Origin of the sequence: Alicyclobacillus tolerans (genome assembly GCF_048984885.1) — a bacterium.
In the GTDB taxonomy this organism is placed as follows: Bacteria; Bacillota; Bacilli; order Alicyclobacillales; family Alicyclobacillaceae; genus Alicyclobacillus_I; species Alicyclobacillus_I tolerans.
Genome location: NZ_JBMGNK010000002.1, coordinates 1,678,770 through 1,736,440, shown reverse-complemented (window position 1 = coordinate 1,736,440; position 57,671 = coordinate 1,678,770). Strand labels below are relative to the sequence as shown.

General features: G+C 46.4%; 60 protein-coding genes and 1 pseudogene (2 of these 61 cut by a window edge). 19 read left to right on the top strand and 42 right to left on the bottom strand.

The annotated features are described in order from the left end of the window. From ACOJUR_RS08630 to ACOJUR_RS08585, 10 genes are all read right to left on the bottom strand, one after another. On the bottom strand, positions 1 to 90 hold the start of the coding sequence (locus ACOJUR_RS08630) for a type II toxin-antitoxin system HicA family toxin (RefSeq protein WP_420949771.1). Its footprint begins 111 nt before the window's first position; the window shows 90 of its 201 coding nt (coding positions 1–90); the start codon lies at positions 88 to 90; its stop codon lies beyond the left edge, outside the window. Between the two features lie 70 nt (positions 91 to 160). Then, complete coding sequence (locus tag ACOJUR_RS08625) at positions 161 to 748, bottom strand: hypothetical protein (RefSeq protein WP_420949770.1); 588 nt, start codon at positions 746 to 748, stop codon at positions 161 to 163. Positions 749 to 820: 72 nt separating this feature from the next. Beyond that, positions 821 to 1,951 carry an FtsK/SpoIIIE domain-containing protein gene (locus tag ACOJUR_RS08620; RefSeq protein ID WP_420949769.1) on the bottom strand — a complete coding sequence of 377 codons (1,131 nt, stop codon included), beginning with the start codon at positions 1,949 to 1,951 and terminating at the stop codon, positions 821 to 823. Further along, complete coding sequence (locus ACOJUR_RS08615) at positions 1,929 to 2,363, bottom strand: hypothetical protein (protein ID WP_420949768.1); 435 nt, start codon at positions 2,361 to 2,363, stop codon at positions 1,929 to 1,931. The genes ACOJUR_RS08620 and ACOJUR_RS08615 overlap by 23 nt, the downstream gene beginning before the upstream one ends. Positions 2,364 to 2,561: 198 nt before the next feature. Further along, positions 2,562 to 2,684, bottom strand: a complete 123-nt coding sequence (locus ACOJUR_RS08610; RefSeq protein WP_278247891.1) for a hypothetical protein — start codon at positions 2,682 to 2,684, stop codon at positions 2,562 to 2,564. 126 nt (positions 2,685 to 2,810) lie between these two features. Continuing rightward, complete coding sequence (locus tag ACOJUR_RS08605; protein ID WP_420949767.1) at positions 2,811 to 5,159, bottom strand: hypothetical protein; 2,349 nt, start codon at positions 5,157 to 5,159, stop codon at positions 2,811 to 2,813. 64 nt (positions 5,160 to 5,223) lie between these two features. Then, the gene (locus ACOJUR_RS08600) at positions 5,224 to 6,012 is read right to left on the bottom strand and encodes a type II secretion system F family protein (RefSeq protein WP_420949766.1); all 789 of its coding nucleotides are present in this window, start codon (positions 6,010 to 6,012) and stop codon (positions 5,224 to 5,226) included. Positions 6,013 to 6,136: 124 nt separating this feature from the next. Continuing rightward, positions 6,137 to 6,985 (bottom strand): transglycosylase SLT domain-containing protein, encoded by an 849-nt coding sequence (locus ACOJUR_RS08595; RefSeq protein ID WP_420949765.1) that lies wholly within the window; start codon positions 6,983 to 6,985, stop codon positions 6,137 to 6,139. Between the two features lie 211 nt (positions 6,986 to 7,196). After that, positions 7,197 to 7,391: a hypothetical protein gene (locus tag ACOJUR_RS08590; protein WP_420949764.1), complete on the bottom strand. Its 195-nt coding sequence runs from the start codon at positions 7,389 to 7,391 to the stop codon at positions 7,197 to 7,199. 41 nt (positions 7,392 to 7,432) lie between these two features. Then, positions 7,433 to 7,756 carry a hypothetical protein gene (locus ACOJUR_RS08585; RefSeq protein ID WP_420949763.1) on the bottom strand — a complete coding sequence of 108 codons (324 nt, stop codon included), beginning with the start codon at positions 7,754 to 7,756 and terminating at the stop codon, positions 7,433 to 7,435. A 97-nt stretch (positions 7,757 to 7,853) separates the two neighbouring features. On the opposite strand from ACOJUR_RS08585, the gene ACOJUR_RS08580 reads away from it, so the two are divergent. The 6 genes from ACOJUR_RS08580 (at position 7,854) to ACOJUR_RS08555 (ending at position 13,462) form a co-directional block, all read left to right on the top strand. Beyond that, on the top strand, positions 7,854 to 8,480 hold the full coding sequence (locus ACOJUR_RS08580; protein ID WP_420949762.1) for a restriction endonuclease: 627 nt from the start codon (positions 7,854 to 7,856) through the stop codon (positions 8,478 to 8,480). Between the two features lie 150 nt (positions 8,481 to 8,630). Next, positions 8,631 to 10,118 (top strand): spore germination protein, encoded by a 1,488-nt coding sequence (locus ACOJUR_RS08575; RefSeq protein ID WP_420949761.1) that lies wholly within the window; start codon positions 8,631 to 8,633, stop codon positions 10,116 to 10,118. Further along, positions 10,115 to 11,323, top strand: coding sequence for a Ger(x)C family spore germination protein (locus ACOJUR_RS08570; protein ID WP_420949760.1), 1,209 nt, complete (start codon positions 10,115 to 10,117; stop codon positions 11,321 to 11,323). The genes ACOJUR_RS08575 and ACOJUR_RS08570 overlap by 4 nt, the downstream gene beginning before the upstream one ends. 265 nt (positions 11,324 to 11,588) lie before the next feature. Beyond that, on the top strand, positions 11,589 to 12,671 hold the full coding sequence (locus ACOJUR_RS08565; protein ID WP_420949759.1) for a GerAB/ArcD/ProY family transporter: 1,083 nt from the start codon (positions 11,589 to 11,591) through the stop codon (positions 12,669 to 12,671). Between the two features lie 316 nt (positions 12,672 to 12,987). Beyond that, complete coding sequence (locus ACOJUR_RS08560) at positions 12,988 to 13,143, top strand: hypothetical protein (RefSeq protein WP_420949758.1); 156 nt, start codon at positions 12,988 to 12,990, stop codon at positions 13,141 to 13,143. A 37-nt stretch (positions 13,144 to 13,180) separates the two neighbouring features. After that, positions 13,181 to 13,462 (top strand): hypothetical protein, encoded by a 282-nt coding sequence (locus ACOJUR_RS08555; RefSeq protein ID WP_420949757.1) that lies wholly within the window; start codon positions 13,181 to 13,183, stop codon positions 13,460 to 13,462. A gap of 443 nt (positions 13,463 to 13,905) precedes the next feature. On the opposite strand, the gene pgaD is transcribed toward ACOJUR_RS08555, so the two are convergent. Together pgaD and ACOJUR_RS08545 are read right to left on the bottom strand one after the other, a co-directional pair. Then, positions 13,906 to 14,379: a poly-beta-1,6-N-acetyl-D-glucosamine biosynthesis protein PgaD gene (pgaD, locus tag ACOJUR_RS08550; RefSeq protein ID WP_420949756.1), complete on the bottom strand. Its 474-nt coding sequence runs from the start codon at positions 14,377 to 14,379 to the stop codon at positions 13,906 to 13,908. A gap of 397 nt (positions 14,380 to 14,776) precedes the next feature. Further along, a complete protein-coding gene (locus ACOJUR_RS08545) occupies positions 14,777 to 15,529 on the bottom strand; it encodes a glycosyltransferase (protein ID WP_420949755.1) in 753 nt (250 codons plus the stop codon). 813 nt (positions 15,530 to 16,342) lie between these two features. Here ACOJUR_RS08545 and ACOJUR_RS08540 point away from each other — a divergent pair. Continuing rightward, a protein-coding gene (locus ACOJUR_RS08540; RefSeq protein WP_420949004.1) for an IS3 family transposase occupies positions 16,343 to 17,607 on the top strand; the annotation gives its coding sequence in 2 pieces (ribosomal slippage) (positions 16,343 to 16,664 and positions 16,664 to 17,607; 1,266 coding nt in all). Positions 17,608 to 17,628: 21 nt separating this feature from the next. On the opposite strand, the gene ACOJUR_RS08535 is transcribed toward ACOJUR_RS08540, so the two are convergent. From ACOJUR_RS08535 to ACOJUR_RS08520, 4 genes are all read right to left on the bottom strand, one after another. Continuing rightward, the gene (locus tag ACOJUR_RS08535; RefSeq protein WP_420949754.1) at positions 17,629 to 17,973 is read right to left on the bottom strand and encodes a VOC family protein; all 345 of its coding nucleotides are present in this window, start codon (positions 17,971 to 17,973) and stop codon (positions 17,629 to 17,631) included. A 351-nt stretch (positions 17,974 to 18,324) separates the two neighbouring features. Further along, entirely contained in the window at positions 18,325 to 19,290 is a 966-nt protein-coding gene (locus ACOJUR_RS08530) for an SDR family oxidoreductase (RefSeq protein WP_420949753.1), read from the bottom strand. A 30-nt stretch (positions 19,291 to 19,320) separates the two neighbouring features. Further along, entirely contained in the window at positions 19,321 to 20,061 is a 741-nt protein-coding gene (locus ACOJUR_RS08525; protein ID WP_420949752.1) for an SDR family oxidoreductase, read from the bottom strand. An 89-nt stretch (positions 20,062 to 20,150) separates the two neighbouring features. Continuing rightward, complete coding sequence (locus ACOJUR_RS08520) at positions 20,151 to 21,077, bottom strand: alpha/beta hydrolase (RefSeq protein WP_420949751.1); 927 nt, start codon at positions 21,075 to 21,077, stop codon at positions 20,151 to 20,153. 213 nt (positions 21,078 to 21,290) lie between these two features. On the opposite strand from ACOJUR_RS08520, the gene ACOJUR_RS08515 reads away from it, so the two are divergent. Further along, positions 21,291 to 21,572, top strand: a complete 282-nt coding sequence (locus tag ACOJUR_RS08515; RefSeq protein WP_420949750.1) for a winged helix-turn-helix transcriptional regulator — start codon at positions 21,291 to 21,293, stop codon at positions 21,570 to 21,572. A gap of 571 nt (positions 21,573 to 22,143) precedes the next feature. On the opposite strand, the gene ACOJUR_RS08510 is transcribed toward ACOJUR_RS08515, so the two are convergent. Then, positions 22,144 to 22,986 carry an NAD-dependent epimerase/dehydratase family protein gene (locus ACOJUR_RS08510; protein ID WP_420949749.1) on the bottom strand — a complete coding sequence of 281 codons (843 nt, stop codon included), beginning with the start codon at positions 22,984 to 22,986 and terminating at the stop codon, positions 22,144 to 22,146. Between the two features lie 122 nt (positions 22,987 to 23,108). Here ACOJUR_RS08510 and ACOJUR_RS08505 point away from each other — a divergent pair, with 122 nt between their 5' ends. The 4 genes and pseudogenes from ACOJUR_RS08505 (at position 23,109) to ACOJUR_RS08490 (ending at position 26,058) form a co-directional block, all read left to right on the top strand. Continuing rightward, complete coding sequence (locus tag ACOJUR_RS08505) at positions 23,109 to 23,954, top strand: helix-turn-helix transcriptional regulator (RefSeq protein WP_420949748.1); 846 nt, start codon at positions 23,109 to 23,111, stop codon at positions 23,952 to 23,954. A gap of 429 nt (positions 23,955 to 24,383) precedes the next feature. Further along, positions 24,384 to 24,650, top strand: a pseudogene (locus tag ACOJUR_RS08500) (DUF3888 domain-containing protein); the annotation flags it as partial. Between the two features lie 285 nt (positions 24,651 to 24,935). Next, positions 24,936 to 25,313: a MerR family transcriptional regulator gene (locus ACOJUR_RS08495; protein ID WP_420949747.1), complete on the top strand. Its 378-nt coding sequence runs from the start codon at positions 24,936 to 24,938 to the stop codon at positions 25,311 to 25,313. A gap of 1 nt (position 25,314) precedes the next feature. After that, positions 25,315 to 26,058, top strand: coding sequence for an SDR family NAD(P)-dependent oxidoreductase (locus ACOJUR_RS08490; RefSeq protein WP_420949746.1), 744 nt, complete (start codon positions 25,315 to 25,317; stop codon positions 26,056 to 26,058). Positions 26,059 to 26,517: 459 nt separating this feature from the next. On the opposite strand, the gene ACOJUR_RS08485 is transcribed toward ACOJUR_RS08490, so the two are convergent. The 3 genes from ACOJUR_RS08485 to ACOJUR_RS08475 are packed head-to-tail and all read right to left on the bottom strand — an operon-like array spanning position 26,518 to position 27,191. Continuing rightward, positions 26,518 to 26,643, bottom strand: a complete 126-nt coding sequence (locus ACOJUR_RS08485; RefSeq protein WP_420949745.1) for a hypothetical protein — start codon at positions 26,641 to 26,643, stop codon at positions 26,518 to 26,520. A gap of 17 nt (positions 26,644 to 26,660) precedes the next feature. After that, positions 26,661 to 26,783: a hypothetical protein gene (locus ACOJUR_RS08480; RefSeq protein WP_420949744.1), complete on the bottom strand. Its 123-nt coding sequence runs from the start codon at positions 26,781 to 26,783 to the stop codon at positions 26,661 to 26,663. An 18-nt stretch (positions 26,784 to 26,801) separates the two neighbouring features. Continuing rightward, complete coding sequence (locus ACOJUR_RS08475; RefSeq protein WP_420949743.1) at positions 26,802 to 27,191, bottom strand: DUF5694 domain-containing protein; 390 nt, start codon at positions 27,189 to 27,191, stop codon at positions 26,802 to 26,804. A gap of 683 nt (positions 27,192 to 27,874) precedes the next feature. Between ACOJUR_RS08475 and ACOJUR_RS08470 the strand changes: the two genes are divergently transcribed. Then, on the top strand, positions 27,875 to 28,747 hold the full coding sequence (locus tag ACOJUR_RS08470; RefSeq protein ID WP_420949742.1) for a DMT family transporter: 873 nt from the start codon (positions 27,875 to 27,877) through the stop codon (positions 28,745 to 28,747). Positions 28,748 to 29,165: 418 nt separating this feature from the next. Here ACOJUR_RS08470 and ACOJUR_RS08465 read toward each other — a convergent pair whose 3' ends face one another. The 4 genes from ACOJUR_RS08465 to ACOJUR_RS08450 form a co-directional block, all read right to left on the bottom strand. After that, complete coding sequence (locus ACOJUR_RS08465) at positions 29,166 to 29,273, bottom strand: DUF1653 domain-containing protein (protein WP_420949741.1); 108 nt, start codon at positions 29,271 to 29,273, stop codon at positions 29,166 to 29,168. Positions 29,274 to 29,653: 380 nt separating this feature from the next. Continuing rightward, a complete protein-coding gene (locus ACOJUR_RS08460) occupies positions 29,654 to 30,010 on the bottom strand; it encodes a hypothetical protein (RefSeq protein ID WP_420949740.1) in 357 nt (118 codons plus the stop codon). A 607-nt stretch (positions 30,011 to 30,617) separates the two neighbouring features. Then, positions 30,618 to 31,337: a hypothetical protein gene (locus ACOJUR_RS08455; protein WP_420949739.1), complete on the bottom strand. Its 720-nt coding sequence runs from the start codon at positions 31,335 to 31,337 to the stop codon at positions 30,618 to 30,620. Positions 31,338 to 31,408: 71 nt separating this feature from the next. Further along, positions 31,409 to 31,774: a hypothetical protein gene (locus ACOJUR_RS08450; RefSeq protein ID WP_420949738.1), complete on the bottom strand. Its 366-nt coding sequence runs from the start codon at positions 31,772 to 31,774 to the stop codon at positions 31,409 to 31,411. 115 nt (positions 31,775 to 31,889) lie between these two features. On the opposite strand from ACOJUR_RS08450, the gene ACOJUR_RS08445 reads away from it, so the two are divergent. Further along, positions 31,890 to 33,176: an IS110 family RNA-guided transposase gene (locus ACOJUR_RS08445; RefSeq protein ID WP_420950494.1), complete on the top strand. Its 1,287-nt coding sequence runs from the start codon at positions 31,890 to 31,892 to the stop codon at positions 33,174 to 33,176. Positions 33,177 to 33,945: 769 nt separating this feature from the next. Here ACOJUR_RS08445 and ACOJUR_RS08440 read toward each other — a convergent pair. From ACOJUR_RS08440 to ACOJUR_RS08425, 4 genes are all read right to left on the bottom strand, one after another. Further along, positions 33,946 to 36,783 carry a hypothetical protein gene (locus ACOJUR_RS08440; protein ID WP_420949737.1) on the bottom strand — a complete coding sequence of 946 codons (2,838 nt, stop codon included), beginning with the start codon at positions 36,781 to 36,783 and terminating at the stop codon, positions 33,946 to 33,948. 310 nt (positions 36,784 to 37,093) lie between these two features. Next, on the bottom strand, positions 37,094 to 37,324 hold the full coding sequence (locus tag ACOJUR_RS08435; RefSeq protein WP_420949736.1) for a hypothetical protein: 231 nt from the start codon (positions 37,322 to 37,324) through the stop codon (positions 37,094 to 37,096). Positions 37,325 to 37,414: 90 nt separating this feature from the next. Continuing rightward, positions 37,415 to 38,056, bottom strand: coding sequence for a hypothetical protein (locus ACOJUR_RS08430; RefSeq protein ID WP_420949735.1), 642 nt, complete (start codon positions 38,054 to 38,056; stop codon positions 37,415 to 37,417). Between the two features lie 198 nt (positions 38,057 to 38,254). Next, positions 38,255 to 39,265 (bottom strand): Abi family protein, encoded by a 1,011-nt coding sequence (locus tag ACOJUR_RS08425; protein ID WP_420949734.1) that lies wholly within the window; start codon positions 39,263 to 39,265, stop codon positions 38,255 to 38,257. A 241-nt stretch (positions 39,266 to 39,506) separates the two neighbouring features. On the opposite strand from ACOJUR_RS08425, the gene ACOJUR_RS08420 reads away from it, so the two are divergent. Beyond that, positions 39,507 to 39,926 carry a hypothetical protein gene (locus ACOJUR_RS08420; protein ID WP_420949733.1) on the top strand — a complete coding sequence of 140 codons (420 nt, stop codon included), beginning with the start codon at positions 39,507 to 39,509 and terminating at the stop codon, positions 39,924 to 39,926. Between the two features lie 265 nt (positions 39,927 to 40,191). Here the strand turns inward: ACOJUR_RS08420 and ACOJUR_RS08415 are convergent, their stop codons facing one another. The 12 genes from ACOJUR_RS08415 to ACOJUR_RS08360 form a co-directional block, all read right to left on the bottom strand. Then, positions 40,192 to 40,494 carry a DUF3850 domain-containing protein gene (locus tag ACOJUR_RS08415; protein ID WP_420949732.1) on the bottom strand — a complete coding sequence of 101 codons (303 nt, stop codon included), beginning with the start codon at positions 40,492 to 40,494 and terminating at the stop codon, positions 40,192 to 40,194. A 312-nt stretch (positions 40,495 to 40,806) separates the two neighbouring features. Beyond that, entirely contained in the window at positions 40,807 to 42,318 is a 1,512-nt protein-coding gene (locus ACOJUR_RS08410; RefSeq protein ID WP_420949731.1) for a hypothetical protein, read from the bottom strand. 131 nt (positions 42,319 to 42,449) lie between these two features. Further along, on the bottom strand, positions 42,450 to 43,046 hold the full coding sequence (locus tag ACOJUR_RS08405) for a hypothetical protein (RefSeq protein WP_420949730.1): 597 nt from the start codon (positions 43,044 to 43,046) through the stop codon (positions 42,450 to 42,452). Positions 43,047 to 43,119: 73 nt separating this feature from the next. After that, on the bottom strand, positions 43,120 to 43,713 hold the full coding sequence (locus ACOJUR_RS08400; protein ID WP_420949729.1) for a hypothetical protein: 594 nt from the start codon (positions 43,711 to 43,713) through the stop codon (positions 43,120 to 43,122). 733 nt (positions 43,714 to 44,446) lie between these two features. Next, a complete protein-coding gene (locus ACOJUR_RS08395; RefSeq protein ID WP_420949728.1) occupies positions 44,447 to 45,061 on the bottom strand; it encodes a hypothetical protein in 615 nt (204 codons plus the stop codon). A gap of 124 nt (positions 45,062 to 45,185) precedes the next feature. Further along, positions 45,186 to 46,351 (bottom strand): IS3 family transposase gene (locus ACOJUR_RS08390; RefSeq protein ID WP_420949712.1). Its coding sequence is split into 2 segments (ribosomal slippage): positions 45,186 to 46,093 and positions 46,093 to 46,351, totalling 1,167 coding nucleotides; the frame shifts between segments, so codons are not numbered across the junction. Positions 46,352 to 46,566: 215 nt separating this feature from the next. Further along, a complete protein-coding gene (locus tag ACOJUR_RS08385) occupies positions 46,567 to 47,442 on the bottom strand; it encodes a DNA-processing protein DprA (RefSeq protein WP_420949727.1) in 876 nt (291 codons plus the stop codon). Between the two features lie 150 nt (positions 47,443 to 47,592). After that, on the bottom strand, positions 47,593 to 47,943 hold the full coding sequence (locus ACOJUR_RS08380; RefSeq protein ID WP_420949726.1) for a hypothetical protein: 351 nt from the start codon (positions 47,941 to 47,943) through the stop codon (positions 47,593 to 47,595). A gap of 775 nt (positions 47,944 to 48,718) precedes the next feature. Next, the gene (locus tag ACOJUR_RS08375; protein ID WP_420949725.1) at positions 48,719 to 49,084 is read right to left on the bottom strand and encodes a hypothetical protein; all 366 of its coding nucleotides are present in this window, start codon (positions 49,082 to 49,084) and stop codon (positions 48,719 to 48,721) included. A gap of 598 nt (positions 49,085 to 49,682) precedes the next feature. Then, on the bottom strand, positions 49,683 to 50,942 hold the full coding sequence (locus tag ACOJUR_RS08370) for a DNA methyltransferase (protein WP_420950526.1): 1,260 nt from the start codon (positions 50,940 to 50,942) through the stop codon (positions 49,683 to 49,685). 18 nt (positions 50,943 to 50,960) lie between these two features. Continuing rightward, the gene (locus tag ACOJUR_RS08365; RefSeq protein ID WP_420949724.1) at positions 50,961 to 52,316 is read right to left on the bottom strand and encodes a hypothetical protein; all 1,356 of its coding nucleotides are present in this window, start codon (positions 52,314 to 52,316) and stop codon (positions 50,961 to 50,963) included. A 2-nt stretch (positions 52,317 to 52,318) separates the two neighbouring features. Beyond that, positions 52,319 to 54,316, bottom strand: a complete 1,998-nt coding sequence (locus ACOJUR_RS08360; protein ID WP_420949723.1) for an ATP-binding protein — start codon at positions 54,314 to 54,316, stop codon at positions 52,319 to 52,321. A 656-nt stretch (positions 54,317 to 54,972) separates the two neighbouring features. On the opposite strand from ACOJUR_RS08360, the gene ACOJUR_RS08355 reads away from it, so the two are divergent. The 4 genes from ACOJUR_RS08355 to ACOJUR_RS08340 are packed head-to-tail and all read left to right on the top strand — an operon-like array spanning position 54,973 to position 56,785. After that, complete coding sequence (locus tag ACOJUR_RS08355; protein ID WP_420949722.1) at positions 54,973 to 55,182, top strand: site-specific integrase; 210 nt, start codon at positions 54,973 to 54,975, stop codon at positions 55,180 to 55,182. Positions 55,183 to 55,234: 52 nt separating this feature from the next. Then, complete coding sequence (locus ACOJUR_RS08350) at positions 55,235 to 55,615, top strand: tyrosine-type recombinase/integrase (protein ID WP_420949721.1); 381 nt, start codon at positions 55,235 to 55,237, stop codon at positions 55,613 to 55,615. A gap of 16 nt (positions 55,616 to 55,631) precedes the next feature. Further along, positions 55,632 to 55,919 (top strand): transposase, encoded by a 288-nt coding sequence (locus ACOJUR_RS08345; RefSeq protein ID WP_420949720.1) that lies wholly within the window; start codon positions 55,632 to 55,634, stop codon positions 55,917 to 55,919. Continuing rightward, positions 55,904 to 56,785: an IS3 family transposase gene (locus tag ACOJUR_RS08340; RefSeq protein ID WP_420949719.1), complete on the top strand. Its 882-nt coding sequence runs from the start codon at positions 55,904 to 55,906 to the stop codon at positions 56,783 to 56,785. The genes ACOJUR_RS08345 and ACOJUR_RS08340 overlap by 16 nt, the downstream gene beginning before the upstream one ends. Before the next feature lie 254 nt (positions 56,786 to 57,039). Here ACOJUR_RS08340 and ACOJUR_RS08335 read toward each other — a convergent pair whose 3' ends face one another. Both ACOJUR_RS08335 and ACOJUR_RS08330 read right to left on the bottom strand, forming a co-directional pair. Next, entirely contained in the window at positions 57,040 to 57,324 is a 285-nt protein-coding gene (locus tag ACOJUR_RS08335) for a HesB/YadR/YfhF family protein (protein WP_420949718.1), read from the bottom strand. Next, positions 57,284 to 57,671 carry the 3' portion of a hypothetical protein gene (locus ACOJUR_RS08330; protein ID WP_420949717.1) on the bottom strand. 254 nt of this gene lie beyond the right edge of the window, so 388 of the gene's 642 nt are visible here — the last part of the coding sequence; the start codon falls outside the window, past its right edge; it ends in the stop codon at positions 57,284 to 57,286. The genes ACOJUR_RS08335 and ACOJUR_RS08330 overlap by 41 nt, the downstream gene beginning before the upstream one ends.

Here is a 57,671-nt window from a genome sequence, read left to right as displayed (position 1 = left end):
AAACTGATGATGATCACCCGCTGCTCTGACAAAATACCATCCATCCTCTTGAAGAATCCGAATGAGTTCCCGTGACGAATAACTTTTCATCCGTTCCCTTCCCTCTACCATTTCCTTTATTATAGCACGTATTATCACACGTGTGAATTTGTTACTTCGATCATTGTAACCTGGTTTTCCGAAATACCACCGTTTTCGCAAAGGCGTCTACACTCTTAAAAGCCAGCGCCCCTTTAGGTAATCCTACGGTACTGTCTTCCTGTTCCGTCTTCAGAATCAGCACGGGGCGCGGCACGACCCCGCGATACCAAGGCGCTTGCTCAAACGCTCTGGCGTTATACCAGTCAAGTCGTTGATCCCACTTCTCTGTCCAGGCTTTCGTGGTGAGTGGCGTACGTTGAATTTCTACAAGATACGCCCTGCCCTGCCACTCCACATACACATCGAAGCCAGCACTGTGTTTGGGTTCGGCCAGGAATACGTGGGGCTTGCCGCCTGTGTGGAATAGAGCTTGCCACAAATCCCCCACAGAAAGCCAGTGCTCAATGCGACTGGAACAAGGACTGACCGATTTGAAATCCAAGCCCAACTCCTTTTTCGCCTTGGGAGAGAGCCGCCAGAAAAACATGCCCCCGCGCTGCGCTACGAGGATTTCGAACTGCTCTCGATAGGGTCTGAGCATGGCACTGGCACGTTTTTCAGGTTGCGTGCGCCACGCCAATAAAGGATGCTTGCAAAGTTGACGCATGGTAAAAATTCTGGCGGCAGAAGCTAAAGAAACGGCATAGTCGTAGATCGAGATCGAAGTACTAATTGGGACTCATCCACCTTTCACGAAGTCATGGAAGACGCGGGAGGACGAGGAGGGAAGCCCGACTCGAGAAGTTTCCATCTCGTCCGCCTCCGTTCCCCCCTCCTTGTCTTGGCTGAACGTATCCACATTGTCCGCACACGATGTTTCCTTTTTGTCCGATCTGTTCGTATCCATCCTGTCTTCCATCCAGCGTCGAAGCAAGAGTTCGGGGATCATGCCAGTCTGTACCACTTTCTCGCCATCCGGTGTTTGGTAAATCATGCGACCCTTGATATTGGGCAACCTGGCTGCCTTTTCATTTCGGAGAAGGATTCCCGAATCCAGTTCATTCTGTGTGCGATACGCCATTGTCGCATCCATTTGTCCACGGATGCCTACAGGGAGTGTTTCATTGGAGGGGCGCTGGGTGCTGTAGACCAGGCTGATGCAAGGTTCGCGGCCCACTCTGGCCAAAGTAGATAAATAGGCCAAGCACTGGCGTCGAATCTTTTCGTCCTGTTTGTCATAAGCATAAGCAGGCGAGAGTTCCCCACCCTCATCAATCACCACGAGGATGCGCGGAAACGAGGGAATCGGCAGAAATTGCTCCCTGGCTCTGCGGATCCGCTCCAGACGCTTGTTTTGTATGATTACAATGTTTTCTAACGCCTGTGCTGCGTTTTCCGTATCGGCATAGATACGCCCGGCCACATGCGGGAGACGAGCAAAATGCGCAAAAGAGGCGCCGCCTTTCATATCGATGATGTGGACCTGTAACTCGGATGGACTTTTTTTCATGACCAGTTGCGCCAAAAGGAGCTCCAGTCCTTTGGTCTTTCCGCTGCCGGTTGCCCCACCAGCTTTCATATGCGGGATCGCGGCGAAATCATGGTAGACCTTTTGTCCGAAGGCGGTTTGACCCAGATACACTCTCCAGCCTTGCACATCCGGCTCCGTGACCACGACACGTTTGGGGATGCGGTAACCAAAGAGTGCCGCCCCCACTGCAGCATAAGGAGATGCGCCGATGAGCGCGGTGTCTTCCAGCGACATGTCTCCCAGGGCACAGGCGGCCACGCTACCCACTGCAAACATCGTGGCGTAACTCATCAGTTCAAAGACGCCGGTTCTCCTTTCACTTCCACTGGATGCCGTCAAAAGTATGCGCCGCCTCTCGTAAATGGTGAAGCACTTCCTGATCGACCGGCACATCGTTGCCCACCCAGGCACTGGCCGCCACCGCACTGAGCGCCAACGCCACAGCTGCCACTTTCCCAGCTACAACACCCGTTTTGACGACGACAATGAACGGCGCTTGCAGAGCTTTCACAGCCAAAGCTTTGCCAGTAAGTGTCACGACATGCTGGCCGTTGACCACAAGCGCTTTTTTCCCAGCCTCTGTGACCGCGACTTTCGCAACGATAGCGCCTTTCGCACTGGCTACCGCCTTCGCGCTGATGGGTTGATGACTACCGATGACCAGCGCCTTGCCTCCCCCTTTCAACTTCACCACGCCCGATTTACCCAGAGTTTTCCCTAACGCTTTGGCGGCAAGACTGATCCATCCCATGACTTCACCCCCTCCCCGTCTCCTTTGCTGCCGATGCCTCCAGGAGCGGACACGTCCACGGGGGGAGGGCAGGTTTTTTCCACATTCTTGTCAGTGCGACGCCCGCACCCCAGATCGCTACAGGATAGGAGGCGCTGACCATCACAGCTGCCACGCTGGCCGCCGCAAAACTGGTGAGAAGTCCTATCTGGCGTGGATTCAGCACCCTGTGCCACCTCCGAAAAGATGAAGCAGTGCATCCAGTAGTTCCGTGCCGTTCATCTGCGCGGAAGCATCCTGCGCCACTATGCGTTCAACCATTCGACCAAGCCATGCCCACACGTTGAAACCCCCTCCTCGTCTGTTTGTCGACGAGCCTATGCAGGCAAAGATTGTCCGTATGCCAGGACAACAAAAAAATGCCCCTCCATCATCTGCAATGACAGAGGGACAGCCTTGACATTACCTTCATTTAGGCGAATTCGGCATTCGCACGGTTTTGACCGCCTTTCCTGATTTCGTGACAGACTTTGGATTCTTCGATACACTGGCGAACGGATCAAACGGCGTAATGCGTTTGCCGTGCGCGTAGCTTCCACGAATCGTCCAGGCAAAATCTCCTGCCTGCACTTGCTTCACAGGCAGCTCCGGCTCTGCCCGCTTCGCTACAGCAGGCGTCGGTGCGGGTGTTTTCGGATTCTGACGCACCGCTGTACCCTTTGCCGCTTGGCTCGATGAACCACCTGTTTTCGGCATCGTCACACGCAGAGGCCGTTGCGGGCGAATCTCGTCCTTTCGCAGTTCGACTCCTTGTGCTGTCCGCATCCAGGACGGCGAGATTTTTGCAGGCTGCAACGGCTTCATCGCCACATGAACAGCTTTTTGCCCCCGCAAGGCTCGCTTGGGACTTATTGGTGTTGGCGCGGAGGTCGAAGCGACCTTCGGTGACTTGGCAGACGATGGTTCCGGCTGACGTTTCCACTTCTCCCCGCCTCTAGACACGGTTTGCGGTCTCCACGCTGGCTCTTTGAGCGAGGCAGACGATTTCACAGATACATCCGACTTACGTCTCCATGCCTCCCCGCCTCTAGACACGGTTTGCGGCCTCCACGCTGGCTCTTTGAGCGAGGCAGACGACGCTGACGCAGGCGCGGGGGATGCCTTGGTTCCCTTGGCAAACCGGGAAGACAAGGAAGAGGGACGAGAGGCTTCCTCGTCTGATATCGGCGCAGAGCGAAAACGAGACGAACGAGCGGGAGGATGCACGCCTGCTCCCGTCGATCCCTTGGATAAACCTGCGGTGGTTTGACGTTGATGCCGTTGCACCACTTGTCCGGTACGCCCTGCAACTCCCCTGACCTTGCCGTCTGTGTCCGGTTTTGCCTCGGTGCGGTTGGCCGATGCCGATGTCTCGTTGGTCTTGCCCTCCTGGTTTCCTTTCGCGTTCGCGGTCTCTCTTGCCTCCTTATTCCTCGTTTCGATGGCCTTCTTCTCCTCCGAACGTTGACGTTGCCAGGGCAGAGCCGGTTCTGTGGCCACGAGCGCAATGACCTTCGGGCGGAAAAAGAGCGCCGCACCAAACACCACAGCGCTGACCAGCGTGTTCGCGATGAGCGTTTCCAGCCTCACGATACCGTTGCCATTCATCAAACCTAAAATCGTGGAGAGTACGACATCCACCAGTGCCACATACAGCAGATTCAACAGCCGAAGCCACAACGCTCCCAACATCTGCCTCGCCCAACGCAGTATCGCAGGCCATCCCCACTGCGGCAATGTGCCCATCGGCACAATGATCACAGCAAGCAACGCATAGAAGAGAAAAAACAGCGTCTGGTAAAACAGGTAAAACGCCATGACGAGGAAAAAAGCGATGCTCGGCAAAATGCAAAGCGTCATGACAAAAATGCCACCTTGCATCGCCGCCGGATCGGCTTTTTCCAGTCGAGACACCGGAAATCCTGTAAACGGTGTACGGTGCTGTGAAAGCGGGGCATAGAGTGCCTGGATCAGGTTTTGGCGGACATCTGGCGTGGGATTTTGCAAGAAAAGCGTCACCCAGTTTTCGCCCGGTTTCACCGTGATCGCAAAAACACCGCTGCCATACGTCTTTTGCGGTGCGTAATAGGAAGACACCGTAAAATCCTGCAACGGCGCCGATGCCCCAAACTGGATGGCTTCCCAGGGTTCCAACACATCGTCTTGCCAAGTCAGATCGTAGAGGCTCCCCGCGTGCGGATCGACCGCTTGAACCAGACTGGCGCTGACCGTGTTGGTGCCTTCAATCGCCAGACGATTGACCAACTGGAGAACCGGAGAAAAGTACAGCATCAGTACCAGTGCCCCCGCTACCGAGGCCAGAAACACCGCAGGATGCCGCAAACTCTCTGACAAACGCCCGCGCACAAACGCCAGCATCATGACCACGCCGATCACAATGAGCAAAAGCGGCAACGCAGCCTGGAGAAGAGGAATGCCGCCGTGCTTGACTACCGTACCGGCCAAATGAATCATGGGTTCAATGAGCCATTCGGGTGTAGCCAGGTTGGAAATCCCCTGAATCGCCAGGTGCATCACGTTCGTGAGCATGCTGAACAAGGTGTTGGCGAGCATAAGTTCCGCGCTTTGCTCGGGTTGACCCGTCAAATTGGACAGCCAATTCCCTGAAGGCGGCAGGGTGAACACATACGCCGCAGGCGACGGATTCTGCCAGCCAAGCCAGGTAGCAGCGTGTGCGGTCAAAAAGTTATGCAACGCAGGTGTAGAGGGTGAAGCGGCTTCTGTTGCCGTGCCTGTCGAGGGTAAAAAAACCTGCACGCGAATCCCCGCCTTTCAAGAAAGACAGAGGATGTGGCGTGCAGGTGACTTTTCGCGCACGGCATCAAACGTGTAAGGTCGCCAGATACTTTCCTACGTAGCCGAAAACCGCCAGCATGATGTACAAATACAGAGGCGTGGAGACCATGAGTTGTCCGATCATCTCCATACTGGAAGATAACTTGTCCAGTGTCGCTTCCGACTGAACCGCTTTGTCCCGCAGATCTATCGAAACCATTTCCAGAAGCACATCGCCCAGATTCGTGTCATAGAGCTGCGTTTGGCTCACAATTTGCGCCAAACGTTCGGCTTCTTTCAGTTGCATGCGCTCCGCCATCGTCAAGAGAGCCGTTGCCGCCGTATCCAGTTGGATTTGTCCGCGTTCTCCTTTTCCGATGGTCGCCACAGCGTCGATAAGATATGGGCGAAGCGGATATTCAAAGGCTTGAGCAGCCTGACGGAGCGCCACTTCCAGACTCGCCCCCGCTTTGACCAGATGCGCCAGAAACAAAAACAATCGCTGCATTTGCTGTTTCAGCGTAATCCTCGCCGTCTGGTATCGACCCCGCATCCAGAAATACGGTACGGAAAGTCCCATCAGGCTGACGGGCAGACCCAGAAAGGGTTGACCGATGAGCACAAAGAACAACTCCACCACACCCGCACTGAAAAGCGCATAGCGTGGAAAGAGAGACGGCCAGGACGTTTCGCCAAGCGCGTCCGCATAGAATTGAACCTGCTCCAGGAACCCTTTGGGAGCACGGCGAACCTGAACCACTTTCGGCGGATCACGCTGAATTTGCTTCTTCCAAAAGTTGACCCGCTCTTCCCGGCGGATCAGAGGACCTAACAAGGCCAATAAAACGGCGAGAAACAGAAGCACACCGAGGAAAATGGGCAAAGCTTGCAGAGAAATTCCCCCTTCCAGTTTGCTCTGTAGAGGAAAGACAAAGTGGCTTGGTTGAGGAACAAGGGGTTTATCGTTCTTTCACCTGTCCGGATGCCACATTCACATACCCCACAATCTCCCCCGCCTGTACATTCACGGTGCGCTCCCCCTTGGCAAACGCAAACGGCAGAAAGTCGGCATACGGCATCGTCAGACCCGTCCCATCTGGTAAGGCAAGGATGACCCGCCCTCCCTGTATCTGACGCGTCACAATGCCAGATACGGGCGCATAAAGCGGTACCGAATGCGACCACATGGCTTCTTTCGGTGTGAGCGTCCCCGCCACAACCACACCGCCGGATTGCGTCACCGGAAAGGAACCAAATACGTGACCTTGTGCTGGCGGGATAAAATCTTCCGTGTACGCCATCATGAGTGCCACCAAATCAGCCGCATACTGTGCATCCGCCGTCGCGTTCAGACCGTAGTACGCTTCGCTGGCACTCTCCCAGGTGCCATGCGTCAAGCCTCGAAGATACGAAAGATACTTGGCTCCTGCCATCAGGGCATCCGCAGGGTCAAAGGGACTGGCGTAGGGCACACAATCTGCGGCGCTGGAACAGGCTTGACTGAGCGCCAACAAGGCCGAAGCGTTAAGGGCCGCCGTAGCCGGTGTTCCCATCGGGGCCATGAGACCGTCTGCATCCACGCCAAAACCACCATAGCGAAGAATTCTTGTCGCATCGGTATCCGGCGAGGACACCGTTTGATCGGGATCACCGCTTCCACTCCAGGTTCCGGGTTCAAACTGCGTCAGCCCCATCGCATGACTGCCGTCGTAATCCGCATACGCCGCCGGATTCCAGCCGGATTCGTGATACGCTACGGCGGCCAGATATTGCATGGGGATACGATACGCTGCGCTCGCCCTCTCCACATCGGTGACAAACTCGGCAGGGATGCCACTTTCGATGGCGGGGGTTTGGGCCAGTTGCTGCCATGGGACAAATGTGGCTACCGAAGTGGTGGCGGAAAACAGCGCAAGCGTGATCCCCAGTCCGTAGTAGAGAAGAAAAAGAAGCGGGATGATCCACCAGGCGTTGGAGAGGAGATACGACAGGATTTTCTTTTTTAGCGCCGCTTTCAGTTCAGCAATGAGGACCTCTTTGACCGCTTCGCGAAGCGCCTTTGGGTCCACGCGCCCATCCTGTGCCGCCTGTTGCAGAATCGGCGTCAACCGCGCCATCCATCGTGTCGGATTTCCTTGCATCTTCCCCCTCCCCTCTGCGAGACGGGTATCGTTCGACGAGTGAAATGTGCTGCACATTCTCCAAATACTCCACCAGTTCGATCCCTAAAATGGCGATGGCACGTTGCCTTGCCGTCAGGTTGGAAGGCCGCAGACCGCACTTACCGTGGCATCCGTTTTCGTTCCAGGAGTCCCATCCCGACAAGCAACCACCCCACTCCCCAAACCAACGCCAGCAACAGATACGGCCATCCGTGAAACGTGAAAACCGGACGTGTGCCGCTCGTCAGAAGCGTGTGCCCGTATATCGTCTCCAGATGCGAATACGACTGCTCCTGCACACTCTGCTCCAGTCCCCGCATGCCCCAGACCAGCGTGCCCGCGACGGAGAACAGCATGCTCCCCACGGCACCGATGACAGGTTGAATACGCCTTGGCATTCCCATCCCACCTTTCCATGTGATTCGACACACAGGAAAGAGTCGACGGCGGCTTTTTCCGCCCATAAGACGATCCGCTGCCGCATACCCTAACACATAAAAAGGAGGGTGCGGCGATGGCCAGACGAGTCCGACGAAAACGGAACGTGAGTGGCATTTTGCTTTTTGGGCTATTCGTACTGATCTGGGGCTTGGGGGTAACGCAGGTTCATGGAAACTGGGTGTCTGTGTCCCCCAATCTCCCCGCCATCCCAGCATTCCTGCCACCGTGTCTGGCCGCGCTGGTGCCGTTTGTCATTGGAACGGTTCGGGCGCGGCGATTCATCCTTCGCGAACAACAGCAGAGACGCAGCGTTTCTATGCAGACCGTAGACCGCATGGATGGCGTGGCATTTGAGCGCTTTATCGGCAGGGCGTTAGTCAATCGAGGCTGGACAGTGGCCTACACAAAGACGTCGGGAGACTTTGGGGCCGATTTGGTGGCTGAACGAGGACGGGAACGCTGGGTGTTCCAATGCAAGCGGTACAACCACGCTGTGGGAGTGGAAGCCGTGCAACAGGTGTATGCGGCCATGACCTACTATCAGGCGTCGCACGCTGTGGTGGTGACCAATCACCGTTTTACCGAGGCAGCCAAGGTACTGGCCGAATCCACCGGTGTGGAGTTGTGGGCACGTGATGTGGTGGAAACGTTTTTAACCCCACCCGTGTCGTCGAGGAAAACGGCATGGCAATTGTGGTGACAGTGCTCATCTACACATCTAAAAAGAAGCTACACAAAGTACTCAGAACAAATATCAGAATGGTGGAATATTTAGGTCGATAATTGAGAAAAATGAATTCAAGACAATAGTTAATTTTTATAGACCAAGTGAAATGGGAGAGAATCATGTATGAGACAGCACGACGACACTATTTCTTCAAAAGCAATCGAAGTCGTGCATCAAATCTCCAATCGACTTCATCCCTGCCCAGACCTTCGAATCCAATCCGTTAATATGAGTCGTGTCACTGTTTTCGTGCTTTGGTTGGACAGTCTGGTCGACAATAAACGTTTACAAGAAGCTATTTTAGTAACCAGTAAACAAATTTCCGATTTCAAAGGCAAACGAATTCATCTTTCTTCCATCATTCCAGGTCTTTCTACACATACTGTTAATAATGTTTCCGAGACTGTAAAAGCTTTGCTCAATGGTTGCGCGATTGTGTGTTCTGATGACATAAAGTTCGTACAAGTTTGGCATCTCACAAAACTACCGACACGTTCTGTTGAGCGACCTGAAAATGAGCCTACATTGAATGGTCCGCAAGAGGCCTTTGTTGAAAATATAAACCTAAATATCTCTCTTCTACGAAAGCGCTTAAAAAGTCCTGAATTGAAAATTGAGACCTATGAACTAGGTAATGAATCTCAGACTACAATCGCCATTTTATATCACAAAACAATTGCAAAAGAATCTCTAGTAAATGAGATGCGTGATAGATTAAAAAAAATTGTATTTGACTACATTGTAGATATAAACCAAATACGCGAATTTATTTCTGATCCCTATTTTTCAATCTTTCCCACGGTTGAAGATACCGAAAGGCCAGATCGTATGATTGCAGGATTGATGGAAGGTCGTGTAGGACTGTTAGTCGACGGCTCCCCCAAAAGCATTCTTGTGCCATTAACATTTGCTATGAATCTCAGTTCTCCAGAAGATTATTACATGCATTACAGTATTGTTTTACCTCTTCGGTTGTTGCGTCACCTCATGTTCTGGGTCTCAGTATTATTACCAGCGCTCTATGTGTCCCTTTTAACTTATAATCAGGATCTTCTTCCTACTCCGCTTGTAATGAGTGTGGCTGCCCAACATACTGGAATTCCTTTCCCAACAGTGTTTGAAGCTCTAGGCATGATGATAGCGTTTGAAGCTTTGCGTGAAGCAGGTACACGACTTCCTCGTGCAGTAGGACAATCAGTCAGTATAGTTGGCACCTTGATTATTGGAGATGCTGCAGTTCAAGCAGGGCTTGTTTCGCCTGGTATGGTTATTATTGTATCAGCAACTGGTGTAGCATCTTTTACATTGCCAGCACTCGGTCTAGTGATGTCAGCTAGATTACTCCAATTTCCATTCGTTATTGCTGCAAGCCTATTTGGATTATTTGGAGTTGTAATGTTAGGACTAGTGATAGTCGCTCGTCTAGCTTCATTGCGTTCATTTGGCGTACCGTATTTATCTCCCGTTGCACCGAACAATTTTAACGACATGAAAGACACGGTCATACGTGCTCCTTGGTGGATGATGCAAAAACGCCCCCAAGAATTCGAACCTCAAAATAGTTCTCGAATGAATGTGTCTCATTCAAAATCAAGGAGAGACCAAGGTTGAATTGGAGCATAATTAGCATTTGGAACTATAAAAGTCGTAAATATTATATAGTTGTTGTAGCGACCTTCTTAATACTTGGGACAGTTACAGCTTGCGATTACAATGATGTAGATCATCTATACATCTCAACAGGAATTGGCATAGATAAAGCTAAGAATGGTATTCGCGTTTCTGTCGATCTGATCAATCCAGAATCAGCCCCATCAGGACAAACAGAAGCAGGTAGAAACAATAAATCTGAACCAGATCGTATAGTATCAAACAATGGAACTACCATGGAATTGGCGTTTTCTGGAATTCAAAGTCAGTTATCACGTTCACTTTATTTACCCCATACTAGTATCATTTTATTTTCAAAGTCTGCAATCTCTTCTAAACTAGGTGGATTAGTAGATGCATTAGAACGAAATCGGCAATTGCGGAGAAGTCAGCTATGGGTAATTACGTCAGGTAATGCAGAAGACATCTTCAAAGATAGCAAAAAAACTAGTGTCTCTACAGCTATACTAATTCGTGATTTAGTGGATGAAGAATCTAGACGCTATAAATGTCTAGCAAGTGATGAACTTCATATCGTAAAACATCTTCTAACTCCCTCCGCATCGTCAACAATAGCTGAAATCAAAATGAATAAAAATAAAGAACCTGTATTATCAGGATTGGACTTTATTTCAATCGAAGGTAAGCTATATAGAGTACCTTTCAGTAAAATATTGGATGTTAGTTGGTTGATGGGACGAACATTCGATGTCAGGGAACCATTAGTGGTGCGTTCTCAAGACCAACAAATCCACTCATTAATAACTATTCATTGGATTCGTACAACTACTCACTTAAAGCTGCTTAGAATTCTTCCAACTCCAATCATACAAGTTGATTGGAGAGGAACAGGCGAAGTAGAACGATGGGACTCTCCCACCACTATGAGTTCCAAAAATTTATCTCAATTAGAATGGTCAATCCAACATGACGTAGAAAACCGCCTGCGTGAGGCATGGCTAATGTCTACTAAATCAGGAATTGATGTCTACGGTATCCGAACACTCATAGAAGAACATTTTCCGAAAGAAAAATATATTAATGCAAAATATTCATATGATTGGAAACAAACAAAATTGATAATGAATATTCACTCGCAAATTTTACATGGCGAACTCGCTTCGCAGACACCATTTATCTCTAAAACAGTGAAAATAATTAAATGAAGCGAGGCAAAGCTAAGTGGAAAATGTATGGAAACTCTTATGGACCATGATAAGAAAATTGATTGAATTTCAACACTGGAAACCAAATCGTATGAGCGAACGCCTTGTTTGGTGTATTTTCATCGGATTTGCAACTTTATTAGCATTGGCTAATTCATTTCACCGGTTGTCGAATTTCAACCCTATTCTTGTGATTGAATGGATATTTAAAAAACCTACAGAATGGATTTACGGTGGAAACATAAAGTCATGAAGGGGATTGAACATGGTTCAAATCTCGAGATATCAGGTTATTCTAATATTAATTTGGACAATATTAGGGACTGGTATTGTTACCATCCCTGGAACAATTGCACAATTTACAGTCCATGATGCATGGATTGCAGGATTTGGCTTATGTATCGGAGGACTTATATGTGCCAGTCTTGCAGCTCTTCATGTACATTTTTTTCCTGATAAGACGTTAACACAAATAGCAATGCATGCATTTGGTCCATTGGGAGGAGGAATATTTGCTATCTGGTATATAATATTTGGTGTGGTGACATTGGCAACAATCGGGCGCGAATTAAGTACTTTTGTTGGCGTTACTGTGTTGCCAAATACACAGGAATTTATTACTAGCTTACTTACATTTTCTGTAGCCGCATATCTCACATATTTAGGAATCGAAGTTGTCGGTCGTGTCAATCAATTTATTTTTCCTCTTGCTATTATCATAGGCCCCCTTCTTTTCTTCTTAAGTTTACAAGGATTTGAATGGCAACCATTTCGCCCGATGTTAAGCTCCGGATGGATGGCTATTTGGCAAGCAAGTGTTGTACCTGCATTTGCTTATGGTTTGGAATTTTCTGTGGTTCTCCAGTGGATTCCTGCACTAAGAACACCCCGCACTCTGCCATACGATATCATTATAGCTAGTGCAATAAGTACAGTCGTACTAATTATTCTCATTACATTGACTATAGGTGTCATCGGAGAGCCTGTACGTTATTTAAGCTATCCAATTTTAGAAGTCGTTCGTTCCATTCGACAAGGAAAGTTTGTGGAACGTTTGGATACTTTATATGTCATGGGGGTCGTGAGTACACAGGTTTTGAAAATGTCTTCATTTCAATTAGCAACTTGTGAAGCGATAAAAGATATAGGCTACTCCAAAGATACAAAATGGGCGATCATTCCCTGCACAGTACTTACTTGGTCTGCTGCTAACTTCATGTTTCACAATTTATTTGATGTTACCGAATTTATCTTGCATGCTGTACCAGCTTATTTCTTGTTTTCCGTAGTCATATGCCCTGTAATTATTTACACAATAGGATGGTGGCGATATACGGATAAAACATAAAAATAATATATTCCATCTTTACTTAAAATATTCAATTGATTAGAAAACGGAATCATACAACACATTTTGGATATTTCATAGATTGATTAGTGGGTAATTACGATACGCAAACACTTAATTTCCTACATATAAACATTTTGTCCAAAACCTGATTCTCTTCGCCATGGAGAAAAGATAGATTATTTTTTCAAAAATGTTTAACAACAGTTCAACATTTAGATGAATTCACCACAGCTTGACTAACTACTGGTCGAACCATATTGTGAGATTTTTATCTCCGCCCTTCACCCCCTCCTTGCTGAAGGGAGGAATTTGCATGGACAGTTTTGCCAATTCCATCACCAGCCTCATCATCTTCAGCATTGTGGTGGCCGTCTCCACCGCCATTGGTGTCGACATGGCCTTTGCCCTCTTTGGTATGGGACAAGGGGCGTCCTCCTACATTCAGGGTCTCACTGCCCCTGTTGGTTGATGGTTTGTACAGTAGCGGAGAAAAGGGGGAAATGCAGGTGTTATTCATGGAAAAAAAGGCATGGGTCGTGCGTGCCTTGCGTCTGCGAAACGGGGAAGATGAAAAAAGTTCCATCACGGGGATACTTCGTTGGGTCATCGGAACCGTGGCTGTCGTCGCTGTTGTCAGTGGCATGGTCTACTATTTTTATAACACTTACCACCAGTCCACCAGTACCGTAAGTAATATCAATAACGGTATTGCCAGCGCCAACTATACGATTCCTGGTGGTGGCAGTGTATCCGGAAATGGCAATATCACCTTGCCTAGCATGCCGTAAAGAAACGAAGTCCCCCCCTGTCAGACCAAGCTGCGGGGGGTTTCGTTTCTTTCGCTCAAAACTTCATTCCAGTTCTCCTCACTACAACCTTGATCGTGATCACGGCTAACGGTTACCCGTCTCTGCCTACCTTCACTTTGCGATTATTTCTAACAAATGCAAAAAATACGTGACCATTCCTCATACTTTTAGTTATGTGAGAGTGCATGCCTGAAAACCTTGCATGTCTATGCTCTTATTCGTTGTAAACCTTCTCACACCAAAGAGATGTATGTACTCTGAGAAATTTGGTAGACCGAGCCATCACTGTCTTGACCAAGATGATATATGCACTGGATTGCATGATGAAGCTATTGGCAAGTACGGAGTGTATTGCATATTCGCACCCTTATATTCAAGAGCACTCTTCCAAAGTCAAGCCTTCTTGGACAAATCACACAGACTTAACCTAGTTCCACCCAGGTGTAGATTTCCCCTTCTAAATCAACCCAGCGCCGATTTTGAAGGTCTATGATGAATTCTTCGGTGACGGAAAATTTTTTAGCGAGTTCTGCAGCAGAAACATCTGATGGCATCGTCCGTCTGTTTAGTTTTCCATATCGGAATTTATTGTACAAGGACCAGTATAAAGTAGCCAAAAGAACTACAAGGCTAAATTCAAATGTGAACATTGTGAGATCTACAGTTTGTGTAATGTAACCCGCCGAAATGATGAATCGGCGTAGATAATGAATGCCGCCCGCCCATAATAAAACGGATAAAGAAATTTGAATTAAAAACACGAAGATGTACACCCATCCAGACAGCGTAACAAAATATTCTACAACTCGTTTTTCAGGCTTTTGTTTTCCATCTATGATTAGTTGTCTTTTTTTTTCAGGACACAATCCCCCTATCTGGACTATCCCAAACTGCATATTTATTGCCTTTTTTGACTGCGTTCATGTGACTGATTGCTTTTGGAATGGCACGGAGGACAACCAGTGCATTGACGTACCAATATATGCTTGGGTACCAAATACTCCACATAAAGTATTTCATGAGCCCTGGTTCATATAATCGATCTAAGTACAGAGCTACAAAAGATTGAATCACAAAAACTAACGCAAGATAAGTTCCTGTCTAAAAGATAGGGACATAATAATGGTGCGATAAAACCATTTCTATAACGAGTAAGATTGTACTGATGAACCAACAAATAGACCACACAATGCTCACCAATTGCTCCAATAACACCGGTACAAATCTACGATGCCTCCAATCAAAAATGATCTTCCAGTGTCTCATTAGCACTTCAATGCCACCCTGGGCCCATCAGACACGTTGCTTCCATAACCCTGATATAGTCTCAGGTACAAAAATCCAGCACAGCGCTTTGGGCTCATAGCGAATATCCCAAAATCGACGCTGTAATTTCCACGTAACACCAATGTCATCCGTTATGAGATCTACATCCCATAATCCACAATCGAGTAATGCACGTTTGCGAAACGCTACAATAACTCCAGATACAGTCATCACTTTGCCGAGAACTCTCTGTGAACGTTTTATGAGTCCAATAATGCTGGAGAACTCTACAAGCTGAACTTTGGCTAATAGTGAACTTCTGTTTCGAACACGCGGGTTCCCAGTTACAGCCCCGACTCGTTCACCTCCTGAACGCACAAAATGTCCGACCAACCAATGAAGAGCATCATGTTCCAGAACAGCATCTGAATCCAAAGTTACGATAATCTCTCCGCGGGCTGCCATAACACCAAATTTTAACGCATTTGCCTTTCCACGATTCTGTTTTAAATTAATAACGCGAACATTGTCATACATCTTGACAAGGACAGATAGATAGCTTAAAGAGCGGTCTTTACTGCCATCATTAATTACTACAATTTCATACTTAGGATAATCAAGCGCTTGCAATTCATGAATGGTATCTACAATTGTCTGTCGTTCGTTAAAGCAGGGAATTAAAATCGTAATCAGAGGAAATTCTTTTAGGGCAGACGAAAAGGAGATCCGTTCTCTGCGAAAGTAAAAAATAATTGCCGCGAACATCCAAACGATACTCATAATCAGAGGGTAGTAAAAACAAAGTCAAAAAACCTCGCACTGATGACTCAATTCACGCGCATCCCCCATGTGATGGACTCAACCACCAGAAATTTGTTTTCTAGTGAAATAAATATACAACATAAATATGAGATTTCCGACACAATCCGACACTAATCAGTTGACTTTTAATACATCTGACCGTTTTCACGCCCCTAGAGAGTTCGCGACAGACCTCGTTGGACTTCAAGGTCGAGTATCATAGAGTAGCTTCCTTGGAGGCATTGAAGTAACACCCTTTAGGCATTACAATATCCCACTTACCAACAGAAAGCACGCCCCTATGCAACATCAGTCATATTAATGTTTTTTGTATGGTTTAGAACGACATTCAAATTCGGGCGTACAGACAACCCGCCAGATACAAATATTCAGCGGATTAAGCGAAGACAACTATGAGTTAGGAAATCCGGCAGCGACCATATCATCGGCTAGTTTCTGCTTAGAAAATGAATTTGTCATATAAATCCTCCGAAGTTCTTATGTCGCTATTCTGCCCGCCTACGACATAACCCAGAAAATCCCTGTTTAGATCTTTATACAAACATGAGGGAGGCTCCTTCTTTGGCATCAGCCCCTGATATTCGAATAAAAACTAAAGGACTCATGCTTGTTTCAACGCATAAATCCGTGTAAGTGGCAGACAAAGATCATAATGAACGATATTCGCTTAAATACATCAGACGAGCAGGTTCCGTCGCTCTTAAGCCCCGAAATCAGGTTGGACAACCTCTCTAAAGTATAGGAGACTAGAAGCAACAGGAGGTTGTCTTTATGGAACGACGGAAATTTTCATCACAGTTCAAGCAACAGATCGTCCAGGAATGTCTGGAAACTGGTAGTCCTACTATTGTGGCAAGGAAGCACGATCTAAATGCCAATATGGTTGGTAGATGGACTCGTGAGTTTAAGAAGACAGGTATAACGCCTGGAAAATCAAAAGGTATACCAACACATGTCACTTCAGATGATTACCAACAGGTCGTTGAAGAGCGTTCAGAGTTGGCTTCTGAGAATGATAAATTACGAAAGGCATTAGCTGATCAGGCACTCGAAAATCACATTTTGCGTGACCTGTTAAAAAAAGCCAACCCTCACTTGCGGATAAAATAGCTATTGCACACAAGTGGATCACAGCCGGGTATTCAGTCACCATCGTGCTGCGCATCGTGGGGGTTTCTAGGTCCACCTATTACTATCAGCAGACACATGAACCACAGCCGAGAACGACTGCTGGAGGGCGTCCTGTAACCGAATATACCTATACACAAGATGGCAGCAAGGTAAGTGACGAGCAGGCCAAGGAATGGATTATGAATGAAATAGAAGGAGATGGTTTTGCCTATGGATATCTCAAGTTAACCTATTTATTAAAGAGAAAGTACCAGTTGGTTATCAACAAGAAAAAGGTATATCGGCTTTGCAAGGAATTGAAGATCCTTAAGCCACAACGCAAATTGAAGGAAAAGCATCCTCGGAAATTGGCTAGAAACCGAGATATCACGGGTCCGAATCAATTGTTCGAAGTGGATATTAAGTATGGCTATATTACGGGTGAAGATCGATTCTTCTTCGTGCTGTCGTATATTGATGTGTATGACAGACAAATTGTGGACTACCATATTGGGTTGCGCTGCGAGGCTACAGATGCTGCAAATACACTGAAAAGTGCGCTCTGGAAACGAAAATTATACGGGAAATCCGAGTTGCCTGTAATTCGTTCCGACAATGGGCCACAGTTTGTCAGTCACCTGTTTGAATCCACATGTGAACAACTTGGGCTGGAGCATGAGCGGATACCGCCAAAGACACCAAATATGAATGCTCATATCGAATCTTTTCACAGGATACTGGAAGATGACTGTTTTTCTCGCTTTGAATTTGAGAGTTATACACAGGCATATCGGGAAGTAGTTTCATTCATGGAATATTACAATGAAAGAAGGATGCATTCCAGCCTGCACTACTTATCGCCGGTCGAGTTTCACAAAAAGCATTGTGATACCGGATTAAAACCGAAAGAAAATGTGAAAGTCTAAGAAAACGCTAGAAAAAGAGAGCTATGTCCAACTTACGGGTGTCAATCCGGTCGGACCATCAGGAAGGTTACAAATAAATTCTAAATTATTGCCATCTGGATCATTAAAGTACACCGAAGCATTTCGGGAATGGGGTCTAGCATATGGCTTAGTAGGTGGCATTTCTCCATGCTGTGCTACCGAAATTCCTCGTTCTTTTAACCAAGTTTCTGCCTTTTCAATATCATCAAAATCCACTTCGAACGCTAAATGTTTGCCAATAATTATACGGAAACGAGCGGGCGAATATCCTGAATTTTCGCCCCCGTATGTGCAATAGCAATCCTGATAAATCAATGTTGAGCTTTGTGAAATGACAGCAAGCAACTCTCACACACACGTGAATTCCTTGCCGTCATTTCGTAGTCCTGATCAATAAGTTAACCTCAGTTCTCGAGATTACGTTCAAATTATTTTGCCTTAACGATGATTTTCCCCATTTGCGTGCCCCGTTTCGCTTAGCAGATGTGCATGGCGCACACCTTCTAGTGTCATTGGAAAAGTTTCTGCAATCTTAACATCTACGTTCCCTTCTAAAACCAACTTAACATAGTCCCTAGCTGTTCCGTGCTTGGAGAACTAATGTATGAAATTGCCGTAATGCCCTACTCCTTTACCCACTTTTCATTCGGTTATCCAAATTAGGACCAGATGACACATTGGCAAAGAGCTCCTGCCTTAATTCAGCGCAGTCCGAATGTGTAGTAGCTCACCGAAGCCTAAACGGGTGACAAACTCCTCCTGCGCCCTACGCAAAACTCGGTTAACCTCCTCGACATGAGAGTCGGTGAAGTCGACCACGCTACGAAACGGTCGACTACCTGCAGGTAGAGAGAGTATGCGAGCGATCTCTTCGGCCACAGCCCTCGGATGCGCATCGACATCAGATGGAAACAGGTTCGTTGTTGCCGACTCGTTACGGTCTACTAGCGGGTCGAGTATTGAGTATGCCTGATTTCGATTTACATCCCCAGAACGGCTCGCATTTGGAAAATGGTCGGTCCCCTGAGTGAATGCGCCGGGCATCACGATGGTGGTCTCGATGCCCAATTGTCCTACCTCATAGGCCGTTACCTGTGCGAGCGCGTCTGCTGCAAACTTCGAAGCGACGTAAGGACCTAAGAACGGCGGAACCACAACTGTGGTAGTGCTGCCGACGTAAAGGAGGGTTCCTGTATGGCGTTCTCGCATATGCGGAAGGACCGCCCGGTTCACGCGTTGAATTCCGATCACGTTAATATCAAACAGATGCTGGATGTTCTCAGGCGTAAATGCCTCCACGTAGCCGACATACAGGTGTCCAGCGTTGTGCACGACAGTATCTAATTTACCAGTCTCAACGAGGATGGCTGAAACCGCGTTTTCAACAGAGGTATCTGACTGCACGTCAAGTTCGACAACGCGTATGTCTAATCCATTGCGCTCTCCATATTCAAGGAGTTCATTGACATGTTTGGAATTGCGACCTTTCACGTTTCGCATACTCGCATAAACCGTATGACCGGCCTCTCCTAATGCGCGAGCAGTGAGATTACCAATACCCGTCGAGGCTCCCGTTATGAGAACAACTTGTTTCTTCGACGAATGTGTCACCATAAACATCCCCTTCGTTGTTGTCACCCTTCGATGACTGATTGTCATCATCAATAAAATTCACTTGTGTCGTGTGACAGTTCAAATAAATCCGCCATTCACAAAAATCGTTTGACCTGTCACCCACTGTGACGCCTCACTTGCCAGGAATAGAACAACATCTGCAATGTCTTTCGGTTCACCTATGCGGCCAAATGCATTTGCTTTGCCAACCGCAGCGATTTGCTCCTGTGTTTTGCCCTCGGTGAACAAATCTGTGTTGACCGGACCGGGCGCGATTGCATTGATTGTGATCCCTTTCGGTCCAAGTTCCTTCGCCAATTGGCGTGTAATCTGCTCCACAGCTCCCTTGGTTGCAGCGTACGCACTATAGGTAGGGAACATCTGACGCGTGACCGATGTCGAAAAGTTAATGATTCTTCCACCCTCCCGCATATGTCTGGCAGCTTGCTGGGCAGCAAAGAAGGTCCCTTTTACATTCACGTCCATCTGTCTGTCATATTCGTCCTCTGTGATTTCAAGAAAGGGCTTCGTCAGCATGATTCCGGCATTATTCACCAAAACGTCTACTCTGCCAAAGTGAACTATAGTTTCCTTAAACAAACTCTCGACCTCGGCAACCTTACCGACATTCGCACGAATGGCGATAGCTTCTCCACCGGTTTGCTCGATTTCTTCAACAACCCGCTCTGCGACCACACGGTTAGTTAAATAGTTAATAACTACCTTCGTTCCAGCACTGGCTAGCTGCATGGCAATGCTGCGACCGATTCCTTTGGACGATCCCGTTACAATCGCTACTTTCTCGGAAGTTTTGTGCATATTGAATTCCTCCCTGATATTCATACTTGCGCAACATCTCGTGCGAAAGGGTGTAACAGTTGTTCCGTGCCTACTAAAATAGCGCCACTTTAGGCACGGAATACCTGTTTCAATGCTTGAATGGCTTGACTGACCGCTACTTTTGCCTGGTCATAGGCACCCGAGGCTAGATAAAACCCGTGAACCATTCCGTCATACCGCGTCAGTTCTACTGGTACGCCCGATGCATGAAGTCGTTGTGCGTATTGCTCTCCATCGTCGCGCAGCGGATCGTACTCTGCCGTGATAATCAACGCCGGTGGTAGACCAGACAAATCTGATGACGATAAGGGTGAAGCATATGGATTGTTCCCGTCCTCGACATCGTTCAAATAATTGTGCCAGAACCACTTCATAGTTTCAGTGGTCAGTCCATAGCCAACTGCATTTTCAATATAGGACTGAGAATCAAATGCATAGTTCGTTACCGGGCACAACAAGAGTTGAAATAACGGCAACTGAACATATTGGTCGCGAGCCATGAGCGCAACGGCAGCCGCGAGATTACCACCAGAACTGTCTCCACTGACTGCGATAACGGATGGTGTAACATTCAGCAATGTTGAGTTGTCACATACCCACAGATAAGCTGCGAATGCGTCGTCGGTTGCAGCAGGGAACTTGTTCTCGGGGGCCAAGCGGTAATCTACCGACACAACCACACAATTCACCTCGTTGGCAATTTGACGACAAAGCACATCTGCCGTATCCAAATCCCCTAGTGTCCATCCACCGCCGTGATAGTAAAGCAACGCTGGAAATGACCCTTCACCCGTAGGTGTATAAATACGGACACCAATTTCTCTGTCCGGTCCTGGGATTAGGCGATCCTCTACGTTTCCAACCGCTTTTATCGGACCCGGGTCAGGATTCAGGTCAATTTTTCTGGCCTGCTCGATGGGTAGCTCATAGAGTGGACGAATCCCTGCGTGTTTCAGTTTGTCAAATACCGACTGTACTTGTGGGTCTAGTGACATACGTAGAACCTCCCTGAGTTGAGTGTTTGTTGTTCCCGACCGCCGTTCTCCTTCCGTTCGGCCGGTACGAGGTGGTTAACATCCTCCGATGAAATGGAGTATACTAGCTTAGGGTAACAAGGATAAGTACGCACCTTTTTGTAACGTAGTATCGATTTAGTAACTATAATCAAATGAGGTGATGATTTGAGTAGATGTCCTGTAGAAAGAACGATGTCAGTCGTTGGAGGCAAGTGGAAGATGACCATCCTCTGGCGTTTGGCTCGAGACACGAAACGGTTCAATGAACTTCAACGCTCAATTGAAAACATTACACGCAAAATGTTAACGGAACAATTAAGAGAACTAGAACGCGATGGATTTGTCCTACGGACCGTCTATAGCCAAGTTCCTCCAAAAGTTGAGTATTCATTAACCGACTATGGAAAAACGTTTATTCCCGTTATGCAGGCAATGGCTCAGTGGGGCTTAACTCATCTAGATAGCGAGGCTTAGCTTTTCGTCATAAAGGACACGCAGTGGAGATTCGTGAGTTATCATGAACGAGGCTCAGCTCCATACGCAAGGGAGCCATGCTCATTCCATCCCACCCGTATTATCCAATGATTTCGGGTGTTGCAGTTGACCACGCTTCTGACATGGCTTCGCTTTCGCTGACCGTAGCAGTTCTTTGAGGATAGCCCCGCATCTTGGGAGGTTGGTTCCCCCTCACGGGTACATTGTTAGATGGGCTTCAAACCCTGGGTCTGCTCAGACCCAACACATGCCATCCTAGCCTTGACAAGATGAGGTACTCGCTAACCACCAGAATTGGTGGCTTCAACACATAGCGCTCATGGCGCACTGCATATTTCATGCTTCGATAACGACGTAACCCAGATAATTCCTTGTTAGATATTTATGCACACTTGGGAGCGAATCCTTCTTCGGGATCAGCCTCCTTATGTGCAACAGACTCTCTGCATCGATAGTCAATGAAATGTGTTTACAGGAAGTATCAGATTCTCCTGTCGACCATTGTAACGGTGCTCAGATATCGCTCATTGCTACTATAGGCATCAGTGGATTACAACGCGCCTGCATATTTCGCTGAAAGAAAAGAAGGAAAAATCGGACGATAATTTAATTCCTCCCTTATACGCGTTGTATCGACCACCATTTGCCACGGGTTGAATTCCTGTTGATTCGATTCTTGTGGGACTTCACTATTATGAAACTGGAATAACTCGCTCACTGAAATTGGAGCATCGTCGGCAACATTATATATTCGCCCATCAACCCCTTGTACGGTAGCAGCGAGATGCAAGGCCTGACTTACATCTGCATGGTGTACCATGTGGAAACGCTGAGCAGGATTCCAGTTCTTCATCATTGGGAGAAATTCGGTGATATGCGGGTCGCCGTCACCATATACAAACCCAAGTCTTACGATGCGCAGTCCTAACCCCTGCCCTCGATAAAGCTGTAGTAGGGCTTCTTCCGCAGCAACTTTGGTTTGAGGATATGGCATGGTCGGCCTTAATAGATCATCTTCGTGGTTAGGTCTTGAATGATGACCAGCTCCATATACCAAACTAGTGCTGGTAAAAATAAACCTTGGCACATCGGCCCTCAATGCAGCATGTGCTAACTCGATACTTGCATCGATGTTTGACCTTCTCGCGGTGTTTTCGTCAACACCGCGGAACTGCGCTGCTAGGTGTACCACAGCATCTGTGCCTTGAAGAGTGTTACCCCAGCTTCCCGTTTGCAAGAGATCGCCTTCTAACACTTCAGCCCCTAACTGCTGTAACCAATGCGCATTTGCAATATCCCGAACCAAGCACTTAACGTGATGTCCTTGCTGCAACAATCGGCGGACAAAGCGACTTCCAACTTTACCTGTAGCTCCTGTTACAAAAACGTTCATTGTTTGAATCCTCCCTAGTGGTTTCAGTACTATACACAGGAAGTATGACACGATTTGTCTCTGGTTTCCCTCCTTCGTTTATCGTACGATTGAAAGTGTCAGGATAAGGAGGTGCATCGGAAGTGTTGTCACCCAGAATCTCGTTAGGCGAGTTTTTACGTTCACGTCGAGAACGACTCGTGCCTGAAGATGCAGGCCTACCATCCCATGGACGCCGACGGACCCCTGGACTTCGTAGAGAGGAAGTCGCTCAACTCGCAAATATTGGAACATCTTGGTACACATCTTTGGAACAAGGCAGAAGCGTGAATCCTTCAGAGGACGTTCTCAACAACATTGCAACCGCGTTGCAATTAACTGAAGATGAACGTCGCTACCTTCACCTTCTAGCACGACCAGTAGAACAGAGCAAACTTGAAACTTCCGAACTTAGTGTTGCTCTGAAACGGACCATAATCGCTCTTGACCCTAATCCCGCATTCATCATGGAGAAATGGTGGGATTTGCTGTTTTGGAACGAAGCCGCTGAACTTGTTTTTCGACTACCGTCGTTCTCGACCAATATACAACAAGGCCCCAATTGGCTGAGACGATTTTTGACGGATCCCGAACTTAAATCGAACACGAGTGACTGGGAAAATAAAGCAAAGATCATGATTGCAAACTTTCGCACAGATTACGCTTTCTACTCTAACGACGAACACTTCAAAAATCTGATTGAAGAATTTACCCAAGTCAGTGTCTTGTTTCGCGAAACATGGCCACGACATGATGTTCAAGTCGTTACCGATTGTCACAAGCAGTGGCATGACCCACGTATCGGGGAAATGGAGTTCGAACATGTAGTCTTGCAACCGTCAACGGAGTTGGACGTAAAGATAATGATTTATACCGCTTCAGCAGAGACGGCTAAGCGTTTAGCAAGCTTAAGGAGGGGTTCGAGTAATCTGATAAGTTTCATAGAATGAACTGTTAAAGGCATCGGTCGCTCAAATTTCTCATTTCTGTTCGGGTAGCTCTGCCCTCCTTGCGATACCCTCGCATTGAATACTCCTGCTTCTTTAGTGCCATAACAGTCGCCAACCATTATCGTATAATTATGGATCGGAGAGCCTTGGTCCACAACGACAGTTGACCGATCAGGTTCAAGAACGAGTAATAAACACGCATACAAAATGCCTAAATTGCCCAACCTCTTCCCCGAGGAGGCTGAACGTGAAAACGATAATGGCATTGTTGGGGATAGTGCTTACCCTTGGACTATCACCTGCTGTTGCTGAGGATAGAGTGATAACTGTTCAAGGGCAGACACGAGTGAAGTTTTACAGAGAGATTTTCTTATCACCATGCTTTCTCCATATATCCAAAAAGCAATAGATTAACATTATCATGGAACGTCACGCCAATATGATCTGTACCAAACGCAGATAAGAAGCATCAAGCGTCTGTGTAATAAGGGGCAGTTTTATTTTCAAACCACAGTGCTGGTTGAAACATGGACTGGGCCAAAAAATCCCCCCTTCGGATTAGAGACCATCATTTTGACTTATGAACCCAATTCAACTCACCCGTACGTTCCTGGAATTTGTATTGTAGAATTCATGCACCAAAACGAGGTGGAACCAATTCTGACGAATCGTCATAACTGTCCACCTCACCACTGAACCGTTGTCACGCTCTGTCGCTCTTCTGCTTCTCATGTACAGCAAGACGTGGGTCCTGTCCGTTGCATGTATATGCAGGCCTGACAGCAAACCTCTGTCAGGGACTTGCCCCGTTAAATGGAGAAGGCATTTTGCTAAAAGCCCTCATGGTGTTCGGACAGTAGTGATTTAGAATGGCTCAGAGTTAAGAATGCTTGTCCTGTGACTTATTGTTGACTTAAACCTTGGTTTAAGTGGTAGACTAGTCCCTGTCGACGAGGAAACAATAAATTTGGAGGTCTCCAGGTGAAGTGTTATTCAATTGGCGAAGTAGCAGCCAAGTTCAATATACCAGAATCAACGTTACGCTATTACGAGAAACAAGGCTTACTGCCACTAATCGAGCGTGATGAAGCTGGTAGGCGGTTATTTTCAGAAGATCAAGTCGCTCTACTTGCCACCGTTATTTGTTTGAAAACCACTCACATGCCCATCAGTGGAATAAAACAGTACATGGATTGGGTTGTAGAAGGAGACAGTACCATTGATTTGCGACTTGAAATGATGAGGAATCACAAGGACAAGGTATTAGATGAGATTTTTTGGATGACAGAATCCCTAAAAAGGATTGACGAAAAGATAGAGCGTTACACAAATCGTACTCAGGAAAGGAATAATGATTAACATGAAAAGAGCATTAGTAACTGGGGCAAACAAGGGAATCGGGTTTGAAATCGCTCGCAATCTTGGAAAGCGTGGCTATGACATTCTCGTCGGGGCGCGTGATGAAGCCCGTGGGCAGGCAGCAGTCGAAAAACTTGCCGCAGAAGGTATATCAGCGACGTTCATCAAGATTGATTTGAATGATCTTGATAGCTTGCACACAGCAGCTAAAACGATTGATTCGCTCGATCTATTGGTTAATAATGCTGGAATTCCTGATAGTGTCAAGCCTGGGCGCGCGGCGCTTGACCTCACAAAGCACACATTTGACTATACAACTGAGGATTTGCGTACGACGATGGAAACGAATTTTCTAGGCACACACGAACTCATAAAAAACCTGCTGTCATCTCTGACAGACAACGCGAAAATCGTCAACATCACCGTTCCGATTTCGCCTACCGACTTTTGGCACCCACTCGCTTACATCACGAGCAAAGCAGCACTCAACGTGATGACGCTGACTTACGCTTACGAGTTTGAAAAAATGGGTAGCCACCGCCAGATTTTCGGCATCATGCCTGGCGCTGTCGCGACCGACTTGAACGGCATGGAAGCTGGTGCACACGGCGGCTTCGTCAAATCTTCCGAAGCCGCTGGACAGATGAGTGCCGACATTATCCTGTCTGATAAGAATCAAAATGGCCAAATCATTCAGTACGATGGAAAGATTGTCTCAGATTATGAGATTCAGCTGAGAGGCTAGAAACATCAAACTCTGTCAGTGATACGACTTCGGCTACCACCTTTAGTTACATAGCGAAAATCTCAAGGCGCGGTATGGGTATTCGGATACCATTAGGTACTTTACCTTGCTCCGGTAGAAATCCGTGCTTGCAGTCCTCGCAGATGGTCGGAATGCGGCTCTTGTTGGCCTTTCATCCCCATCCTTGTACCTTGCCACCGTGGGCCTCCCTGCAGAAACTCGCGGTGGCACTGCGAGCAGTCAAAGGGCATGAGACTGTCTGCCTTAGTCCATATGGTACTATGATGCATCAATCTACTTTCCAGCCTCTTGTTACAGTAGACTGCGCCGTTAACGTTCTGGTAGACCTTATCCTACCCACTATCTGGATAGAATCGCTCTTGGACATTCCTCTCCTATGTTCAGCAAGGGGCAGCCGTATTCACTGTTTATTGATTCATTAAAAGGGCTTGGTACTTGCTACAGGTACTCTGTGACAGGAGCTAGCTTTGCTTCACTGCCAGAAAGAAACTGAGTTAATAATGGTGCATGCCCTTGACAATAAATGACAAGCCATCGCTCATTTTCATCCATGGTGTTATCCATGAAGTTACAGTTGATGGTTAAGTTACGCTCGTACCAACGCGAAACCCAATTCGGTTCGTATCGTCGCCAACTTGCGTCATCACCAAGTAAAGCTGATCTGCCATTCGAAGGGTGTCCGGGTCATTCAACCAACGTTGCACTTCCCGAATACCCCCTGTCTACAAACGAATTTTCATTTCACTGAAGAATTTCTGTCCTAGATTATTCAATTCCTCATGAAGATCTGGACAACATTCTTCTGCAAACTCAAATACATGCCCGATGGTTAACTCGCTTGATTCGTTCTGATAGTCAATTGCGTAAACACGCTTGTGTCCCAAACTCTTAGCAGTTCGGAAACCCAGCTGATAAACTTCGTTATGCGGTAATATCAAATCATTTTGTACAAAGTCTGAATACTCCTGATCGAGACCTAATTGTTCGGACTGTAGCTGCTCAACTGCAATTTTTGTAGGAGAGAAGTCAATTAAACGGCTAATCAACTCGGAGATTTCCTGCTGGCGGTTTTCTGTTGTAATATCGTCTTTGACCCTGAATTGATTGGACACATCATTGAAGTGATATACACCCAGGAACATTGCTTCCAGAGTATGAGCCTCCGCTCTATGCACTTTACCTCATTATAGGGTTGATGTTCGTATTGCAGATAATTGCCCGATAATAACATAATCCGAAAAATTCCTTGGTTTATATTTATGCACAGATGGGAGCAAATCCTTCTTGGGGATCTGGTGTTAGGCTGTAATAATAGACACAACGAATCGAGAATATGAAAATAAATAAATTGATGCGAGGTGTCTACAGTGGCGAAGCATTACCACAACGACTTTAAGCCCAAGACTATCAAATTGGTTGTAGAGAAAAGGAAGCCCACCTCCCCCAGGTTGAACATGACCTTGCCATCATCCCTAAGCCTCTGCAAGGTGCAAACGGATGCGAAAATACAGGATTCTTGTTCGCTTGTTGGCGTATAATTATTCGGAGATGAAGATTTGAACGTTATTCGGCTGTTGGACAGATAAGTTCAATATGAATTCTCATAAATTTTACGATATTCCGGGTTGGGAATGTTTGGAAAAATCGAGCTGAGTTCGGAGGTGAAAGCCTTGGGATTTGACTCATTATTTGAAAACGATGTTCCCTCATTCCTTCGCTAATGAGCGAAGGGAGCAAAATAATTATCTCTTCGCCAGTGGATAAATACATGTCCAAATATGACGGAGGGATCTTGATGAATTCACGCTATTTAGGCGGCTTATATATGGCGCTTGCCGCAAGTATATGGGGCGGAATGTATGTCGTAAGTAAGATTAACCTTGCAATTATGCAGCCCATGGAACTTGTCTGGCTCAGGTACGTGGTTGCCCTGATTACGCTAGGAGTTTGCATCGTACTTACGAAGCAATCTTGGAAAATTAGGTGGAGACATTTCCCGCTTATAGCTGCTGTGGGAATTGTGGGGTATGCAGTGTCCATCTGGACGCAGTTTCTTGGAACAAAACTTTCGACGGCACAGATGGGAGCCATGATTACATCGGCAACACCTGCTTTTATGGTGGTATTTGGTCTTCTACTGTTGAAGGAAAGGATCAACGTACGGAAAGCATTTTCCGTTGGACTTGCCACGATAGCTGTTCTCATGATTGTTGGTGTAGGAGGGTTAAATCATTCGTACAAACTTGGTGGCATGATTTTATTCATTGCTGCTATCACGTGGGCACTAATGTCCGTTTTGGTTAAACAGATTCCGAACCATTACTCACAATTGACGGTAACCTTTTACGCCACATTTGTAGCTACGCTGCTCATTACTCCGTTTGCCGTCGCACAGTTGGTGCATACACCAGCTAGTTCGTGGCAACAACCAAGTATATGGGGCGGGGTTCTATATTTAGGGGTTGTTTCTACAGCGGTTGCGTTTTTCTTGTGGAATAAGGGATTACAAATGGTTGATGCGTCATCTGGAGGATTGTTCTTCTTCTTTCAACCACTTGTCGGTACGTTTCTAGGTTGGTTAATTCTTGGCGAAGAAGTTGGAGTGACGTTTTGGTTAGGTGCGGCACTGATTGTCATCAGCGTTTCTCTAGTTTTACAAGATTCTTAAGAAACATCTGCAATGAGCGGCAGACAGTATCTGTCGCTCATTTTTGTACAAGGAATTGCTGGACTAAAGTGCGGATTAATAAAGCAAATCGACTCTTCATTAATAAAAGTGGTACTTTGTGCCCTGCTGAATGACGCTGTTATTTAGATTAGACAGCGTCATTCAGCAGGCCCTATGATAAACATACTGCATCGAAAATTACAAATCAAAACATAAATAAAGTTGTATGGTGTAAATGAAATGCCTACCATATAAGAGAACCCGTTTGATGCACTGGCAATGGAAGCCCTTCGAGAAGATGACGAGTGTAAAACCGTTACACTGGATGACATACTAAAGCATGAAGGACTTTCTATCGACAACAACGCTGAAAGATAGGGATTAACCAAAAGATCAACGACATATTTGTCGATAATTTCTAAGTTTCGGACAGCGAGTGTGGTCTCGCCCAAACCGAACCGTTCGGCGCACGGTAGACGACCAAAGTTCCTAAAGTCCCAGAGTGTTTGGCTTTCCCGTTTAGCACTGATTAAGTTTCGCCGTTTTTTAGGTTCTTCCAATTCATTGTCATTTGTTACCACCGTTCTTTCAAACTTCCTCAAATCTACGCATAGGTAGGTGTGACGTTGAATTCCTACTTCGTTGAGGCTACCTTTGTGATAGCAGGTCTTACATCCTCCCTGGACTTTTTTCGAATGATCCACTTGATAACCTTGTTCTGCAAGCCTTTCTCATTTCCGCACGATTTTCAGCGATCTTTTGCACGTACTTCTGAAAATGTTCGTTGCACGCTGGTAGCGAATCGCCATCGACATATACTTTGCGGTTGTTCTCTACAGCAGCAAAGCAAAAACTGCAAAGTTGTGTGTTGTTGAACATGGCTTTCGCCACCTCCATCGCACATGATTACCTTTCCACCGGCACTTTCACCGTCTCGCCCGCCTGCAAATCCTTGTACCGCATCGTCATCCACGAAAACGCCGCCATCACATGGTTAGGATCATAGCGTTCGCAAAGTCCCCACAACGTATCTCCTGGCTCTACCGTGACGGTAACGGTTCGTGGATGCGAGGGTAATTGGCGGCTCCACAAATTCACGATGCCAAAGGCCAACGATGTCCCTGCCAAACTGACCATCACCCCCGCTATGGCCAGTTGCACCAACACCTTCCACCGTGAATGTGTTGACTCTGCAGAAGTTACAACAACCATCGGCTGATCGGATCGCCAGTGCCTCGTTTCCACTGCATCCCCACGTCCCACGACACCCACTCACCCTTCATAAAAAGAAATAAATATCTTTTTTAGAATTTATTTCTATTCAAGATCGTTGAGCATTATCGCTCGACAACGATAGGGTGTCAACGGCTTTTTTGATTCAAGTGGCCCTTGTAGCAATGAAAGAGGCGAAGCTCGCGTGAGCTTCGCCATTCATCGACTTCTCAGTGTCCTTCATTTTTCATCCGGAACATGGAATTTGTCAGGCAAATATATTCTGTTAATGAGACTAGCCAAAGCCCACGGCATCAAGAAAAAATCGCCCAATACCGCCAAAACACATAAGGTAATGATGAGCACCAGCCAGAAAACAGCCAGCGAATTCAAGAGAACAAGCGGTCGGAGATATTTCCCCAGACTCTCTCATACCTACCCTTCGTAACATTCCCCAATTCGCTTTTTGCCTCACCCAAAACACGGTCTGAAAGAAAAGCCAGGCCACACATATGGCAAGCCATCAATAGATGCCTGTAATGAAAAAGTACAGACAGCAGATATGAAAAAGCGAAGGTGATGAACCATTGCTAAGGCTGTCGAAAAGTGAGCGCTATGAGTGCTCTTTTTCGACAGTCTAAAATTTTTGCTTTAATTTTCAGTTAAAGTAACGATATATCTTGATACTGTTTGCGAATGCTATTAATTGTTTCTTGTTCATTTGAGAAGCAAAAATAAGCCATTGTCCACCGTAATTGAAATATAATATGGTTTCATTCGATTGTGAAAATACATGCATAATTTGTCCGGATTTTAATTGGTATTTTTGTCCTATTGGTAAATTTACAAAATTCAAGGGAACTTGAGCTATATTAATTAAAATTTTCGGTGTATAGAATTCTGCAAAATGTCCTACCTTATATGCATTTGCTAGAGAATACATCATGTTAGCGTAGGGGTTTGCTAGTTCATTATTAGGTGCTGGATTTTGAAGTATAGTACCTAATACTCCTCTTAATATCCACTTCTGATTTGTATATTCTAGTATTAATATGTAGTCAATATTTTGAGGATAAATTTTTGGAATCTGTATTCTAACAATAGATAAATTACCAATATTGATATCATTTATAATATTTTTATTATTTGCATGAACGATTTCTCCGTCAGATAACTTCCAAGTCATGGCAGCTTCTGCAGCTTGAATAGGGTTTTTAATAGTCGAGGGTATATTATATCCAGTACTAGATTTGATAAAAATTGTTGGTTGGGGAGAATCATTAGTTTTGTGATTAATCTGAGCTGATGGTGTACACCCCGATAAACTTAAAATTAATATGATTGCTAAAATGTAATGGATATATTTCAAACCCAACACCTCAATACTTCAAATTTTTGTCTGCGTTCAATATCATTAAACGCAGACACATTGAGTAAGGTCATTCAAGCTTATGGGTTTGGAGATGTAGGACTCGTGACTCCAACAATTTCGTTATATCTCGGACTATCAACAGTAATCCACTCATTACTTTGTATAACTCCATTTGAATTTACATAAGCATAATCTCCATACCATTGCGAACGTGCATATCCGAATTCATACCAGGCATAGTAATGCGAAGGTACCACCAGAGAAGTTTCAAGGGTATAAGTTTGGTCTACACTAGTATCTACATTATATCCAATAGTGGCATGAATAGGTCCCCATCCACCATTTAGAGATCCGGAAGCTGTAGCGGAATCACTAACCGTCTTTGAACCTGACCAATCATACGTTGAATCAGAATCTGACGCATTATAATAAACAGGAGCCATTCCTGTAATGAATTAATTTCGGGTTTGAAACAAAAAGAGCGCCTCCTGTATGCTGGGTTCCGAATGCAGGACATTCATTCCCTAATTGAGGAGGACGCTCAACGTGAAGTATAAGATGCAACAGAAGCAAAATCAACGAATCCAACAAATTACCGACGCTACCATCATTGTGGGAGCGGACATTGCGAAGCAAACGCATGTAGCGAGAGCCATTGATTTTCGTGGAATTGAGCTCGGTAGAGAGTGCGTTTTTAGCAATGACGATGAGGGTCTGACGAAACTCGTAACGTGGATGACGGAGTTGCAACGGCTGCACGGCAAGACGGATGTCGTCTTTGGCGTTGAGCCGACCGGACACTACTGGTTCCCGTTAGGTGCCTTCATTCAAGACTTGAACGTTCGATTCGTGCTCGTGAATCCGCATCACGTCAACAAGAGCAAAGAGTTGGAGGATAACTCGCCGACGAAGAACGACTACAAGGATGCTAAGGTCATTGCGAATCTCGTGAAGGACGGCAAGTACACCGAGCCCAAACTCCCAACAGGTGTCTATGCGGATTTACGAATCCTCATGAACCTGAGGGAAAAGGTTATGGTGAATCTAGGTCAGGTGCAGCGGCGGATACAGAACTGGCTCGACCGGTTCTTTCCGGAATACACCCAGGTGTTCAAGGATTGGGAAGGCAAGGCATCTCTCATTACACTGCGTGAGTCTCCGTTTCCACAGGACCTCGTCTTACTAGGCGCCAGTGAGATTGTGAACCAGTGGAAAAGTGGCGGTGTGAAACGGGCTGTCGGTATAAAGCGAGCAAAACGGCTCGTAACAGCCGCTGAAAAGTCCATTGGTCTGAAAGAGGGACTCAAGGCTGCTCGGTTGGAACTGACGGCTCTACTGGAGCAATACGACATGTTCACTCGGCAACGTGACGAAATCATGGCTCAGGTGGAGCAACTGCTCAACCAGATTCCAGGCACTGACGAGATGCTGAGTGTACCAGGGATGGGTGTAACGACACTTGCTGGCTTCCTGGCTGAAGTCGGTGACCTTCAGGGATATGACCATGGGCAGCAGATCATTCGGCTTGCTGGACTCAATTTGAAAGAAAACAGCTCTGGCAAGAGAAAAGGGAAAACTGGCATCTCTAAACGTGGACGCTCACGGCTGAGGGCACTTCTATTCCGAGCGATATTACCGATGGTAGCTACGAATCCAGAGTTCAAGGCTTTGCACCATTACTATACGACACGAACATGCAATCCCTTGAAGAAGAAACAGTCGCTCATTGCGCTGTGTGGAAAGCTCATTCGTGTCCTGCACACATTGGGGACAAAGCAAGTACCGTACAACTCTGAAGATTTACTGGGACCGCTTCGGAAGTCCCAACTACAGATGGCTGCTTAACTGATTCAAACTCGTACTTCAACTTACTCGCTTGTGAGACACGATGAAAGACCAAGACAAACGAAAGCACGGATAAGCCGTAGTAACTATTCCATAAGGGCAACGACCCAGCAAAGGAGCAAGAAACGGCATCCACCCCTTGAGAGGTAGAACGAAGGAATGTGAGGGCATAGACCCAGTGTGACATGGGAGGGTAAACCGCAAGGGAACGTGTGGACATCCAAAGGTGCGAACATCATTATGTTCCATGTATTGGTAAATTAACGCCAATCTCTGTTCCTGCCACGGAGTATCCGTTTGAAAATTGGCACATCTAGCATTCTGGCAATCCCTCTCAAATTGTCAAGGTGCGTAATCGTGAGAATGAGAGAGTAAATAGAAGAAAACATTAATTTATAGTGGGAGTATAAGTTTGCTGAATAAATTCGTTACTACTTTGTTGAGTATCGTCTAAAAATTCGTATCCAGCTGGTCCTACAATTGTATTTGGATCGATACTTGAAGATGCATTAATCGATGCTGAAGACCCTTTTATATAATGTAAATTTAAACTGCCAATAGAATTTGTTTGTGCTAAAACAGTCGAGATTCCATAATTAAACAATCAAACTCGATAGGCGGCTGAAATATGTTAGCACCTGCATTATGATGCTGTTTAACCATGTCACTCCAATAAAAGATAACAGTACGAAAGTTACTTTCATTCTTTTCATTTAAAATTAGCTTCTTTTTTGCCATAACATTAGACGAAGGTTTATCACCTTCGCCCTCATTTCAACCACGCTTCCATGTTCTTCGGCACCGCCAGACCGCCGTTGGGTGTATACCCTGCACCTTTGCCTGCCGCCACTGCTTTATCATAGAGCGTGACAATCTGTTTCATCCATGCTGGCGTAAGACCCCAGCCGTTGAAAAACCACTTGGGATAGTTGTACTCCGTCATCACATCCGGGATACTGTAGGTCGCCGTGCCGTTCGGGAAGTGCAGTGTGACCACGGCGTTGATCTTCGTGTCGTCCTCCTGCACCACACTGTAATCCGGCGACAGGCTCCACCTGGACATCTCCGGCTGTCCGTTGGCGTTGATGGTGTGTTTCGGCGTGATCGGCGTCAGTCCCATAAACACGTCATAGCCAGAGAGCGGCGGGTCGTTGAAACCCTGCATCTGGGTGAAACCCATCCGCAGCGACTTGCTGAAATACACGGGTTCCTGCCAGGTTCGCTTGGAACCATCCGGATTGACCATCGTAAAGGTGACGGTGGCACTGTCCGGCAACGCATCCGGACTGCCCATCCACACCACACGGAATGAGAACCCGGCTCCCGGCCTCAAAAATCCCCAAGGCCTCGGGTAATAGGGATTCATGTACCCGTGATAATCTTCCATCTGGTGCGTCTGACGGTCATAGCCCGGGATGGTGGAGGAAATCTGATTATCCTGCGGCCCGCCTTTGCCCTGCATGTTCTGCCAGCCCGGCCAGCCGTGCGCCGCATCCATCGCGTCCCATAACTTTTCCGCCGACCCCATCGCATACGAATACGGATTGACGATGGTTGGATTGTCCCATTGATTCGCCGGTATCGGCAGCCACATGTGTCCCGGATAGCCCGGATCATAGACCAGTCCGGAAATCTGGCCATCCTTGTAGATACTGGGATACATCTTCGTATACTCCCGGTACACGTTGTAGCAATACGGCACCTGATGCCGATTCTTCCCTGTGCCCACCCACTTGTAGCCTTCCGTGGGGATCACTTCTGTCCAATGAAACACCTGACTGCCTGGTGTTCCGTCGTTGGTGTAGTATTCATCGGTGTCATACGCCACACCGCAATAGGTGGACGGCGGAGGCGATGGCGGTGAAGGGTTCCCCCACGTCACCTGAACGGGTTGGGACGTGGCGATGGCTTGTCCAGTGCTGGTGGAGACGATTTCCGCCGTGAACTGGTCCGTCAGATTGCCGTAGTACGTGGCCTCTGTGGAAAACTGGGTGGCGTCCTTCGGGCTTTGCGCCTGACTGGCGCCGTTTAAGGTGTTGTCCGCACCATCATCCATGATCTCCACGGTATAGTTCCCTGGTACCTGTCCAATCACCTGTGCGGTCAGGGTACTGCTGCTGCCCGATGGCAGTTGGGTCGGTGTGGCGGAGAGCGTTACTTTCGGCACGTTGGCCCCACCGGTCACGGTAAACGTTTGACTGACAGGCGCAGCAAACGTACCCACGTCATCCCCCGCGTACAACGTCACCGTATACGTGCCGGGTGCCAGATTCTTCGTCTGGATCGGAACGCCTTTGACCAGATTGCCACCTGACACAACGTTTCCCCCGCCTCCGTTGACGGTGAAGTTTTCCGGGTTGCCGCTGCTATCCTCGCCCTGAGCATCGTGCGTACCGTTTACCAGGTCTCCATTGATGTAGGTGTTTTGCATGCCGGAGGGTACCGCCCCGCCGATGGTGACGGCGTTAAACAGCGGCGATCCGTAGTCGCTGGGTGTTCCCACGCCGCCACCAGCCACGGAGATCATGCCGCCCGTCAAGCCATTTTGCGACATGTACCACGAGTCCTGCGGCCCCCACACCGTATAGTTGACCCCCTGCGGCGTAGCGCCGATGGATTGAAATGCGGCCAATTGCCCGTCTGGAAACACCAGATTGTTGACACTTTGTCCCTGACTGTTCGTCACGTTTAAGTATTCCAGGTGGGACGTTTGATACCAACTGCCCAAAGACACCTGGTCAAACGCGAACACCACCGAACCTTGTGGCACGTCCCCCTGAATGCGGCTGCTCCCTGTGCCGCCCCAGAGCGGCAAGCCGTTGTTGCTGTACCCTAGCCCCAGTTGCGCCGTGACATTGGGCTTCACCATGACAAACTGAGTGCCGTCATTCTGGTCTTTCGTGTTCTCATCCGCCGTAGGTATAAACGCATCCCCCGCCTGCTGTACCAGGTACGACAGGTTGACGAGGGTTTCGCCGGAGGAGGAGGAACTGTAGAGATGGGAACCAGTCGTAAACCAGTCATCCCGGATTTCCGGGTAAGGGTTGCTCGCATCAGGCGTAGCATCGTGGTAGGTGATATAGTTTGGGCTTCCGTTCAGCGTCTGTATCCAGGACAGCAAATTGGTGCCGATGGGCTGATTCGGTTGGGCAGGCTTTGTGTTGTGCGGAGCAATGAAGAGATACCCGCCGCCCTGGTTCACCGGAGCGCCCGTGGCTGTCTTCGTTTCCTGAAAGTGCATGTACGGCACAGGTGCGCCGCTCCCTTGCATCGTGGCGATCTCGACACCCACGTTCGCATCACTCGGGTTGCTCGGATCGGCAAACTCAAACGTCGCGCCGTTGGCTCCTTGTGTGGTGGGGTCTAATTGAATTTTCTTATTCTCTAACTTCAACTGTGTGCCCCCGGTGATGGTGTACGAGGACGTGATGGTGCCAGGCGTTCCCACGACATACCCGGTGCCTGGAGCCGGGTAGGAAGCGCGGGCGTGTTCAACCAGATAGACCGTGCCGCCCACTACAAGAAATACGCCCACACTCCCCAAAGCAATCCAGTGTGACCTGCGCCGAGGAAGAAACTGTCGAAACTGTCGAAACTGTCGTTCCATACGTAAAACACCACATCCCTTTCTCTGTTTACTTTTCAATTTTATGGAATCCTTGCCAGAAAGTATAACATACTTTTTCTGGAATGTGTCGAGTCTCTTCGACAATAGAGAAAGGGGCGAAGGAAACGTGTTACCGTTTGGCTGAAAGACGAGTGAAGGGAACTTCGAAGCGAACACAAAAAGACTCGGCATCTACGGCCCCTATTCACCTGGCATTCGCATTTTCGAGTGCGGGGCGGTTCGTCTCTCTCTGAAAAAAAAAACGACCGCCGCGAACCTGAAACGGTTTCAACGGCGGTATTATGTGCGATTAAGGATGGCGCCAAGTCACCATTTCCCACTGAAATCCATCATTGTTCGGCGTTGGCGAAAGTTTCAGCACATTCGCCTTTGGAGGCGGCAGTACGGCTTCGGCTAACAACCGAATGTCGTTTTCAGTGATGACGCATTGAGTTGAAGCGACCGGTTTCAGCCAATCTTCTGGACAAGCATACAAATTTCCTTGTTCGTCGCGGAAAAACACCTTGTATCCGACATCCACGCTTTCTCCCCCCTTTAGCCTTGACGGAAGCAGGGGCGCAGCAAGAAGTCTTACCTTTGAATAACACTAAAAATGTCAACCGTTCAGCACTTATTGCCATTCGACAACAAATTGGCCTTGGCTGTCTACTTTACAAGCAAATGTAGGTGCAAAACCGTTCGGCTGCCACACTTGATTAGCCTGCATGACACCACTGCTGATGCCTACTCCCCAAGATGCTACCCCTTTAAACATCAGTGTAGATGGCGTAAAACCTGTGCGGTCGTAGCTCTGCCAGTCGTTGGTGAAATAATTGTAAGACGCTGTTGTTTCATTTTGTGGTGCATATTGCCATGTTTGACCGCCATTGGTGCTGAACGGTGTGTCAGTTGGTTGTGTAGCACTAGTACTAGTTTGTACACTAATCCACGGCGCTCCCGCCGTAAAGTCGTTCTCTGTCACTCCTGGCATCGTCGCCACAATCTCGTTGCCCTCGATTTTCACCACAATCTGATTGAACCACTTCATCCCCGCGGGGGAGACGAGTTGAGGCGAATTCCCAAAAGGAAGAATCTTGTATGTGTTTGGTGCGATCTCCTCATACCCCTGATAATTCATCTTCAGATTTTGAACAATTTGCTGTAGTTGTCCTACCGTTAAATCGCTGTTCGGTGAAACGTTGGCCAATCCGTTATCCACGTTGAAGGCTTGCTCAAACGGGTTCACTATAAATAGGAAAGGAGTTGGACGCATCCAACTCCTAAGGTATAAGTCCGCAAACTTATACCCCAATTCTTTATCAGCATATGTGTTCGCCGTACAATTTATGCACGACACCACCCAAAACCAAAAGAAGCTGGACGCATCCAGCTTCTAAGGTATAAGTCCGCAAACTTATACCTCAATTCCTGGCTAAATTATAACAGCATATTGCGATTAGAGCAAGTCTAATCAGCGTTTAACGAAAGTTCGTAAATCGTTAATTTTGCTTGACGTGTCAGGGTGAACTACCTGCGAAAAGATCGCTGAGTTAACACCTTTCTTTAGATCATTAAGGGTTCTTTCGTAGGAACTAATGAATCCCAAGATTTCTGTTTTAGGAATTTTGAGCTTTTTCAATAGGTACGATGCAAGAACAAAATAGTCAACGATCGATTTGAAATTTGCATATCTCACACCAACATCATGGATGAGACATACCTCTAACGGTCTTCCGATATCAGTATTTCTAAAACGTGTATCGAAGACAATGTCATTGTGTGCGACCGCATTTCTAAGGTCTTTTATCACGTAAACAATTTTATAAGGAAGTGTAGAATTCGTATCACCAGACGTATCCAAGCCCAAGTAGTCTGAAATCAAATTTCTAGTTGGCTGGTTCAGACAGGAAATAAACGTACCAAAATCGCCGAGCGTCAATGTTTCAAATATTGCCCATACGGGTACATCTGTATACTTGTTATTATGGTAAAAGTGTGTAATCACTTTCTTACCGTGAGTTCTCTTGGTTTCCGTGTCATAAGCCCTTTGCAAGGAGTGGTGTATTGTATTCTGAAGTCTGAGCTTCTTAGATTGCATATCTCTTCGATCTCTGTAGGAAGTACCCGTTGGTGCTCCTTGAAATCCTGGAATAAGCTTAGTGAAGACTGCATTGATGTCGCGAGAATCCGCTTGCTTTAATACAATTTCAAGTACGATGTTTTTAAGGGCTGTTTCAATAAACATCAACTGGGGGTAAAATAAGGACTTGATGCTATTGTCGTATTTAATAAGGGCAATCACTTCCGTATAATCAGTGAATGGAATTCTATTTGAAGGGGAATTGAAAAAACGATATCCCTTATAACCATGGAAATAACCATGGTTGACGAGTTGTCGTTTCTGATAACTACCATGTATATCTATTCCAGAAGCTCTCAAATGCTTCATTAAACCGTTGGTTGTGAGATAGTTTTTTGACACACTTACCCTTCCTTCGCCGTATATCGAAGTCCTGAAAAATCGGTACGTTACTACGAACTTATGAAGATTTTATCACAAATCACGTTTCTCTTCCCATAACACGATTTATGGATTTGGGGACACTATTAGTAGAATGTTTAGAATGAATCGCCTAGGTGAATTTCGTATCGCACGTCGGCTAACAGGTAATAAGGAAATCTTATGGAATGCCATGAAAAACGACCAAACGTTTCGCTTGTTTTTGGAGGGGTGGCATTACCAGTGGTTGAGGGACTATACACCGCTATCCAATGAACTGGTTTCGGCAATATTTGAAGAAACACAGGGGATATCGGATTTGGTGATCAAGCTATACCTCTATGTCCAACAATTCTCTATTGAGGGCGGCTTTGAGGTGATTACTCGCGAAATCATAAGAAAGGTCGCCAAGGATCACTTCAGGCTCATGAAACCCATGCTCGATTCGTTGAAGACGGGTAATCCTTATAAAATTGCCCAATTTGATGATCTGAGAATACTGGATGCGAAGGAACGGGCATCATCACCACATCCCACACCGCCAGTTCAAAAGAGGACGAACGGTGTGAAAAAAGAAACGAAAGCAACGAACCCGCCCCCAATTATAGAGAAACCAAAGAGAAACGTTGATTATAGGAAGTGATGGCGCATTGAGTTGAAGCGACCGGTTTCAGCCAATCTTCTGGACAAGCATACAAATTTCCTTGTTCGTCGCGGAAAAACACCTTGTATCCGACATCCACGCTTTCTCCCCCCTTTAGCCTTGACGGAAGCAGGGGCGTCGAAAGGAAGCGGACGAAATCCATGGAATACCTTTATTGGATGGGATGTGGATAAAATAGTGTGTCCTTACTTGCAAAAAAACTATGGATTTTTTGGCTATTAGGATTATCGTGTTGAAAAGTAATTCAAAACCTAATCTCCATTTCTGCTGGTTCAATGGACATGGCAATGTATCCTTCTGGCACGAACGGTTGAGCATCAAGGATATGTGTCACTCGATAGAATATCGCTTCACCAAGTTCATTGGTTTCAGGATTGTATCGGATGAGCCATAACACGTCTCCAACCTGAAATACACGGTCACGCTTGCGAATTTCAACCTTCTTGTCACCAGATTTAACAGCGTCAAAGTATTCTGGCCATGTCTTCAGTTGGTGCAGTCTAATGTCTCCATGGTCAGTCGTGAATACAGTAGCTTCTTGTATCAAGTTCATAATCTCCTTTCTCATTTCAACACGGTATTCCGATTAGCCGATTTTTTAAAGGTGAAGAGATTAAGTGTGCTGTCACTCAAAACACGCTTGCCTCATCTCACATAAATTCTATATGTAAAGATGAAGGTGGATTTTTTAGTGACCCGAAATGGAAGAACTGCCCTTTATACAAAGAAACTCACTGATGATTAGAGTGGATTTGATAGGTGGCCGCCCCCTGATGGTTTTTTGAGATCAGAGGGCGGTTGTCATTTTGCACTGAATTTCCCGGTAAAGTTGACACTAAAAATGTCAACCGTTCAGCACTTATTGCCACTTAACACCGAATTGACCGTTTTGAACACCACAGATAAAGGTAGGTGCAAAACCGTTCGGCTGCCACACTTGATTAGCCTGCATGACACCACTGCTGACTCCAAAACCTGCTGTAGCTAGACCTTTCATCATAATGGTTTTTGGCGTAAACCCAGTACGGTCATAGCTTTGCCAGTCATTCGTGAAGAAGTTGTACTCTGCTGTCGTTGTATTCTCCGGTGCTACTTGCCATGTTTGACCGCCATCGGTGCTAAACGGTGCAGGTGTAGGAGTAGTTGCGTTTGTACTAGTTTCCGCACTAATCCACGGCGCTCCCACCGTAAAGTCGTTCTCTGTCACTCCTGGCATGGTCGCCACAATCTCGTTGCCCTCGATTTTCACCACAATCTGATTGAACCACTTCATTCCCGCGGGGGAGACGAGTTGAGGCGAATTCCCAAAAGGAAGAATCTTGTATGTGTTTGGTGCGATCTCCTCATACCCCTGATAATTCATCTTCAGATTTTGAACAATTTGCTGTAGTTGTCCTACCGTCAAATCGCTGTTCGGTGAAACGTTGGTCAATCCGTTATCTACATTGAAAGATTCTTCGTAGGAATTTAACGTCCAACCAGAACCTTGAAACCATCCATCATCTTCTACTTCGTTTGAAATGGCTTCCGTTGGAGCAATCCCCTGCAAGTCCGCCACCATCTCATTCGCCATCGTGAGGGTCACGGGCTGATTGGCTCCCCAAAGCGTACTGGTTTCGGGTTTGAAGAGACCATAATTATCCGCCCCATTTGTCCATACCTTCACCAAAGGCCAGTCACTCTGCGGCACATCAGTAAACGGGTCGGTTCCTGCGTTAGCAGGAGGAGCAAATTCGTGAACCGTCTGTCCACCATCAGGCTCCGTCATATTCGCCGCCGCCCATCCCCCAATCATCTCTACCATGTCCAGCTTCGTCGCTGGCGCACTGGAGCCTGTGCCGCTACTTTGCATCCCCGCAGGCAGATTGAATGTGTACGCCAGATGCGTGCCGTTCCAGTCCTCTGTGACACCCAGGCGCTTCACCACTTCGCCCAGATAGTAAATCGGCACATAGCTGGTGTAGATACCGCTCGCTGGGTCTTTCGCCACAAAATACGGCGCATACGCCACCACCTGACCGTTGATCACAAACGCCATCTCGTTTTCAGCCATCGTGTTTTGCACCTTGGGCAAGTTCGTCATGTTGAGCGATACGCTCCCCGGCACACTGATGGATAACTCTCTCGTGTTCCCGTTCCAATCGGCCGACAACCCCGAAATCTCACCCAAAGCTTCATTGATATAATAGAGCGGCAGCGCGGACGTCAGACTCCCCGACCACGGATCCGTCACCACCAAATGATCCGCTGCATTCACATAGTTGTCGTTCCAGGTAATGTCCGTGTACGCGTACTGCGGATTCATCACATTCGGACTTTGTGCTGCCATCACGGTCGTCGGTGCAGCCACCATCGACGCAGATAACGCCATCACGACCAGTATCGCTTGCTTTTTCATCGTCGCATGCCTCGCTTCCATGAAATTTCGTTTTCCAGCCTATCACAAGGTTTCCTTGTATTTCCTTCCATTTGTCTGTAGTATAGAATGCTTGACCGAAAATGTCAATGGGTGGAAATCTTCATGGAACCGTGAATCGACCAAAGGAGCATCAGGCTAGCTAAAACAAGGAAGGTATAGGTTATTCGCATCATCCAAGGCTCGATATAGAAGAGGGTGACGTGCAAAGTTCGCCACATGGATTTCCAAAGACCGAGTTCTTTCCACTGTCCACGACATTCTTCTCGAATGCTTCCCCACACGTCCACGCCCGGCAGAAGCAGAGAAGCCGAACGTTCAGTTAAAAGATACTGGACATAGAGTTGCTGAATCAATCGGAAAAATTTCTTCTGAAATTTCGGGTTTTCAGATAACGCCTGGATGAACCTGCGTTCCCTGCGCGTGACGGACGGATGGTTCTCCATTTTTTTAACGAGTTGTTGATACACGGATTTGATGACATCCGGATCCTCCGTCTTCCAGCGCATCATGCCAGGAAAGCTGTATGGCAACAAAAGTGTTTCGTAGATCGCATAGGCATCACGGTAGAAATGCTCCTTGCGTTCGGAGTCCGACTGTAGCATTTTTCTTCGTAACCTCCATTCAAACAACACAAGATTGAGGAAAAACGTCAGTAAGCAGGATAATAAAATTTCAAGCATCCAACCCCTTCTTGTGAGAGGGAAAATTAGACATTTTGAACGGAAATTCCTCTAACTATGAAGGGGCGGAAATCTAAAAGGATGAGTGGATGGCGTAGATGAAGAGAACCGCGCAAACCGCGCTGAGTATCAGCATTGCCTGAAGCAAATACGGCTCCAGATAGAACAGGGAGACAAGAAACGTGCGGTAGATGGATTTCCACCATCCAAGAATTGCGGTTTGACCGCGGCATGTTTGGCGAATCCTGTACAGTACGCTTCGCTGTGGGAAGAGCGAAGGTTGCTTGGCATTGACCGTCCAGTATCCGAGATACAGTTGCTGGATGAGATATCGAAACAACTCTTTTTGTTTGCGATTCCAGCAGCGCACATCCGGATCAAATCGGGCGAATTCCTGGCGATCCAACCAACTTAGTGATTCGCAGGTTTGGGAAAATGTGAACAGTTCATCCCAAACAGCTTGCAACGTGCTGTCTTTTTCTGTCCAACGTATCCAGCCGGGAAAGCTGTATGGCAACAAAAGTTTTTCGTAGATCGCATAGACATCCCGGTAGAAATGCTCCTTGCGTTCGGAGTCCGACTGTAGCATCTTTTTTCGTAACCTCCATTCCAGCAACACAAGGTTGAGGAAAAATGTCAGTAAGCAGGAGAATAAAATTTCAAGCATCCAGTCCCTCCTTTTGGGAGGAAAAATTGGACATTTTGAGCAGGGATTCCTCTAATTATGAAGGAGCGGAAATCTGGACGGTGCAACTATTCCAGATATGAAAGAAGAAAAGTGTACGAGTGAGGTTGAATTGAAAGACTAGGTTTAGGAGTTCGACTTTGTACGTCACAAACGGTTTTGGATAGTTTTATTAAATTACGGATTCCTTATGATATGAAGGATTTCGGGGCTTCAGTTCACAGACGCTCATGGGTGGTCACGAGTAGGATATGTGTTATATATGAGCACTGAGCTCAGGGTTCAAAAAATTCTACCAAGATCCGAAGGAATGTCCGATGCAAGGACGTTTCTTGAATTGTACTGTCTTCGCACGAGATCGTAAGCTACGCCTCTGCTGCGACACATTTTGTAGTTGGTACATCCGAAAAATGCGGACTTATCTCGATGGTTAAACCTAAGCCGGTAATTCCCTTCACATGCATCCCTTGAACATTGAATCTTTCCCATACCATTCTGTGGCAAAACTACTGTAGCCTGAGAGGCTCCGAATGCAACTACTGACACTTTGGCAGCCCCAGCTTCATAAAGCATCCGTGCGCACTCCAATGCTGTGGCGCCACTGGTCACAATATCATCGAATAACAAAACATGCCCGCTTACCGGTCTTGTTACCTGAAATGCATTGTAAACATTTATGAAGCGATTTGGATGTGAACCAGCAAACTTTTGCTGGTCATAGTCCCGAACAGTGCGCAAAAGATCCGGTTGTACCTTCGTGGCTGGTAAGAAGTCCCCGTTTGCTTGCGCAATAGCGGCGTCCAGAACTGGTATATGCCTGTTTTGTCGTCCTGGCCTGGGTGGGACGGCAGTTAAGATGTTCCCCCCAGTGCATATACACTTTGATAGTCCTAGCAAGCAGGTCCCCCATATGCTGGATATAACTTGTCCATCCATTCTTGAGGCCTAAAATTCTGTGGGAAAGCGGGTGAATGTACGTTCGACGATAATTGGACGTGAAATATCTTCCACCAACAAAAAGTGTGGCCTTTGTATCTGGGGAGAGCAGATGCTCTATTTCAAATTCTTTGAAGCGCCCAGTACCACTTATCCCGTGGGCAAAAAGTTCTCCAAAGTATCCGTACATCTCTCCATTCAAGCTTTTCAGAAGGCTTGATATATCGTGTGCCTCATGATCTGGCATATGTGTATAATCAGTGCCTTCTTTGGTATACAGGATTGTAGCAACACCAAGGCTTGTAGCCAAATAAATCTCTTGTGGATTTCCAGTGATAAAGACCGCTTCATATGGCTGATGCTGCAATTCCTGAAATAGGCGAGTTAAAAGCATGTCTACAGGAAGGCTTAATTCCAGGTCCCGAAAGATGACACGTGGTATTAAGTCAATATAGTGGACACCTCAAAACAGAGAAATTGTAAGTTTTAATATTCTGACACGATTACTTTTGTCTCGCTTAGCTTGCCTTGACTCTCGACACTTGGAAATATCTTCTTTCGTACTCAGCCGGTGCTAGAAACCCGATAGATGAGTGTACCCGCTCCCGGTTGTACCAGACCTCAATGTATTCGAAGATCCGTCGTATGGCTTGTTCCCTTGTTTTGAACTTTTCCAGATACACGAGCTCTCGCTTGATGATGCTGTGAAACGACTCAATACACGCATTGTCAAAGCAATTACCCTTGCGGCTCATGCTACCAACCATCCCGTACTCTTGCAGCTTTTCCTGGTAGTCATGAGAGGCGTACTGGCTCCCACGGTCCGAATGATGCAGCACTGGTTCTGTTGGCCTCTGGCGTTTGCAGGCCTGCTCCAGCGCTCCGATGCACAGCTCTTTTGTCATCCGTGCATCCGCACGCCAGCCCACAATCTTGCGGCTATATAAATCCTCCAAGCTGGCCAGGTAGAGCCATCCCTCATCCGTTGGGATGTAAGTGATGTCTGCCATGTATACTTGGTTAGGACGCTCTGCTACGAACGTTTGGTTTAGCACATTATCCTGTACCGGGTAGTCGTGGTTCGAATACGTCGTCGCCTTGTACTTGCGGACTGTGCGGCTCCTAAGCCCATTCTCCCGCATGATGTTGGCCACTGTCTTTTGAGCCACCCGTTCGCCCTCATGGCGCAGGATCTGCGTGATCTTAGGACTGCCATATAGACGACGGGATTTCACGAATATCTGATGGACTCGTTTCGTGATTCGCTTCCGGCGCTTGGAACGCTCACTCTCAGGACGCCTGAGCCAAGCATAGTACCCGCTCCGAGATACCCCCAATATTTTGCACATCTTCTCAACCGAAAATTTGGAGCGGTGTCTGTGGATGAATTGGTACCTTATTTCCGGTCGTTTGTGAAGATGCGCACAGCTTTTTTTAAGATCGCATTCTCCTCTCGCAGTTCACGGATTTCCCGCTCAAGATCCCGTAGGGCCTTCGCTTCCGGCTTGAGGTTCCCGCTCCCGACGAACGGGGTAGAAGGATCCTCCTTGTATTTTGCCATCCAGCCATACAACGTCTTTTGCGAAATACCGAGCTCCCGAGCCACCTGGCTCGCTGGTTTCCCGCTCTCCAAAGCCAATTGAACTGCGTGAAGTTTGAATTCCTTGTCGTATTTCTGTGTCATGTGGCTCACCTCGAATCGCCTTATTCTTACATTCTCGATTCGTTGTGTCCACTATTTCATCCTAACACCAACGCTCCCCGATTTGTTGTTGCAAAGCTGTTTTGCGGACACCTTCAGGGCAAATGAACACACACTGATACGCTGATGTCAACTGTGCGAGGCTGTTGTCAGCGGCTTCGGGTATGTGATCCAGTTTCACTATCAAGACATCTGGGCTATTGCATTCCAGTAGCACTCTCGCTCACATCCAACGTATACGTCGTACTGCGACTCTCTCTATTCGATGAGGTCGCCGCAAGCAAGTTTTCTCGTTGCAACTTCTCCATCAGGTCGTCGATAGTGGTAAAGCTCTGAGCTCCTTTTTGGGACACAAATGCTTTAGGCCATTTAAGATTCGGGTTTTCAACGGCACTCTGAGGAATAAAGACTCTACGCCCCTGTTTTAAGGCCTCTCTGGCTTGAATCAATGCCCCACTGGTCTCACTAGCTTCAATCACTATAGTAGCAATGGAGATTCCGCTCATAGTGGCATTTCTCATAGGGAAGTTCCACTTTTGAACGGGAGCAGACGGAAGAAACTGTGAAACGAGCAATCCAGTTGCACCGATATATTCTTGAATTTGCTTGTGCTGAGCAGGATATGCTTTGTTGAGTCCAGTACCAATGACCGCAATCGTTGGCTTCCCTGCATCCCTAGTACCAGCATGTGCAGCACGGTCAATCCCTTTGGCCAATCCTGACGCAACAATAATATGGCGCTCTGATAAAAGCCTCGACAATCGGCGGGCATTGTTCGCTCCGGTCGATGTCGGATTACGGGTTCCAACAATTGATAGTACAGAGCGGTCTGCCAGCAAAGCATCACCCCGGAGAAAGAGAAAGGGCGGGCTATCAGGAAGCGCACTAAGCCTCTTTGGATATAAGGGGCCTCCTCGGCGAACAACAAGGTCGTTCGTATTTAGCATTGCCAAGCCTTTGTTCACAACAGTCTTTGCCGCATCTAACTCGTCATCGGATACTGCAAGAACACTCTTCAACTCATATTCCCAATCGTTTGCATGGCAAATTTTTTCATATATTGGTAGTGACATTTTGACCGAGTACCGGTTCAAGGTCAGAATTGTGAAGTAGCATATTGCATCTCGCTCTGTGGATTCTGGCACAAAAAACGGCATCAATGTCACCCCCTATAGGTAAATTATACGATACCTGTCGAGCATCGTCCTTCATTTGCACGGCAATTATGGGAAAACTATAGAATCATCGGACTTTTCGTAGTCAATTGATTGACCTGTCTTTTCACCGCTGTATGTCCTTGGCCGAAATTTTTGAATCCAGAATTTCCAGAGCAACAAAATAGCGACTGGAATCTGCCAAACTAGAACATAGAAAATTATCGTACCAATTAATAGTGGTGAAGGTGGTTGAAGAATTTGTACGTTAGGCATGCTCTCCAGATACGGCGTGGATAAATCTGGTGAGTGTGAAGGAATTCCCGAACGAGAAGCGGATGGAGTGGCAGCGCATAGATTTGCATCAGGAAAAGCATGACCAGCACACCCACATCCAGACATATGTTCCAGACCTATCATTGTTAGCCGATTGATCTCTGGCAACCCACGGGGACAAGCAAACCATTGCCATTTCGATGCCTAAAACATAAAATATGAACTCAAACCATCGACTTTTTCTATCTATATTTAAAGTGTGCATTCATCCTTTTGCGCGAATGGAGTCTCCTCTTAGCTAAACAATCCATTCACGTTCCCTCCTTCCATCACAAAATACATGTCATATAGAAGGAGGCAAAGACTGAAACGTTATCATTTTTAGTATAGACCATTCGTATTATCGACAATCACGGACTTTCCCAATTTTCACGAACGGATTTTTTGCGTGCGCATCCCAACTATATCACCTTCCTCCGTAACCTCTATTTCTTCATGGAAGTGGTTGATGGAAAAACAACATCTCAAACAGGACGCTCCAGGCGTTGAACGCGTCCAAGAAAGAGTTATAGAAATTATTCCTTGGGAATTTTACGCATACAGAGGTTTAGCTGAAAGACGCGGTTTAGGAACTACTCTCCGGGGGTGTCGCCGGATGACGGAGAATGCTATATTCCCTTATATGGCACGGAGTTTCTGAAGAGATTGTATCGCCGAATGTTGGGGATTATCAGGCGTTTGCTAACAGTTCGTTAGCAATTTTGTTAGCATACTCTTCATAAGACTTTTGAATAAGGAAGTGGTTGAGGTAAGTCCATCTTTCCTACGTACAATCAACTGTAAAAATTAAAATATATGCGATGTTAGCATAAGACTACGCTATCCCTCCAAAGTACCTGTCTCCAGCTTTGAATCGATGTTACCGCCATAAAAAATCTGGCCGCAATAAGCGAATGGCTTTACCAATCTGTTCCCGCTCATCATATGTAAAAAACTGAAAGGGCAATACAGCTCCACGGCCAAATACGAAGAGTACCGATTTACCGCTGGCCAACTTACTCTCACACCATGTCAAAGGAGGTTTGTTATAGGTCTTTAATGTTAGCTTTTCGATTTGAACCGGAATCATGGCCTCTGGCTCAAGTGCCGTAAATAACCTGTTAATCTGTTTCCGCCGTCGAGAAGATGCTGCCGAACCGATCAAATGTTTAGCATATAAATCGTGATCTACAGAAGTAATAACTATATCTGGTTGCAGGTATTCAAGCAAAGAACGCCATAACATAAGACCATCTGGGCGAGCTTTCTTTTTGAATACATTTTGTTCCTCCCTCTCCTTCTGGGGTCGTAGGATTGTATTTTTTGAATCGCTAAATTTTGACCCCAACCGAGACCACGTAGGGTTTGTTGCAATCGGAGTACAGATATCTGTATGTACTGCAGTCATTTTTGTAGTTGCGTAACCTGCATTCATCCCCTTAAGTAAAGGAGTAAAGGTTTCATCAAACCACTCATAAGGAGAGCGATGTTTGTCTACCCGAAAATATTCATTTAAGTGTTCAGCGTAGTCCTTGGCAAAAGCAGGCGAGTCGTGGTACTCCCCGAATCTGTCCGAATCAAACCTTGTTTTCAGTTCGAATTCCCTATTAGAGATGGATTCAGTCCTGCTGTTACGATGCGCACATTTGAATCCCAGTACGCTTCTACATCCCCAAAATACGCTATGGGGAAGGAATTCCGAACAACACATGATGATTGTTTAAACGAATCGTAGTGACAATAGATTTGTCGAACAAGGGTCTCCCACTGACTCGTCAATAAATTCTCCCCCCATAATTTAAGAAACGGTATGTCAAGTTCAAATTCTCCTCAATAGGGGAGCTTTAGGTCGTAAATTTGCTTAATACCTCATCAGAACCCTTACCATATCTAAAACGAGGTTTTTTTTGCTTATATAGAATCAGAATTCGATCTATTTTCGTAGCGTTTCCCTGAGTTTTACCCCATATTCGGGTTACTTTGTCCGAAACAGGCAATCGATCCTCAACGATTCCGTAGAGATTCATCGAAGTAGTGTCTTTGATCTGTGTCCAAACGTACTCCGCGAGGTTTAATGGAGGCCTACCCGGTTCCTCAACATCACCAATTACGAAGCATGCCAATCCGTCATCACGCAAAACCTTTGCACATTCATCTACGATATTACCCAAAAAATTGGTATACCTTGCTAAGGTATGCTCATCATCAAGTCTCAGACCTTTGTCAATTGTCTTTATGTCCTCGCCAAGCATCCATAGCCTTATCCAATTAAACGTTCCGTAATTTACTACCTTCAGATATGGTGGTGACGTAAAGACCATCTTAACTTGGCCGCTCTGGATATGGCTGTCAGGAAGAGATGACAGTGTTCTCGCATCCGCCAGAAAAGCATTACCGCTCCGTATAGGTAACTGATTCTTAAACAGGCGGTTTACTTTATACACTAACTTATCAAACACATCTACTTGAGGTTTAACGAGACTGTGTTGGTCAATGTACTTTCGTACGTACCCTGGTGCCATCGAAAATGTATTTGGCATACTAATCGACAAATAGCTGGTATCACCAGACTTTCTATGGTTCCCATGCATTATTCCCATCAATGCAGCCAATAGGAACCGGTCTACCTTGTCAATGCCATCTTTCCAATTTGCAAACATCGTTCTGATAAAGACAAGCTGTGGCAGTGTAATGCTATCGTCGTACAGCATTCTAATCTCATCGGGTACACCTGTAATGTCAGGGGGTTCATACAGGTTCCGCAGTACTTCAATTCTAGCCAGAACATCATCATGTGATGGTGGATCCAATTTGGCATGTGTTAGTAAATATGCTAACGGATTAAGATCCACTCCAAGTCCGATCCTGCCTGACACGCATGCTTCAAGCGGGCATGTACCCCTTCCGGAAAAAGGATCTAAAATAACATCTCCCTTCCTAGTGAACTGCTCTATAAAATACCTAGGCAACCCAGGGGGGAACATGGCAAGGTACGAACACATTGGATGTAAACTGTGCCCCCACCGTTTCGGTATTGACCTCCATGTTGGAGGAACATTTATCCTTCGAACTTTTACAGTACCAATTGTACTCATAACACCCATAGCCAACCTCGATCAATTTTAGTTCCGATGCATAGACGACCGGACGAACTTCTCCAGAATTAACGAACTAGGATGATGCGCTAACGAAACCAGCTTATTCACGAGAGCGATCGGAATAAGGGAGCTGTCATACATGTCACATTTCAACTTGTCAATATTGAGCAGAATGCAATTGATGTTGTGAAAATCCGCAAGCTTGGGATTAATGACGACCTCTGCCGATCTGGTCGGAACTGTTATCACATACATCTGTCCTTCATGTGACTTGTATATCATTTTAGCTCCGTAATAAGAAGTCCTTGCATAAGGATTACTGTCGTCCGCATTCCCGGGCAGAATATGCCTGTATATATACTTATTGCTTAATAATAATAAGGAACCATTTTCTAAACGGGGAGCCAACTGATCCGCATGATCGACGAAGGGTCCACTCTTCTCCATACCCGCCAAAAATACGTTACGATGATCCATGAGATATACACAAAGCTTACGCATCGGTTGATGCATATTGGCTGTCTGCCCAAAGAAAGCTAATGGCCCATCTTTCAAGAACAGCATTTCATTAAGTAATGCGGGTTGAGTCTTCAAAATCAACCGTATTAGGTGAACAATCAACATTTGTTCCATAAGCGTTGTAACGTAACCCAATATTCCACCTGCGCCAAGTTCGTTATCAACGGCTTCATGCAAACGAAAAACATCGGTTAAAAACAAAGTGCCATTGCATCCAGGGCATGAAAAAGTGTACTGGTTCGACATATGCGATTTATTCAAACTAATGTCCCTCATTCCACACGAAGGACAATTAGAAAGGCTCCATAAACCAGATCCATCGTTACTGTATTCCTCATAAATGAACCAGCGTAGTGTCTCAATTAACCGATCGTGAACTGGATCAGCGGAAGGTTCTTTTCTGAACACATCGTACACTGTGCGCCGAACACTGTCGATTAATGAGGACTCGCCTTTTAGCGCAAGATTACGAATCGGCAAGGCCATTTTAAGTCTTTGAATTTGCTTTAACTTAGCCATATCATCCGGGTCGACAAAAGGTTTCCCGGTTAATTCGTCTAAGTCATTAACCCCGAAAATATTTACCCCTAGTTGAAACAGAGCAATCGTAGCGGATGGGAATTCCTGCCTTACGACTACCTCGGTGTATCCCCCATCAATTGCAAGCACATGCTTAATAGAATTATTACTGACGAGTTCGCTTACGTTGATTACCTGCTGATCCAACGTGCTATCGCTTACTTCTTCAGGAAAATCACACATCGCCAAGTATTCTGAAACAGCCGGATCCCTTATTATGTGGATGTGCGAAGACTTACTTGCGTACTCGTTTGGTCGTCTTCCTTTACTTGTATACGCCAACCCTACTCCTCCTTTGCGGAGAACCGGTCAATTTGAACTGGAACTACAAAGGGGTTCGAATACGTCTTCATCCGCACAAATCCTTTATCACTGCCTGCACTAAAACGTACTAGGCCATCCGTGAAATCACCAAAATCATAATACTTTCTTAATTCCCTCAACTCATCATCATTATTGAGATGTGCAATAAACCAGTTTTGAGTATTCTTAAGTATGTTGGAACTAATGGTACTAACCTCCTGAGTCGCATACACCATACCTAAGTTTAATTTAGCACCCTCTTTTGCTATGCGGTTATAAATCTGACTAAGATCCTTATCGTCCTTCTTCGGAAACAAATTGTGTGCCTCTTCAAAGTAGAACTGTATAAAATTATTAGGCTTATTCTGTATGAATCTGTTCATTGCGTCACCGAAGATTTTTTGACAAACCCTCTCAGAATAGAGCCTTTGTACCTCTGGATCACCTTGAGAAAGATCCACAATTATTATGTTCCCGTCCCGAACCCCATCAACAATGTCGTCCTCAAATGGCTTCGATGATGCTTCAGTATGTAGATCCAGCATGTCACGAAGTTTACGAAATCCACTAACATTTGCATTTCCACCCGGTTTTTGTTTCCGTGTTAGAAATACGAGAAGAGCTTTTAGATCTTCATCGGCCCATTCGTGTCCTTTCTCTGCTGCATACTTCGTAAAGAAGGTGTCATTATAGTTACCCCAGATTTTTGTGAACCAATTGGTAGCTTCACTCAGCGACAAACCCTTATCCGGATTGATACTTCCGTCTTGCTTAACCATTGCGTTAAGTTCAGGAGACCCTTTAAACTTCACCTTAAAATTTTGTGGGGCTTTGAATCCTGCACTGAATAAACAGCATAAGTAAGCAGCTTTTTTTCGAAGATATCGGGTGTTCGCAGAATAATCTTGAGGATCCTCTGGCTCGCTCAGGTCGACTGCAAGAAAACTCTTCACATAGTCTCCTGGCTCAGTAGCAAGTCTCGATTTAATAAGCTCAAATCCTGATAAGATTTCGCTATAAAAGTTGACTTTCATAACTCTAAAGCCTGGTTTTTGAAGAACGCTATACCGTATCACAGAGTCAGAATACATTTCAAAGATTGCCGTTCCCTCATCTTGCATATTGGCATTAGCATACTCCCCGTTAATATCAAAGATAATCTGACCAACAGGATAGATGGGCGCTCCGTTATGAGCAAAAGATTCAAGGTTATCGGCTGTTATACCGTCATCAATGTCTTGGAGTCTTGCGGTTGCCTGATTACTGATTTCGACGGTTGCCTGAATCACTTTTTTGACAGTGTTAGACTTACCTGTACGAGTCATTCCGAACATCGCCGTACGTTTTCCGAGGAAATCTTTCGGGGTCACATAGACTGGAACCAATTCGGAGTCCTCTTGAAACCTAAAACTTGAACTGTATCGCACCCGACCAATTCGAATGTCTGTTTCCCCTCCAGGTACACTATCACTATCACGGAGGTTGGCGATTAGTTCAAGAACCCTCCCATTGGCCTTATAAACCGTATAGTTATGCGCGCTATAAAAATTCTCGACATCTGCTCCGAAAACTGTTCGTTCATTCCGATCTAAATAGAAGGTTCCGAGTATCCTACATTCCAAGCCGGAAAAGCTGAATTCATACCGCGTAAATTCGTCCAGTGTGCTCCTTGACTCGGTCGGAGTATCTTTATAGAACTCTATCATCGAACTGATCACATCGTTATCTGTAGGGAGCTTTGTTGGTTTAATGACTCGCAGGAGCAATGCCTCAGATACGCCCTCCTCGTTGTCATAAAATGCAAGTAAAAAGGCTCCTTGTGGTACCCCTCCAACTTTTGACTTCCACGCGTCTGCAATCAATAGGTGAGCACGTTCATAATCTAGATAAAAGGGACGTCCAACAAACATCTCTCTCTGCTTAGCTTCTTTAAAAATGTTCACCATCGCCAGTTTTTGTATAGCATTTGTTAGACTCACAAAAGATCCCCCTCTACAAACCCGTAAAATTTATGTAATGCTAGATGTTATAAACGCCGGACGCACTCTATGGAAAAATTGCAACAAGCGTCGGACGGTACCTTCGTCTGATGAATTTGAGAAGAACCCCAGTATACGCAATTCCATTTTTAACCCAAGACGAAGGGATCGACCGCTCACACTCGATAACACTCAACCACGAACGTCTTTGAATCTAAGTTCATCAGATTGGTCAAGTGGAACCAGTCCTTTGTGTGACGGCTGTTATTAACGTCATAGTTGTCATTCCGTCTCGTTTTATCTACGATGTAGTAAATCCATCGTGTGCTCAATATCGAATCTATGAAGTTCGTAATGCTTACTCATGACACTACAGATTAGTCATAACAAAAAATAACATTCTATTCATTCCACATTGACTCAGAAATCCCTTTCATGTTTTCTACCAAGTGTATAAAAAAGTGAGGTCAATTCTGTCTAAATCTAATGCAAATAAACAGTCGAGAACCAACGTCTATTTTTTCGTATAAGTATGAGTTATACGCAATATTATAGTACAATAGTACAATGTGATTGAGAAAACCTTGTCACTTCAGGCGGAAGAATCACTTTAACGCCTCAAAATTATTGAGTATAACTCTGGAGGCAACAAAACCGTGTCAATTCTGAGCCAATACATTGAGCAAGCCCTGATTGGCAAATCCAAAAAAACGCTCAAGACTTATCGAACTCAACTGGAGAAATTTAACCAGCTTCTCGTCGAATCTGATACGTCACTCGATGATGGACTTACGCGCGTGGACGTGCAATCCTACATATCTTATCGCCAAAGGCCACAAAGCGAGTACGGTCAACCTTGCTTATAACGCAATTCGAAGCTTCGCTCGTTGTTCCCATCAAGAATCTTGCATTCAAAACATGCGCGTTGTCAAACGTACGCCGATTCTTCAACGTACTCCCAAGTCTCTGGAACGAAATGAACGAAACCGGCTCCTCCAGCTTGTGGACCAGAGGCGTAATCCCCGTGACATCGCGATTGTCGCTGTTCTTCTGTACTGCGGGCTTCAGGTAGGTGAATTGGTCGCGCTCAATGTGAAAGACATCGAATTGAAACGTGGTGGATTGGTGTATGTGAATCGCGGTAAAGGTGACAAGGAGCGCGTTGTCCCCGCCACGTCTGAAGTAAGAAGCCTAGTACAAGAATATCTCTCTCAGCGAGGAGACGTTCCCCTGAACGATCCGTTGTTCGTGTATACTTGCCCCAAAGTCAACCCAGACAGAAGGGATGGGTTAAGATGAAGTAGAGGTGTTTGTGATGCTGGGACGTAAGTGGACAGTGGATGAAAAAATAAACATCGTCCTCGAGGGCATGATGCCTAGTGCAAATATTAGCGAAATATGTCGGCAGCATGGCGTGGCCCAGAGTCTTTATTACAGGTGGCGTGAAGCGTTCCTGTCTGGTGGGCGGGCTGGACTTCAGTCCGGACCCTCTACGAGGGAGCAGGAGTTGGAGAAGGAGTTGCAGGAGGCTAGGGCTAAGATCGGTGAGCTTACGATGCAGGTGGATGTGTTGCGAAAAAAATCGAATTGGGGCCGGAAGTAAATAGCCGTTCTTTGGTCTGTCAGCTCACCAAAGAAGGGTTCCCGGTCCCAGTGATTGCGAAAGCGTTAGGGCTGAATCGGACGTACTGTTACAGCCTATTGAAGCCGTATGTGCCAAAACCGAAGCGGCCTCCTGTGGATAAGAACGCTGTGGTTCATCAGTGGATTCGGAAACTGTGCGAAGAATTCCCCACGTACGGATACCGGCGAATCCAAGTCATGCTGCGCCGCCGATACAACTTGCGGGTGAACCATAAACGGGTGTATCGGCTGATGAAGGAAATGGGGCTGCTGGTGAAAACCCAGAAACGGGGCGCTTCACGAGCGAAACGGCGAGGGAAAATACCAGTCACCAGGTCCAACGAGCATTTCCAGTGCGACATGACGAAGGTGTGGTGCGGGAAAGACGGATGGGGTTATCTGTTTGCCGTGATTGACGCTTATGACCGGGAGATTGTGGGGTACTCATTTTCCCGGTTCTGCCGTACGGAGGACTTGCTGAATGCTGTAGATATGGCGCTGAATTATCGTTTCCCAAGCGGCGTTCAAGGTGCCGGTTTGACGCTTCGAACGGACAATGGCTGCCAGATGACGAGTCGACGGTTCATCGAAGCGATGAAGGTCTGCCAAATCAATCACGAGCGGACGGGGTACAACAACCCTCATGCTGACGGATACATCGAGCGATTCTTCCGGTCACTGAAAGAAGAAGAAGTCTGGCTGCAGGAATACAACAGCTTTGCCGAGGCGAAAGCGGCAATTGAATCGTACATTCACTTTTACAACACGGACCGACCACACTCCGCACTAGGTTATCGCTCGCCTTTGGAATTCAGAAATTGGCAAAAGAAACGGAATGCAGCGTGAGACGGTTTTTATCTGAATTGCATTTCTCTCTTAAAAGCCTTCCCATCTGTCTTGACAAAATCGGGTTCACTACGCACGTTTCACCTCACCTTTCAAGTTCATCTTAGATCTTAGGGACGAAACTATGGAGACCGAATTATACTATTTGTGGTAGTGTCGGCGAACTAGTTGGATTGTCATTAGAAATAGTCCTAACTGACTAGTGCAGGATGGTCGAACTAGACACGAATCGACCAGTACACTTACCATATAAATTATAAAAGAGTGTAAGTGATAGAATCTTCTACTATCGTAATTTTTAAATCCCTATTCCCTAGATACCAACTATCTGTTTCTAACATATAAAAAGTATACGAACTTATATGTGCCTGAACAGCCAAAGAACCTTTGGGCATTTCTAATGTTGCAGCTAAAGAAAACCCCGGATAAATCCCATCATCACCACCGTATCTTACATAAAATCGTATAAAATCTCCCGAAGTTAACCAATAGTTTGTTTCAAACCATTGAACCGTCTCTATTGGAATGATGAGTCTCATGATGATCCCCTTCTTTTTCTTCCATCCTATTTTTATTATTGACAATCTTTCCAACCAACTGTTCTAGTCGAGCTAATTCTTCCATAGCATCATCGAGATTTCTTTGAGTTATATTTGTCCCACCCGGGAAAAGCAGGAATCGGACGGCCGCTAATGAGGAACGAAGGTCATTTAATATTTGCCAAGAAACAATTCTTTCGTTCTTTGTGATTTGATGTGACTTTGGTTGATGGGGTTGCATATATTGTCGTTTCTCTAGAGCATGGCGGTAACCAAGCCAGCAAATATTGATGGTTCCAATACCCTGTACTATGCCAAAAGCAGCTACAACATCGAAAGGATATAAA

Bases quoted from the DNA above. Each gene is read 5' to 3' on its own strand.
- ACOJUR_RS08395 (WP_420949728.1), bottom strand. From the start codon at position 45,061: ATGCTTTTAACTCGCCTATTTCAGGAATTGCAGCATCAGCCATATGAA.
- ACOJUR_RS08490 (WP_420949746.1), top strand. From the start codon at position 25,315: ATGAAAAGAGCATTAGTAACTGGGGCAAACAAGGGAATCGGGTTTGAA.
- ACOJUR_RS08405 (WP_420949730.1), bottom strand. From the start codon at position 43,046: ATGCTTGAAATTTTATTATCCTGCTTACTGACGTTTTTCCTCAATCTT.
- ACOJUR_RS08375 (WP_420949725.1), bottom strand. From the start codon at position 49,084: ATGTTATGGCGTTCTTTGCTTGAATACCTGCAACCAGATATAGTTATT.
- ACOJUR_RS08410 (WP_420949731.1), bottom strand. From the start codon at position 42,318: ATGGCGTTATCTGCGTCGATGGTGGCTGCACCGACGACCGTGATGGCA.
- ACOJUR_RS08385 (WP_420949727.1), bottom strand. From the start codon at position 47,442: ATGTCACTACCAATATATGAAAAAATTTGCCATGCAAACGATTGGGAA.
- ACOJUR_RS08370 (WP_420950526.1), bottom strand. From the start codon at position 50,942: ATGGGTGTTATGAGTACAATTGGTACTGTAAAAGTTCGAAGGATAAAT.
- ACOJUR_RS08510 (WP_420949749.1), bottom strand. From the start codon at position 22,986: ATGAACGTTTTTGTAACAGGAGCTACAGGTAAAGTTGGAAGTCGCTTT.
- ACOJUR_RS08530 (WP_420949753.1), bottom strand. From the start codon at position 19,290: ATGATGACAATCAGTCATCGAAGGGTGACAACAACGAAGGGGATGTTT.
- ACOJUR_RS08335 (WP_420949718.1), bottom strand. From the start codon at position 57,324: ATGAGACTCATCATTCCAATAGAGACGGTTCAATGGTTTGAAACAAAC.
- ACOJUR_RS08380 (WP_420949726.1), bottom strand. From the start codon at position 47,943: ATGATAGGTCTGGAACATATGTCTGGATGTGGGTGTGCTGGTCATGCT.
- ACOJUR_RS08485 (WP_420949745.1), bottom strand. From the start codon at position 26,643: ATGGATAACACCATGGATGAAAATGAGCGATGGCTTGTCATTTATTGT.
- ACOJUR_RS08565 (WP_420949759.1), top strand. From the start codon at position 11,589: ATGGTTCAAATCTCGAGATATCAGGTTATTCTAATATTAATTTGGACA.
- ACOJUR_RS08625 (WP_420949770.1), bottom strand. From the start codon at position 748: ATGCGTCAACTTTGCAAGCATCCTTTATTGGCGTGGCGCACGCAACCT.
- ACOJUR_RS08520 (WP_420949751.1), bottom strand. From the start codon at position 21,077: ATGTCACTAGACCCACAAGTACAGTCGGTATTTGACAAACTGAAACAC.
- ACOJUR_RS08450 (WP_420949738.1), bottom strand. From the start codon at position 31,774: ATGGCTCCTGTTTATTATAATGCGTCAGATTCTGATTCAACGTATGAT.
- pgaD (WP_420949756.1), bottom strand. From the start codon at position 14,379: ATGCAGTTTGGGATAGTCCAGATAGGGGGATTGTGTCCTGAAAAAAAA.
- ACOJUR_RS08430 (WP_420949735.1), bottom strand. From the start codon at position 38,056: ATGCGTCCAACTCCTTTCCTATTTATAGTGAACCCGTTTGAGCAAGCC.
- ACOJUR_RS08445 (WP_420950494.1), top strand. From the start codon at position 31,890: ATGCAACAGAAGCAAAATCAACGAATCCAACAAATTACCGACGCTACC.
- ACOJUR_RS08580 (WP_420949762.1), top strand. From the start codon at position 7,854: ATGGCCAGACGAGTCCGACGAAAACGGAACGTGAGTGGCATTTTGCTT.
- ACOJUR_RS08470 (WP_420949742.1), top strand. From the start codon at position 27,875: ATGAATTCACGCTATTTAGGCGGCTTATATATGGCGCTTGCCGCAAGT.
- ACOJUR_RS08345 (WP_420949720.1), top strand. From the start codon at position 55,632: ATGCTGGGACGTAAGTGGACAGTGGATGAAAAAATAAACATCGTCCTC.
- ACOJUR_RS08525 (WP_420949752.1), bottom strand. From the start codon at position 20,061: ATGCACAAAACTTCCGAGAAAGTAGCGATTGTAACGGGATCGTCCAAA.
- ACOJUR_RS08545 (WP_420949755.1), bottom strand. From the start codon at position 15,529: ATGAGTATCGTTTGGATGTTCGCGGCAATTATTTTTTACTTTCGCAGA.
- ACOJUR_RS08575 (WP_420949761.1), top strand. From the start codon at position 8,631: ATGAGACAGCACGACGACACTATTTCTTCAAAAGCAATCGAAGTCGTG.
- ACOJUR_RS08615 (WP_420949768.1), bottom strand. From the start codon at position 2,363: ATGGGATGGATCAGTCTTGCCGCCAAAGCGTTAGGGAAAACTCTGGGT.
- ACOJUR_RS08585 (WP_420949763.1), bottom strand. From the start codon at position 7,756: ATGGAAAGGTGGGATGGGAATGCCAAGGCGTATTCAACCTGTCATCGG.
- ACOJUR_RS08560 (WP_420949758.1), top strand. From the start codon at position 12,988: ATGGACAGTTTTGCCAATTCCATCACCAGCCTCATCATCTTCAGCATT.
- ACOJUR_RS08440 (WP_420949737.1), bottom strand. From the start codon at position 36,783: ATGGAACGACAGTTTCGACAGTTTCGACAGTTTCTTCCTCGGCGCAGG.
- ACOJUR_RS08400 (WP_420949729.1), bottom strand. From the start codon at position 43,713: ATGCTTGAAATTTTATTCTCCTGCTTACTGACATTTTTCCTCAACCTT.
- ACOJUR_RS08515 (WP_420949750.1), top strand. From the start codon at position 21,291: ATGTCAGTCGTTGGAGGCAAGTGGAAGATGACCATCCTCTGGCGTTTG.
- ACOJUR_RS08350 (WP_420949721.1), top strand. From the start codon at position 55,235: ATGCGCGTTGTCAAACGTACGCCGATTCTTCAACGTACTCCCAAGTCT.